Annotated in this window: 41 protein-coding genes and 4 tRNA genes; 18 read left to right on the top strand and 27 right to left on the bottom strand. The window is 73.8% G+C overall.

The features are described from left to right. Positions 1-340: 340 nt before the first annotated feature. The 3 genes from glgB to AC1Q5D_RS16745 are packed head-to-tail and all read right to left on the bottom strand — an operon-like array spanning position 341 to position 8,069. Positions 341-4,150, bottom strand: a complete 3,810-nt coding sequence (glgB, locus tag AC1Q5D_RS16755; RefSeq protein ID WP_481739591.1) for a 1,4-alpha-glucan branching protein GlgB — start codon at positions 4,148-4,150, stop codon at positions 341-343. A 29-nt stretch (positions 4,151-4,179) separates the two neighbouring features. Next, positions 4,180-5,949, bottom strand: coding sequence for a maltose alpha-D-glucosyltransferase (gene treS / locus AC1Q5D_RS16750; protein WP_481739590.1), 1,770 nt, complete (start codon positions 5,947-5,949; stop codon positions 4,180-4,182). A 2-nt stretch (positions 5,950-5,951) separates the two neighbouring features. Next, entirely contained in the window at positions 5,952-8,069 is a 2,118-nt protein-coding gene (locus AC1Q5D_RS16745) for an alpha-1,4-glucan--maltose-1-phosphate maltosyltransferase (protein ID WP_481739589.1), read from the bottom strand. A gap of 109 nt (positions 8,070-8,178) precedes the next feature. Here AC1Q5D_RS16745 and glgP point away from each other — a divergent pair, with 109 nt between their 5' ends. Next, entirely contained in the window at positions 8,179-10,797 is a 2,619-nt protein-coding gene (glgP, locus tag AC1Q5D_RS16740) for an alpha-glucan family phosphorylase (RefSeq protein ID WP_481739588.1), read from the top strand. Between the two features lie 64 nt (positions 10,798-10,861). Here the strand turns inward: glgP and glgX are convergent, their stop codons facing one another. The 6 genes from glgX to AC1Q5D_RS16710 form a co-directional block, all read right to left on the bottom strand. Next, on the bottom strand, positions 10,862-12,958 hold the full coding sequence (gene glgX / locus AC1Q5D_RS16735) for a glycogen debranching protein GlgX (RefSeq protein WP_481739587.1): 2,097 nt from the start codon (positions 12,956-12,958) through the stop codon (positions 10,862-10,864). 7 nt (positions 12,959-12,965) lie between these two features. Beyond that, positions 12,966-13,943 (bottom strand): 23S rRNA (guanosine(2251)-2'-O)-methyltransferase RlmB, encoded by a 978-nt coding sequence (gene rlmB / locus AC1Q5D_RS16730; RefSeq protein ID WP_481739586.1) that lies wholly within the window; start codon positions 13,941-13,943, stop codon positions 12,966-12,968. Between the two features lie 125 nt (positions 13,944-14,068). Next, positions 14,069-15,538, bottom strand: a complete 1,470-nt coding sequence (gene cysS / locus AC1Q5D_RS16725; protein WP_481739585.1) for a cysteine--tRNA ligase — start codon at positions 15,536-15,538, stop codon at positions 14,069-14,071. Between the two features lie 61 nt (positions 15,539-15,599). Next, positions 15,600-16,121 carry a 2-C-methyl-D-erythritol 2,4-cyclodiphosphate synthase gene (gene ispF / locus AC1Q5D_RS16720; RefSeq protein WP_481739584.1) on the bottom strand — a complete coding sequence of 174 codons (522 nt, stop codon included), beginning with the start codon at positions 16,119-16,121 and terminating at the stop codon, positions 15,600-15,602. Continuing rightward, a complete protein-coding gene (ispD, locus tag AC1Q5D_RS16715; protein WP_481739583.1) occupies positions 16,118-16,876 on the bottom strand; it encodes a 2-C-methyl-D-erythritol 4-phosphate cytidylyltransferase in 759 nt (252 codons plus the stop codon). The genes ispF and ispD overlap by 4 nt, the downstream gene beginning before the upstream one ends. A gap of 91 nt (positions 16,877-16,967) precedes the next feature. Further along, on the bottom strand, positions 16,968-17,450 hold the full coding sequence (locus AC1Q5D_RS16710) for a CarD family transcriptional regulator (protein ID WP_481739582.1): 483 nt from the start codon (positions 17,448-17,450) through the stop codon (positions 16,968-16,970). 343 nt (positions 17,451-17,793) lie between these two features. On the opposite strand from AC1Q5D_RS16710, the gene AC1Q5D_RS16705 reads away from it, so the two are divergent. After that, positions 17,794-18,324: a hypothetical protein gene (locus tag AC1Q5D_RS16705; RefSeq protein ID WP_481739581.1), complete on the top strand. Its 531-nt coding sequence runs from the start codon at positions 17,794-17,796 to the stop codon at positions 18,322-18,324. Positions 18,325-18,427: 103 nt separating this feature from the next. Here the strand turns inward: AC1Q5D_RS16705 and AC1Q5D_RS16700 are convergent, their stop codons facing one another. Beyond that, positions 18,428-19,108 (bottom strand): winged helix-turn-helix domain-containing protein, encoded by a 681-nt coding sequence (locus AC1Q5D_RS16700; RefSeq protein WP_481739580.1) that lies wholly within the window; start codon positions 19,106-19,108, stop codon positions 18,428-18,430. Next, positions 19,105-20,310 (bottom strand): sensor histidine kinase, encoded by a 1,206-nt coding sequence (locus AC1Q5D_RS16695; RefSeq protein WP_481739579.1) that lies wholly within the window; start codon positions 20,308-20,310, stop codon positions 19,105-19,107. The genes AC1Q5D_RS16700 and AC1Q5D_RS16695 overlap by 4 nt, the downstream gene beginning before the upstream one ends. 178 nt (positions 20,311-20,488) lie before the next feature. Here AC1Q5D_RS16695 and phoU point away from each other — a divergent pair, with 178 nt between their 5' ends. Further along, positions 20,489-21,148 carry a phosphate signaling complex protein PhoU gene (gene phoU, locus AC1Q5D_RS16690; RefSeq protein WP_481739578.1) on the top strand — a complete coding sequence of 220 codons (660 nt, stop codon included), beginning with the start codon at positions 20,489-20,491 and terminating at the stop codon, positions 21,146-21,148. Positions 21,149-21,270: 122 nt separating this feature from the next. Here phoU and AC1Q5D_RS16685 read toward each other — a convergent pair whose 3' ends face one another. Continuing rightward, positions 21,271-22,017: a phosphoglyceromutase gene (locus AC1Q5D_RS16685; RefSeq protein WP_481739577.1), complete on the bottom strand. Its 747-nt coding sequence runs from the start codon at positions 22,015-22,017 to the stop codon at positions 21,271-21,273. An 85-nt stretch (positions 22,018-22,102) separates the two neighbouring features. Between AC1Q5D_RS16685 and AC1Q5D_RS16680 the strand changes: the two genes are divergently transcribed. Then, positions 22,103-22,990: a class I SAM-dependent methyltransferase gene (locus AC1Q5D_RS16680; RefSeq protein ID WP_481739576.1), complete on the top strand. Its 888-nt coding sequence runs from the start codon at positions 22,103-22,105 to the stop codon at positions 22,988-22,990. Between the two features lie 79 nt (positions 22,991-23,069). Here the strand turns inward: AC1Q5D_RS16680 and AC1Q5D_RS16675 are convergent, their stop codons facing one another. Next, complete coding sequence (locus tag AC1Q5D_RS16675) at positions 23,070-23,369, bottom strand: DUF2516 family protein (RefSeq protein WP_481739593.1); 300 nt, start codon at positions 23,367-23,369, stop codon at positions 23,070-23,072. 99 nt (positions 23,370-23,468) lie between these two features. After that, on the bottom strand, positions 23,469-24,686 hold the full coding sequence (locus tag AC1Q5D_RS16670; protein WP_481739575.1) for a trans-sulfuration enzyme family protein: 1,218 nt from the start codon (positions 24,684-24,686) through the stop codon (positions 23,469-23,471). A 102-nt stretch (positions 24,687-24,788) separates the two neighbouring features. On the opposite strand from AC1Q5D_RS16670, the gene tmk reads away from it, so the two are divergent. The 3 genes from tmk to AC1Q5D_RS16655 all read left to right on the top strand — a co-directional run bounded on the left by tmk (position 24,789) and on the right by AC1Q5D_RS16655 (position 28,336). Next, positions 24,789-25,496 (top strand): dTMP kinase, encoded by a 708-nt coding sequence (tmk, locus tag AC1Q5D_RS16665; RefSeq protein ID WP_481739574.1) that lies wholly within the window; start codon positions 24,789-24,791, stop codon positions 25,494-25,496. Continuing rightward, the gene (locus tag AC1Q5D_RS16660; protein ID WP_481739573.1) at positions 25,493-26,659 is read left to right on the top strand and encodes a DNA polymerase III subunit delta'; all 1,167 of its coding nucleotides are present in this window, start codon (positions 25,493-25,495) and stop codon (positions 26,657-26,659) included. The genes tmk and AC1Q5D_RS16660 overlap by 4 nt, the downstream gene beginning before the upstream one ends. A gap of 93 nt (positions 26,660-26,752) precedes the next feature. Beyond that, complete coding sequence (locus tag AC1Q5D_RS16655; RefSeq protein WP_481739572.1) at positions 26,753-28,336, top strand: alpha/beta hydrolase; 1,584 nt, start codon at positions 26,753-26,755, stop codon at positions 28,334-28,336. Between the two features lie 23 nt (positions 28,337-28,359). On the opposite strand, the gene AC1Q5D_RS16650 is transcribed toward AC1Q5D_RS16655, so the two are convergent. Continuing rightward, positions 28,360-30,138, bottom strand: coding sequence for an HNH endonuclease (locus AC1Q5D_RS16650; RefSeq protein ID WP_481739571.1), 1,779 nt, complete (start codon positions 30,136-30,138; stop codon positions 28,360-28,362). Between the two features lie 296 nt (positions 30,139-30,434). On the opposite strand from AC1Q5D_RS16650, the gene AC1Q5D_RS16645 reads away from it, so the two are divergent. Then, positions 30,435-30,510, top strand: a tRNA-Thr gene (locus AC1Q5D_RS16645). Between the two features lie 185 nt (positions 30,511-30,695). On the opposite strand, the gene AC1Q5D_RS16640 is transcribed toward AC1Q5D_RS16645, so the two are convergent. The 4 genes from AC1Q5D_RS16640 to AC1Q5D_RS16625 all read right to left on the bottom strand — a co-directional run bounded on the left by AC1Q5D_RS16640 (position 30,696) and on the right by AC1Q5D_RS16625 (position 33,833). Beyond that, positions 30,696-31,538, bottom strand: a complete 843-nt coding sequence (locus AC1Q5D_RS16640) for an aldo/keto reductase (protein ID WP_481739570.1) — start codon at positions 31,536-31,538, stop codon at positions 30,696-30,698. A 147-nt stretch (positions 31,539-31,685) separates the two neighbouring features. Further along, positions 31,686-32,159, bottom strand: coding sequence for a hypothetical protein (locus tag AC1Q5D_RS16635; RefSeq protein ID WP_481739569.1), 474 nt, complete (start codon positions 32,157-32,159; stop codon positions 31,686-31,688). After that, positions 32,159-32,785, bottom strand: coding sequence for a bacterial proteasome activator family protein (locus AC1Q5D_RS16630; protein ID WP_481739568.1), 627 nt, complete (start codon positions 32,783-32,785; stop codon positions 32,159-32,161). The genes AC1Q5D_RS16635 and AC1Q5D_RS16630 overlap by 1 nt, the downstream gene beginning before the upstream one ends. Before the next feature lie 61 nt (positions 32,786-32,846). After that, positions 32,847-33,833, bottom strand: a complete 987-nt coding sequence (locus tag AC1Q5D_RS16625) for an NAD(P)H-quinone oxidoreductase (protein WP_481739592.1) — start codon at positions 33,831-33,833, stop codon at positions 32,847-32,849. Positions 33,834-33,942: 109 nt separating this feature from the next. Between AC1Q5D_RS16625 and AC1Q5D_RS16620 the strand changes: the two genes are divergently transcribed. After that, a tRNA-Ser gene (locus AC1Q5D_RS16620) sits at positions 33,943-34,030 on the top strand. 195 nt (positions 34,031-34,225) lie between these two features. Further along, complete coding sequence (locus AC1Q5D_RS16615; protein WP_481739567.1) at positions 34,226-36,787, top strand: ExeM/NucH family extracellular endonuclease; 2,562 nt, start codon at positions 34,226-34,228, stop codon at positions 36,785-36,787. Here AC1Q5D_RS16615 and AC1Q5D_RS16610 read toward each other — a convergent pair. Then, positions 36,784-38,820, bottom strand: a complete 2,037-nt coding sequence (locus AC1Q5D_RS16610) for an FAD/NAD(P)-binding protein (RefSeq protein WP_481739566.1) — start codon at positions 38,818-38,820, stop codon at positions 36,784-36,786. The two genes, AC1Q5D_RS16615 and AC1Q5D_RS16610, sit on opposite strands and share 4 nt — an antisense overlap. A 63-nt stretch (positions 38,821-38,883) precedes the next feature. Here AC1Q5D_RS16610 and AC1Q5D_RS16605 point away from each other — a divergent pair, with 63 nt between their 5' ends. Beyond that, a complete protein-coding gene (locus tag AC1Q5D_RS16605; protein WP_481739565.1) occupies positions 38,884-41,061 on the top strand; it encodes a prolyl oligopeptidase family serine peptidase in 2,178 nt (725 codons plus the stop codon). Positions 41,062-41,134: 73 nt separating this feature from the next. Then, positions 41,135-41,223 (top strand) — tRNA-Ser (locus tag AC1Q5D_RS16600). Between the two features lie 56 nt (positions 41,224-41,279). Here AC1Q5D_RS16600 and AC1Q5D_RS16595 read toward each other — a convergent pair. The 4 genes from AC1Q5D_RS16595 to AC1Q5D_RS16580 all read right to left on the bottom strand — a co-directional run bounded on the left by AC1Q5D_RS16595 (position 41,280) and on the right by AC1Q5D_RS16580 (position 47,665). After that, entirely contained in the window at positions 41,280-42,512 is a 1,233-nt protein-coding gene (locus AC1Q5D_RS16595; protein WP_481739564.1) for a hypothetical protein, read from the bottom strand. A gap of 2 nt (positions 42,513-42,514) precedes the next feature. Next, positions 42,515-44,218, bottom strand: a complete 1,704-nt coding sequence (locus tag AC1Q5D_RS16590) for an ABC transporter domain-containing protein (RefSeq protein WP_481739563.1) — start codon at positions 44,216-44,218, stop codon at positions 42,515-42,517. Continuing rightward, positions 44,215-45,345: a DUF1611 domain-containing protein gene (locus AC1Q5D_RS16585; RefSeq protein ID WP_481739562.1), complete on the bottom strand. Its 1,131-nt coding sequence runs from the start codon at positions 45,343-45,345 to the stop codon at positions 44,215-44,217. The genes AC1Q5D_RS16590 and AC1Q5D_RS16585 overlap by 4 nt, the downstream gene beginning before the upstream one ends. A 187-nt stretch (positions 45,346-45,532) precedes the next feature. Next, positions 45,533-47,665, bottom strand: coding sequence for a RecQ family ATP-dependent DNA helicase (locus AC1Q5D_RS16580; protein WP_481739561.1), 2,133 nt, complete (start codon positions 47,663-47,665; stop codon positions 45,533-45,535). A gap of 206 nt (positions 47,666-47,871) precedes the next feature. Here AC1Q5D_RS16580 and AC1Q5D_RS16575 point away from each other — a divergent pair, with 206 nt between their 5' ends. The 5 genes from AC1Q5D_RS16575 (at position 47,872) to AC1Q5D_RS16555 (ending at position 53,058) form a co-directional block, all read left to right on the top strand. Next, positions 47,872-49,287: a phosphomannomutase/phosphoglucomutase gene (locus tag AC1Q5D_RS16575; protein WP_481739560.1), complete on the top strand. Its 1,416-nt coding sequence runs from the start codon at positions 47,872-47,874 to the stop codon at positions 49,285-49,287. Further along, on the top strand, positions 49,284-49,754 hold the full coding sequence (locus tag AC1Q5D_RS16570) for a hypothetical protein (RefSeq protein ID WP_481739559.1): 471 nt from the start codon (positions 49,284-49,286) through the stop codon (positions 49,752-49,754). Before AC1Q5D_RS16575 ends, AC1Q5D_RS16570 begins: the two co-directional genes overlap by 4 nt. A gap of 46 nt (positions 49,755-49,800) precedes the next feature. Beyond that, positions 49,801-50,292, top strand: a complete 492-nt coding sequence (locus AC1Q5D_RS16565; protein WP_481739558.1) for an RrF2 family transcriptional regulator — start codon at positions 49,801-49,803, stop codon at positions 50,290-50,292. 113 nt (positions 50,293-50,405) lie between these two features. Beyond that, entirely contained in the window at positions 50,406-51,587 is a 1,182-nt protein-coding gene (locus AC1Q5D_RS16560) for a globin domain-containing protein (protein WP_481739557.1), read from the top strand. 154 nt (positions 51,588-51,741) lie between these two features. Then, positions 51,742-53,058 (top strand): hemolysin family protein, encoded by a 1,317-nt coding sequence (locus AC1Q5D_RS16555; RefSeq protein WP_481739556.1) that lies wholly within the window; start codon positions 51,742-51,744, stop codon positions 53,056-53,058. Positions 53,059-53,137: 79 nt separating this feature from the next. Here the strand turns inward: AC1Q5D_RS16555 and AC1Q5D_RS16550 are convergent, their stop codons facing one another. After that, positions 53,138-54,979 (bottom strand): phosphoenolpyruvate carboxykinase (GTP), encoded by a 1,842-nt coding sequence (locus tag AC1Q5D_RS16550; protein WP_481739555.1) that lies wholly within the window; start codon positions 54,977-54,979, stop codon positions 53,138-53,140. Positions 54,980-55,275: 296 nt separating this feature from the next. On the opposite strand from AC1Q5D_RS16550, the gene AC1Q5D_RS16545 reads away from it, so the two are divergent. Then, positions 55,276-55,352, top strand: a tRNA-Arg gene (locus AC1Q5D_RS16545). A gap of 120 nt (positions 55,353-55,472) precedes the next feature. Here AC1Q5D_RS16545 and AC1Q5D_RS16540 read toward each other — a convergent pair. After that, positions 55,473-55,997 (bottom strand): SixA phosphatase family protein, encoded by a 525-nt coding sequence (locus tag AC1Q5D_RS16540; RefSeq protein WP_481739554.1) that lies wholly within the window; start codon positions 55,995-55,997, stop codon positions 55,473-55,475. Positions 55,998-56,027: 30 nt separating this feature from the next. Beyond that, positions 56,028-57,269 (bottom strand): IS110 family RNA-guided transposase, encoded by a 1,242-nt coding sequence (locus AC1Q5D_RS16535; protein ID WP_481737057.1) that lies wholly within the window; start codon positions 57,267-57,269, stop codon positions 56,028-56,030. Between the last annotated feature and the right edge of the window lie 293 nt (positions 57,270-57,562).

The following is a 57,562-nucleotide window of genomic DNA, read 5'->3' as shown; positions in this document are numbered from 1 at the left end:
CAGGCAATTCACCAATCAAAAAATCGGTGTCAACAAACATGGCACACTATTGAGTTCTCAAACAACAGACACCCACGGCCTCCACACCCCAACCAGGGCGCTTCCGCTACCGGAGCAACTTGTCCATCTTACCCATCCGGCCCGCCGTGTCAAACCGACACGCTCCGGGACCATCCGGAATTCTCCGCGCCTTCGCCTCGGGTTTCCCCACCGGCTTCCGGCGCGAGATAAAACTATACCCACACCCGGCCCGAACGCCAAATCGGGGCCCCGACGGGCGCCCGCAGCGCCCGCCGAGGCCCCGCGATCCGCGGAATCCCGCGGATCCGAGCCCCTGGGACTACCCGGCAGCCGTCCCGACCGCCCCCGGGTCCCCCACGGCTCCGGCCGGCACCAGGTACACGACCCCGAGCGGCGGCAGCGACACCTCGGCGGACGCGGGCTGGCCGTGGTGCTCGGCCGAGGTCGCGGTGACCGTCCCGTTGACGACGCCGGATCCGCCGAACTCCTCGGCGTCCGTGTTGAGGACCTCGACCCACTCCCCGGCCGCCGGCAGGCCGAGCAGGTGCCCGTGGTGCGGTCCGCCGGAGAAGTTCGCGACCGCGACGAGCGGGTTGCCGGCCTTGTCCCGACGGATGAAGGAGAGCACGTTCGCGCCCGCGCCGTGCGTGTCGATCCACTGGAACCCGGCGGGGTCGTTGTCCACCTCCCACAGCTGCGGGTGCCCGCGGTAGAGCTCGTTGAGCCGGCGCACGGCCAGCTGGACGCCGCGGTGCTGCGGGGTGTCGGTCAGCCACCAGTCGAGTCCGTGGGCCTCGTTCCACTCGGCCTCCTGGCCGAACTCGGTGCCCATGAACACCAGCTGCTTGCCCGGGTGGGCCCACTGGTAGGCCAGGTACGCGCGCACCTGGGCGAGCTGGCGCCACCGGTCCCCCGGCATCTTGCGCAGCAGCGACCCCTTGCCGTGCACCACCTCGTCGTGGCTGATGGGCAGCATGAAGTTCTCGCTCCACGCGTACACCAGCGAGAACGTGAGCTTGCCGTGGTGGTGCGAGCGGTTCACGGGGTCCTCGGCCATGTACTGCAGCGAGTCGTGCATCCAGCCCATGTTCCACTTCAGGCCGAACCCGAGCCCGCCGAACGAGGTCGGCCGGGTGACGCCGTCGAACGCCGTGGACTCCTCGGCGATCATGACGGCGCCGGGGTGGAGGCGGTACACGGTCGCGGTGGTCTCCTGCAGGAACGCGATCGCCTCCAGGTTCTCCCGCCCGCCGTGCACGTTCGGGTACCACTGGCCGTCCTCGCGGGAGTAGTCCAGGTACAGCATCGAGGCGACGGCGTCGACGCGCAGCCCGTCGATGTGGAACTCCTCGAGCCAGTACAGGGCGTTGGCGACGAGGAAGTTGCGCACCTCGGTCCGGCCGTAGTCGAAGATCAGCGTCCCCCAGTCGGGGTGCTCGCCGCGGCGCGGGTCGCCGTGCTCGTACAGCGGCTCGCCGTCGAAGCGGGCGAGGGCCCACTCGTCCTTGGGGAAGTGCGCGGGCACCCAGTCGAGGATGACGCCGATGCCGGCCCGGTGCAGCCGGTCCACGAGGTAGCGGAAGTCGTCCGGGTGGCCGAACCGGGACGTCGGCGCGTAGTAGCCGGTGACCTGGTAGCCCCAGGACCCGCCGAACGGGTGCTCGGCCACGGGCATGAACTCCACGTGCGTGAAGCCCTGCCAGGTCACGTACTCCACGAGCTCCTCGGCCAGCTCGCGGTACCCGAGCCCCACGCGCCACGAGCCCAGGTGCACCTCGTAGACGCTCATCGGCGAGTTGTGCGGGTCGCGGGCCGCGCGGGCGGCCATCCACTCGTCGTCCTTGAACCCGTAGTCGCACTCCACGACGACGGAGCCGGTCAGCGGCGGGACCTCGGTGTGGCGGGCCAGCGGGTCGGCCTTCTCCCGCCAGTGCCCGTCCCGGCCGAGCAGCTCGAACTTGTAGATGGCGCCGGCCACGACGCCCGGGATGAACAGCTCCCACACGCCGCTCTGGCCGAGGGAGCGCATCGCATGCACGGATCCGTCCCAGCCGTTGAAGTCGCCCTTGACGCGCACGGCCCGCGCGTTGGGCGCCCACACGGAGAAGCTGGTGCCGGCCGTGTCGCCGAGCGCGGAGTGGTAGCGGCGCACATGCGCGCCGAGGGCCGTCCACAGCTTCTCGTGCCGGCCCTCCGCGATCAGGTGCAGGTCGATCTCGCCCAGCGTGGGCAGGTAGTGGTAGGCGTCGTCGACGGTCTGCGGGGCGTGGCCGTCGTATTCGACCTCGAGCCGGTAGTCCGGCACGTGGCCCTCGCGGTCCCCGGGCGGAAGCACGGCGACCCACACGCCGCCGTACTCGTGGGCCATCTCGGTGCGCCCGTCGGCGGTGGCGACGGCGACGCGCTTGGCGAGCCGGCGCAGCGTGCGCACCGTGGTGTGCCCGTCGTCGTGCAGGTGCGCGCCGAGCACGGCGTGCGGCGCGTGGTGGGCGCCGTGCGCGACGGCGGAGAGCGTCTCCTGCGGCACCAGCAGCGGCGGCGGCAGGTCGGGGCCGGGGGACGCCGGCGGCGTGTCCGGTCCGGGGACGGTCCCGACGCCGAACGCCGTGTGCGCCCCGCCGGCTTGCGTGCTGTCGCCGGAGCCGAGGGGCACGCCCGTGGTCTGGGCGGGGTCGTTGCTCTGCATGTCGGTCAGTACCTCCTGGACGGCCGACGCCGGGACCTGAACCCACGACGGTCGGTTTTGCGTTTCGTAGGCGACCTCGTAGAGGGCCTTGTCGAGCCAGAGGGCCCGGAACAGTGGGGAGCCCGTGTCCACGGGTTCGCCGGAGGCGTCCTCGTAGCCGGCGAGGAACGCGGCGCGGGCCGCGCGGGCCCAGTCGCGGGAGGCCCGCTCCGCGTCGGCGGGCGCGCCGGGGGTGCGGGCCGCAAGCCCGGCGGCGTAGTCGAAGGAGCGGAGCATGCCGACGACGTCGCGCAGCGCCACGTCCAGCCCGGTCCGCTCCCCCGCCTCCCGCAGCGGCTCGCCCTCGAAGTCCAGCACGACCCAGCGCCCGCCCGGCGCGTGGAGCACCTGGCCGAGGTGGTAGTCGCCGTGGATGCGCTGCAGCGGGGGCAGGTCGCTGAGCTCGGCGACGGCGTCGAGGACGGCCGCGAAGGCGGCCTGCCCGCCCTCGTCCGCGCCGACCGCGTCGGCCGCGGCGCGCCACCCCCAGACGAGCCGGTTGCGCAGGGCCTCCGCGAAGGCGGCGGCGTCGGCCGGGTCGGCCCGGCGGGCCCCGGCGACCTGGCGCAGGTCGGCGTGCAGGCGGGCGGTCGCGGCGCCGATCCCGCGGGCCTGCCCGGTGAAGTCGGTGCCGTCGACGGCGGCCGTGCTGGCGGCGCGCCAGGCGTCCTGGCTGCCGCCGATGAACTCGCGCAGCACGCCGACGGCCCCGGTGACGGTGCCGCCCGGGGTCTCCCATTCGGCGTCGACCCAGCCGTAGGTGGCCGGCACGTCGTGCGACCCGCCGGCCGTGAGCAGCCCGCCGAGCTCCACGTCCGGGTTGTTGCCCGCCGCCGGGACGCGGAAGAACTTGGCGATGGTGTCGCCGGCGGCGGACTCCACGACGACGCTGGTGTTGGACTGCTCCCCCGCGAGCACGCCGGCGGCGACCGGCTGCTCGAGCGGCGGGCGGTCCGCGTAGCCGCCGGCGGCGTGGCCGGTGAAGCCCGGGCCCCGGGCCTGGGTGCGCATGAGCTCGAGCCAGGCGGCGACGAACGCGGGGTCGTGGGCGCCGTCGTAGACGTGCCACGTGCCCGTCGCGCGGCGGCCCGACGTGTCGAGGGTGCCGATGAGGGCCGGGTCGTCGTCGAGCGTGCCGCCCGCCCCGGACGGGTCGGTGGGCAGGGGCTCCAGCCGCAGGGACACGGGGACGTGGACGACGGCGGGGCCGGCCGCGGAGCCCGCTTCCCCGGCCGTGTCGACCGCGAGCAGCAGGGACTCGAGCTGGACCTCGCCGCGCGGGTCGTCGAGCGGGACGGAACCGACCCGCCGCAGGGTGAAGTCCCGGCCGCGGGCGGGGAACCACCGCTGGGCGGGCAGCCACCCGGCGATCAACCCCAGCAGCTCGGCATCGTGGTCGGTCATGGCGTGCGGGCCTCCTGCGTGTGGTGGTCTCAAGCGCCCGGTGCCGGGGCGGCGACGAGCGGCAGGCTGCGGGTGGCCGGCGAGTGGGTGTCGGAGCGGACCGAGCGCAGGCGCAGCCAGTAGAAGCCCTGCGAGCCCAGGGTGACGGTGGTCGTGCCGTCCTCGCGGACGGCCCCGAAGACTGTCCCGCCGAAGATGTCCCGCAGCCCCCTGCCCTCGAACCCGGTCAGGTCGAGCTCGGTGGAGACCGGGTGCTGGGAGAGGTTGAAGACGCACAGGATCGACTCGCCCTCGTCGTCCTCGTCGTCGGCCCGCGCCGGGCGCTCCCGCAGGAACGCCAACACGGCGGCGGAGGACGCGTCCACGTTGCGGTAGCTTCCGGTGCCGAACACCTCGTGCTCGCGGCGCACGCCCAGGACCTGGCGGACCCAGTGCAGCATCGACCCGGAGTGGGCGAGCTGGGCCTCGACGTTGATGGTCGTGAAGTTGTAGACGAGGGACTGCACCACCGGCAGGTACAGCTTGCCCGGGTCTGCCGTGGAGAAGCCGGCGTTGCGGTCGGGGTTCCACTGCATGGGCGTGCGGGACGCGTCGCGGTCCTCGAGCCAGATGTTGTCGCCCATCCCGATCTCGTCCCCGTAGTAGAGGAACGGCGAGCCGGGCAGGGACAGCAGCAGCGCGTGGATCAGCTCGAGCTCGGCCCGCGAGTTGTCCAGCAGGGGGGCCAGCCGGCGGCGGATGCCGACGTTGGCCCGCATGCGGGAGTCGGGCGCGTACCAGCCGAGCATCGCCTCGCGCTCCTCCGGCGTGACCATCTCCAGGGTCAGCTCGTCGTGGTTGCGCAGGAACGTGCCCCACTGGGTGCCGGCCGGGATGCCGGGGGTCTCCTCCATCGTCTCGATGATGGGGGCGGCCAGCTGGTCGCGCAGCGCGTAGAACAGCCGCGGCATGATCGGGAAGTGGAAGCACATGTGGCACTCCGGCTCCTCCTCGGAGCCGAAGTACTCGACGACCTCGTGCGGAGGCTGGTTGGCCTCGGCGATGATGACGCGGCCCGGGTACTCGTCGTCGACCAGGGTCCGCAGCCGGCGCAGGAAGGCGTGCGTGGGCTCCAGGTTCTCGCAGTTGGTGCCGTCTTCCTCGTACAGGTACGGGATCGCGTCGGCCCGGAAGCCGTCGACCCCGAGGTCCAGCCAGAAGCGCACGACGTCGAACATCGCCTCGTGGACCCGCGGGTTCTCGAAGTTCAGGTCCGGCTGGTGGCTGAAGAACCGGTGCCAGAAGAACTGGCGCCGCACCGGGTCGAACGTCCAGTTCGACTCCTCGGTGTCGACGAAGATGATGCGCGCGTCGGCGTACTTCTCGTCGGTGTCCGACCACACGTAGAAGTCCCCGTACTCGCCGTCGGGGTCCGAGCGCGACGCCTGGAACCACGGGTGTTCGTCGGACGTGTGGTTCATGGGCAGGTCGATGATGATGCGCAGGCCCCGGGCGTGGGCCTCGGAGACCAGCCGCCGGAAGTCCGAGATCGTGCCGAACTCGTCCAGCACGTCGTAGTAGTCGGCGACGTCGTAGCCGCCGTCGCGCAGCGGGGACTTGAAGAACGGCGGCACCCACAGGCAGTCCACGCCGAGCCACTGCAGGTAGTCCAGCCGCTCGATGAGGCCGGCGAGGTCGCCGCTGCCGTCGCCGTTCCCGTCGGCGAAGGCCCGCACCAGCACCTCGTAGAACACCGCCTTGCGGTGCCACTCGGGGTCGTGGACCAGGCCGGGCGCGTTGAGCTGGTACGGGTTCGCCACTGCTACGGCCTCCTGACGTGAAGGATGTGGGCGGGTTCTGTGTGCGGGTCGAGCCGGACGTAGTTGCGTTCGCCCCACCGCCACGACTGCCCGGTGAGCAGGTCGTCGACGGTGAACCGGCCCTCGTGGTCGAGGTCCTCCGGGCGCAGCCGCAGGGCGTCGAGGTCGAGCACGACCTCCCCCTCGCGGGCGCCGTGCGGATCCGTGTTGACGACGACGATCACGGTGTCCAGGCGCCGGACGCCGCCGTCGTCGTACTCCTTGGTCTTCGAGAAGGCGACCGTCGCGCCGTCGGTGGCCCGGTGCACGACCAGGTTGCGCAGGTCCCCCAGCGCCGGGTGCGTGCGGCGGATCTCGTTGAGCCGGCGCAGGTAGGGCGCCAGGGACCGGCCCTCAGCCTCCGCCGCGGCGAAGTCGCGCGGCTTGTACTCGTACTTCTCGTTGTCGATGTACTCCTCGGCGCCGGGCCGGGCGACGTGCTCGAACAGCTCGTAGCCCGCGTAGACGCCCCACAGCGGGGCGGCCATGGACGCCAGGACGGCGCGGATCCGGAACGCGGCCGGCCCGCCGAATTGCAGGTACTCCGTGAGGATGTCCGGGGTGTTGACGAAGAAGTTCGGCCGGAAGTACGCGCCGGTCTCCTGGCTGACCTCGGCGAGGTACTCCTCGAGCTCGTCCTTCGTGTTGCGCCAGGTGAAGTACGTGTAGGACTGCTGGAACCCGGCCTTGGCCAGGGCCTGCATCATGGCCGGGCGGGTGAAGGCCTCGGCCAGGAACACCGTGCCGGGCCGGCGGGACTCGACCTGCGCGATCAGCCACTGCCAGAACCACAGCGGCTTCGTGTGCGGGTTGTCCACGCGGAAGATCCGCACGCCGCGGTCCACCCACAGCAGCACGATGCGCAGGACCTCGGCGGAGAGCCCGTCCGGGTCGTTGTCGAAGTTCAGCGGGTAGATGTCCTGGTACTTCTTCGGCGGGTTCTCCGCGTACGCGATCGAGCCGTCGACGCGCGTCGTGAACCACTGCGGGTGCTCGCGGACCCACGGGTGGTCCGGGGACGCCTGCAGGGCCAGGTCGAGGGCGACCTCCAGGCCGGCGTCCCGGGCCCGCGCCACGAACGCGGCGAAGTCCTCCTCCGTGCCCAGGTCCGGGTGGATCGCGTCGTGCCCGCCCTCCGCGGAGCCGATCGCCCACGGCGAGCCGGGGTCGTGGGGCCCGGCGACCAGCGTGTTGTTCGGGCCCTTCCGGTGCGCCCGGCCGATCGGGTGGATCGGCGGCAGGTAGATGATGTCGAAGCCCATGTCCGCGACGGCCGGGAGCCGCTCGGCCGCCGTCGCGAACGTCCCGGAGCGGAACGTGCCCGTCTCCGGGTCGTACACCGCGCCCTCCGAGCGGGGGAAGAACTCGTACCAGGCGCCCCGGCCGGCGCGCTCGCGCTCGACCAGCAGCGGGAAGCGGCCGCTGCGGGTGACCCAGCGGCGCAGCGGATAGTCGCCCAGGGTCCGGCGGACGGCGGGGGACGCGCCGGCCGCGAGCCGGGTCGGAACCTCCCGGCCCGTGTCGCGCAGGCCGGCGGCGGCCTGGCGGAGGGCGGCGGCGCCGGCGAGGCGCCGGTCCTCGGAGTCGCCCGGGACGGGCGCGAACGGGGCGAACCCGCCGGGGGCCGTGCCGTTGCGGCCGCGCCCGGACAGCTCCCTGGCGGCGGCCTCCAGCGCCCCGGCCCCGTCGGAGAGCAGGCGCGCGCCCTCGGCCAGCATCAGCTCGGTGTCGACGCCGGCGTCGATCTTGACGCGCGCGTTGTGCAGCCAGGTCCCGTACGGGTCGTCCCAGGCCTCGACCTCGAACTCCCACTGGCCCGCGGCGTCCGGCCGGACGACGGCCCGCCAGGAGTCGGTGCCGGCCGGGCCCGGCTCCATCCGGACGCGGGCCGCCTCGCGGCCGTCGGGGGCATAGAGCACCGCCGTGGTGCCCAGCGCGTCGTGCCCCTCCCGGAACGCGGTGGCGCCCACCGGGACGTCCTCGCCGGGCACCGCCTTGGCCGGAAAGCGCCCGCCGTCGACGACGGGGCTGATGTTGGTCACGGGGATCCGGCCGAACCGGGCCTGCTGTGGCTTCGTCACGGGGTAGACGCTAGCGAGTACCCGCCACGTTTTCCAAGGGTGACCAGCGACGGGCCGACTGTGACTGGGGACACGACACCAAACGCGCCGGTGCGCTACCGTCGGACGCGTGAAGGCACTTCGACGTTTCACCGTCCGCACCGCGCTTCCCGAATCCATCGCCGGCCTCGGCACTCTGGCCGCCAACCTCCGCTGGGGCTGGCACCGGCCGACGGCCGAACTCTTCCGCCGGCTCGACCCCGAGCGCTGGGAGGCCGTCCGCGAGGACCCGACCGCGCTGCTCGGCAGCTTCACCCGGGCCGAGCTGGCCGCCCTGGCCGGCGACGAGGACCTCGTCCGCGCCGTGGCCGCCGCCGTCGCCGACCTCGAGGCCTACCTCACCGAACCGCGGTGGCACCAGCGGGCCAACGACGGCGCCGCGCCCCGCTCCATCGCCTACTTCTCCCCCGAGTTCGGCATCACGGCCGCGCTCCCCCAGTACTCGGGCGGCCTCGGCATCCTCGCCGGCGACCACCTCAAGGCCGCCTCGGACCTGGGGCTGCCGATCGTCGGGGTCGGGCTGTTCTACGCGTCCGGCTACTTCCGCCAGTCCCTGGACCGGGCCGGGTGGCAGCAGGAGGACTACCCGGTCCTGGACCCGCACGGGCTGCCCCTGGCCCTGCTCCGCGAGGAGGACGGCGCGCCGGCGAAGGTCGAGCTGCCGCTGCCGCACGGGCGGCGCCTCGTGGCCCGGATCTGGCGGGCCGACGTCGGCCGCGTGCCGCTGCTGCTGCTCGACTCGGACCTGCCCGAGAACGACGACGCCGCGCGCCGGATCACGGACCGCCTCTACGGGGGCGGCGGCGACCACCGCCTGCAGCAGGAGCTGCTCCTCGGCGTCGGCGGGGTCCGGGCGCTGCGCGCGTACTCCCGGATCACGGGCGCGCCGGAGCCGGAGGTCTACCACACCAACGAGGGGCACGCCGGCTTCCAGGGGATCGAGCGAATCCGGGAGCTGATGACGGGCAGCGGCCTGGCCTGGGACGAGGCGCTCGTGGCCGTCCGGGCCGCGACCGTCTTCACGACGCACACCCCGGTTCCGGCGGGCATCGACCGCTTCGACGCCACCCAGGTGGCGCACTTCCTGGGCGGCGGCCTCGCGGAGGGCGTCCCGCTGGAGCGGGCCATGGCGCTCGGCGCGGAGGACTACGAGGGCGGGGACCCGCACACGTTCAACATGGCCGTCATGGGCCTGCGCCTGGCGCAGCGCGCCAACGGCGTCGCGAAGCTGCACGGCCGGGTCTCCCGAGCCATGTTCGCCGGGCTGTGGCCGGGCTTCGACACGCACGAGGTGCCGATCACGTCCGTGACGAACGGCGTGCACGTGCCCACCTGGGTGGACCCGCAGGTCGCCGCCGTCGCCCGCGAGCACCTGGGCGACTCCGGCAGCCCCTCGGCCGACTTCTCCCGCGCGGCCGAGGTCCCGGACGAGGCCGTGTGGGCCCTGCGCCGGCGGTTGCGGCTGCAGCTGGTCGAGGACGCGCGGCGGCGGCTGCGCGCCTCCTGCGTGGCGCGCGGCATGCCGGAGGCCGAGCTGGGGTGGACGGCCTCCGTCCTGGACCCCGACGTGCTGACCATCGGCTTCGCCCGGCGCGTGCCCACCTACAAGCGGCTGACGCTGATGCTGCGCGACCCGCAGCGGCTCAAGGCGCTGTTGCTGCACCCGACCCACCCGATCCAGCTGGTCATCGCCGGCAAGTCCCACCCCGCGGACGAGGCCGGCAAGAAGATGATCCAGGACCTGGTCCGGTTCACGGACGACCCGGCCATCCGGCACCGCATCGTGTTCCTGCCGAACTACGACATGGGGATGGCCCGCACCCTGTTCCCCGGCTGCGACGTCTGGCTGAACAACCCGCTGCGCCCGCTCGAGGCGTGCGGCACCTCCGGCATGAAGGCCGCGATCAACGGCGGCCTGAACCTGTCCATCCTCGACGGCTGGTGGGACGAGATGCACGACGGCGACAACGGCTGGGCCATCCCCTCGGCCGGGGACGCCGCCGGGGCCCACGAGCGCGACGACCTGGAGGCCACGGCCCTCTACGCGCTGCTAGAGAACACGGTCGCGCCGCGCTTCTACGGGCTGGAGCGGCATCCGGACGCCACGGCGGCCGGCGCGGCGGGGCCCTCCGAGCCGGAGCCCGACGGGCTGCCCCGGCACTGGATCCGGATGATCAAGCACACGCTCGCGGACCTGGGCCCCCGGGTGTCGGCGACCCGGATGGTCCGGGAGTACGCCGAGCGCCTGTACCGCCCCGCCGCCGAGTCCGGGCGGGCCGTGTCCGCCTCGGGGTTCGTCCCCGCCCGCCGCCTGGCGGCGGCCGCGGCCGAGGCCCGCGCGGCGTGGCCCGGGGTGGCGGTGGAGCACGTGGACGTGGAGGGCATCGGCGAGGACCCCAGCATCGGGGACCGGCTCACGGTGCGCGCCCACCTCGATCTGGCCGGGCTCGCCCCGGGCGCGGTCGCGGTGCAGGCCCTGTTCGGGCCGGTCGGGGACGCCGACGACCTGGAGTTGCCGTCCGCGGTGGAGCTGGACCACGACGCGGACCTCGGCGCCGGCCGGCACGCGTTCGCCGGCGTGCTGGTGCTGGACCGCCCGGGCGCGTTCGGCTACACGGTGCGGGTCGTGCCGCGGCACGGGCTGCTCTCCTCCGACGCCGAGCTCGGGCTGGTCGCGGCCGCGCGGTAGGCGCTCGGGTCCCGACGACGCCGGGCCCGGACGACGCCGGGTCCGGGCGGCGGCCGCCGGCCGGCTAGACCCGGAACACCGTCACGGAGTTCCCGGGGAAGGCCAGCCGCTCGCCGCCGGTCCGGACCTCGCCCTTGCGGGCCCGCAGGGCGGGCCCGGTGCTGAAGCGCAGGTCGTACCGGGCCGGGCGGCCGCCGAGGGCCCGCAGGTCGCCGATCGCCTCGGCGTCCGGCAGCTCGGCGTCGCGCCCGTCGAGGTGGCCGTTGAACACCACGAGCCCGCCGAGGCTCCCGTTCGGCGACCCGATGAGGAGCTGGACGAGCCGGGTGTCCGGGTCGTTCCACTCGTCGACGTCCATCGGCTCGCCCGCGTCGTCGAACCACAGCAGGAACGAGCTGTCGTCGCGGGCGGGGTACGAGTAGGGCTGGCCGGCGAGGAACTCGTGGCGGATCCGGGCGAGGGCCCGGGTGGCCTCGAGCATGGCGCGCCGGTTGTCGTCGAGGCGCCAGTCCAGCCAGGACATGGCGTTGTCCTGGCAGTACGCGTTGTTGTTGCCGCGCTGGGTGCGCCCGATCTCGTCCCCCGCGCAGATCATGGGGACCCCGAGCGAGAGCAGCAGGGTCGCCATGGCGTTGGAGGCGGTCTGGAGCCGGGCCGCGCCGATGGCGGCGTCCGCGGTCGCGCCCTCGACGCCGTGGTTGTGGCTGCGGTTGTCCCCGTGGCCGTCCCGGTTCTCCTCGCCGTTGTCCTCGTTGTGCTTCCGGTCGTAGCTGACCAGGTCGCGCAGCGTGAACCCGTCGTGGGCCGTGACGTAGTTGACGGAGGACAGGGCGCCGCGGCCCGATCCGGCGAACAGGTCGCGGGACCCGGCCAGGCACCCGGCGAGGCGCGCCACGGAGCCGCCCTGGTGGCCGGCCGCCAGCGCGCCGTGGTCGGCCACCCAGAAGTCCCGCACGGTGTCCCGGTAGCGGTCGTTCCAGTCCGCGAAGCCGCGCGGGAAGCGGCCGGTCTGCCAGCCGCCCATCGCGACGTCCCACGGCTCGGCGATCAGCTTGGTGCCCTGGAGCGCCTCGCTGGCCAGCAGCGAGACCAGGAACGGGTGCCGGGGCGAGAACTGGTGGTCGGTCCCGCGGGCCAGGGACACGGCGAGGTCGAACCGGAACCCGTCGACGTGGTACTCCTCCACCCAGTGGCGCAGCGAGTCCATCGCCATGCGGACGACGACCGGCTCGCTGAAGTCCAGGGTGTTGCCGCAGCCGGTCGTGTCGAGGTAGTTCCCGTCGTGGTCGTGGCGGTAGTACGTCCGGTCGGCGAGGCCGCGCCAGGACAGGGCCCGCTGGCCCCGGCCGCCCTCCGCGGTGTGGTTGTAGACGACGTCGAGGACGACCTCGAGGCCCGCCGCGTGCAGGTCCCGGACCATGGCCTTGACCTCGTCCTGGACGGCCTTCGGCCCGGCGGCGCGGGCGGCCGCGGTCGCGTACCCCGGGTGGGGCGCGAAGTACCCGAGCGTGTTGTAGCCCCAGTAGTTCGTGAGGCCGAGTTCCTGGAGGTGCGGCTCGTCCACGTGGTAGTGGGTGGGCAGCAGCTGGACGGTGGTCACGCCGAGGGAACGGAGGTGCTCGACCATCACGGGGTGGGCGACGCCGGCGTAGGTGCCGCGCAGGTCCTCGGGGATGTCCGGGTGCAGCATCGTCAGGCCCTTGACGTGCGCCTCGTACACGACGGTGTCCCGCCACGGCACGTGCGGCCGGCGGTCCCCCGCCCAGTCGAAGTCGCTGGGGACGTGCACGCCCCAGCGGACGCCGTCGTCGTCCTCCACGATGGCCCGCGCGTAGGGGTCCAGGAGCAGCTGGCCGTCCTCCGGCTGGGCGGACAGGGAGGACCAGAACGCGTAGCGCGTCCCGTGCTCGATCCCCTCCACCGATCCGTGGTGGACGCCCTCCGTGTAGTCGAAGAGCCGCGCGGAGCCGCGGCGGCCGTCGGGCCCGCTGAACACGACGTTGAGGGCCTCGCGGTCCGGCGCGAACACGGCGACGTTCGCCACGCCGTCGACGTCGGGGACGCCGGGCGCGGCCTCCGCCACGCCGAGCGGGAACGGCCGCGAGAAGTGGCCGGCGGAGTCGTGGAGGCGCATGGGCACCTCCCCTGTGGGCTGGGCCATGCCGCTCCTAGGCGCCGCGCCGGCGGGACACCTCGTAGAGCGAGATGCCCACGGCCATCGAGGCGTTGAGGGACTCCATGGCGGAATCGATGGGGATGGAGACGATCGCGTCGCAGGTCTCCCGCACGAGCCGGGACAGGCCCTTGCCCTCCGAGCCCACCACGATGCACAGCGGCTCCGTGGCGAGCTCCAGCTCCGGCAGCGAGATGTCGCCGTCGCCGTCGAGCCCGACCACGTACACGCCCATCTTCTTGAGGGACTTCAGGGCGGCCGTGAGGTTGGTGGCGCGCGCGACCGGCACGCGGGCCGCGGCCCCGGCGCTGGTCTTCCAGGCCGTCGCCGTGACGCCGACGCTGCGGCGCTCGGGCACGATGACCCCGTGGGCGCTGAACGCGGACGCGGAGCGGATGATCGCGCCCAGGTTGCGGGGATCGGTGATGGAATCCAGGGCCAGGAAGAGCGGCTGGTTCGCGATGTGCCCCCGGGCGGCGCGCTCGACGGTCTCCTGCGCCAGGTCGACGGCGTCGCGGTACTCGTAGGGGGGCACCTGCAGGGCGAGGCCCTGGTGCACGGCGTCGTCTGTCATCCGGTCCAGCTCCGGCTTGCCGGTCTCGAGCACGGGGATCCCGCGCTCGGCGGCGATCTTCAGGACCTCGCGCACCCGGTCGTCCATGTCGATGCGGGTCGAGACGTAGAGCGCCTTGGCGGGGATGTCGGAGCGCAGGGCCTCGACGACGGAGTTGCGGCCGGTGACCAGCTCCTCGGAGGCCTTCGAGCGCCCGGAGGGCTTGCCGGAGGACTTGCCGCCGCGCTTGTCGGCGGCGCGTTCGGCCAGGACCTTGGCGCGGTGCGCCTTGTGGTACACCCGGTCCTCGGCCTTCGGGGTCGGTCCCTTGCCCTCGAGGGCCTTGCGTCCGTGGCCGCCGGTGCCGACGGACGGGCCCTTCTTGTTCTTGCGCATCGCGCCGGGGCGTCGTGCTGCCATGGGATGGTCCTCGCGGGTGGGGTACAGGTCCGTGTCCGTGGAACGGTGGAACGGACACCGGCCCCATTCTACCCGTCGGCCCGCGGCACCCGTGGGGAGCGTGGGCGCCGTCACCCAGGCGCGGCTCAGGCCAGGGTCCAGCGCGCCCCGTCGGCGGAATCCTCGACGGCGATGCCGGCCGCGGCGAGGGCGTCGCGGATGGCGTCGGCGCGGGCCCAGTCCTTGGCCGCGCGCGCCTCGGCCCGCTCCGCGAGCCGGTCGCGCACCAGGGCGTCCAGGGCGGCGTGCGCGCCGGAGTCCGCGCCGGCGGCGCCGTCGTCCCCCGCGTCGTCGAGCCCGAGCACGCTGGTCATGGCGAGGACCTGCTGCAGGGCGCGGTCGGCCGCGCCGAGGTCCCCGTCCGCCAGCGCCGTGTTGCCGCGACGCACGGTCTCGTGGAGGGCGGCGAGGGCCTGCGGGACGTTGAGGTCGTCGTCCATCGCGGCGGCGAACGCGTCGGCGACCTCGAAGTGCGGCATCGCGAGGTCGAAGTCGGCGCCGGGCGCGACGCCGTGGACGCGCTGGAGCGCGTTGTCAATGAACGTGTCGATGCGTTCGACGGCGGCGCCCGCCTCCTGCAGCGACGTCGGCCGGTAGTCCAGCTGGGAGCGGTAGTGCGCCTGGCCCAGGAAGTAGCGGACGACGCGCGGCTCGGCGACGGCGAGCATCTCCTCCGGCGAGATGGTGTTGCCGATGGACTTGGACATCTTCTCGCCCTCGTACGTGACCATGCCGTTGTGGAGCCAGAAGCTCGCGAACGGGTCCCCGGCCGCCGTCGACTGCGCCAGCTCGTTCTCGTGGTGCGGGAAGCGCAGGTCCAGCCCGCCCCCGTGGATGTCGAAGCCGGCGCCGAGGTACTTGCCCGCCATGGCGGAGCACTCCAGGTGCCACCCGGGGCGGCCGCGGCCCCAGGGGCTGGGCCACGAGGCGGTCTCCGGGTCGCCGTCCTTCTGCCCCTTCCAGAGCGCGAAGTCGCGGGGATCGCGCTTGCCGCGCGGGTCCGCGTCCGGGGCGGCCTGCATGTCGTCGACGTCCTGCCGGGTCAGGGCGCCGTAGTCCTTCCAGGACCGGACGTCGAAGTAGACGTCCCCCGAGCCGTCCGGGGCCGGGTAGGCGTGGCCCGCGTCGATGAGGCGGGCGATGAGCTCGTGCATCTCCGTGATGTGGCCGGTCGCGCGCGGCTCATAGGTGGGGCGGCGGACGCCGAGGGTGTCGTACGCGCGCTCGAACTCCTGCTCGAACCGGTAGGCCAGGGCGAACCACGGCTCCCGCGGGCGGTAGGCCGGCTCGGGCTCGAAGTCCTCGGCGAAGGAGGCGGCGGACTTCTCGAGGATCTTGTCGTCGATGTCGGTCACATTGCGCACCACGGTCACCTCGTACCCGCGGTGCTCGAGCCAGCGCGCGAGGATGTCGAACGCGATGGCGGAGCGGATGTGCCCCACGTGGGGCATCCCCTGCACCGTGGCGCCGCAGTAGTACAGGCCCACCTTGCCGGGGGTCCTGGGGACGAACTCGCGCACCTGCGCCTGCCGGGTGTCGTGGAAACGGATGCTCACCCGCCTAGCCTAGCGAAGCCGCGCGGAGTGCACCGTCAGCGGGGCGGGGCGGCCGGCCCCGTCAGCCGGCCGGCGGACCGGCGGAGGCCTCCGCGCCGAGGGGATACACCAGCGCGGTCGCGTAGGCGGTGATGCCGCCGCCGTCGCCCTCGTACCCCAGCCCGTCGGACGTCGTGGCCGCAACGGACACGTCCGCGCCCGCCGCCGCCGACAGCGTGGCCGCGGCCTCGCCGCGGCGCGGCGCGAACTTGGGGCGGTTGCCGACGAACTGGACGGCGATGTTGCCGATCCCGTAGCCGGCCGCGCGGACGAGGCGGGCGGCCTCGGCCAGCAGGGTGGCCCCGGAGGCCCCGGCGAACTCGGGGCGGTCGGTGCCGAAGTGGGTGCCGAGGTCGCCGATGCCGGCCGCGGAGAAGAGGGCGTCGCAGGCGGCGTGGGCGACGGCGTCGCCGTCGGAGTGCCCGGACAGGCCGCGCTCCCCCGGCCAGTGCAGGCCGGCGAGCCACAGCGGCCGGTCCTCGCCCTCGGGGGCGAACGCGTGGACGTCGACGCCGATCCCGGTGCGCGGCAGGGGGGTGGTCACGGGTTCTCCTTCGGCTCGTCCCCGGCGCCGGCCGCCAGGATGGCTTCGGCGAGGAGCAGGTCGGTGGGGGTGGTGATCTTCAGGGCCAGGGGCGAGCCGGGCACCAGGTGGACGGTGGCCCCGGCGGCCTCCATGAGCATCGCGTCGTCGGTGACGGCGTCGCCGCCCAGCCCGGCGGCGCGGGCGTGGGCCTCCCGCAGGGCCTCGGCGCGGAAACCCTGCGGCGTCTGGACGGCCCGCAGGCCGGCGCGCGCCGGCGTCCCGGAGACGGCCTCCGGGGCGATCGCGGGGTCCGCCGCGGGCACGGCGGTCTTGATGGTGTCGACGACGGGGACGCCGGGGACCACCGCGTCGGCGCCCGCCCGGACGGCCGCGGCGACGGCCTCGAACACGGCGGGCGGCGTGAGGCACCGCGCGGCGTCGTGGATGAGCACGGTCCCGCAGTCCCGGCCGACCGCGGCCAGTCCGGCGGCCACGGAGTCGTGGCGGGACGCCCCGCCGGTGACGACCCGCGGCGCGGGGCCGCGCGGGTGGCGCCGCGCGAGCGACGTCAGTTCGGCGTCGCCCGCCGGGACGACGACGACGCACTCGGCCGCGTCCGTGGCGGCGACAGCGTCGAGCGCGTGCTCGAGCAGGGTCCGGCCGGCGAGGCGGACGAGGGCCTTCGGGATGCCGTGGCCGAGCCGGGTCCCGGACCCGGCGGCGACGACGACGACGGCGATGCGCGCCGGGTCGGGGGAAGGTCTGGTGGGCACGGGCCCAGCCTACTGGGGCCGCACCGGCCCGTTAAACGCCGCCGGCCCGTCCACCGGAGTGGACGGGCCGGCACGTGCGGCGGCGGGGCTGCTACGAGGCGAGCACCTCGTCGAGGACGCTCTCGGCCTTCGCCTCGTCGAGCTTCTTGGCCAGGGCCAGCTCGCTGATGAGGATCTGGCGGGCCTTGGCCAGCATGCGCTTCTCGCCCGCCGAGAGGCCGCGGTCGTGGTCGCGGCGCCACAGGTCGCGCACGACCTCGGCGACCTTGATGACGTCGCCGGAGGCCAGCTTCTCCAGGTTCGCCTTGTAGCGGCGGGACCAGTTCGTCGGCTCCTCCGTGAATTCGGCCCGCAGGACATCGAACACGTGCTCGAGGCCCTCCTGGCCCACGACGTCGCGGACACCCACCAGATCAACGTTCTCCGCGGGGACCTCGATGGTCAGGTCGCCCTGGGCCACCTTCAGTTTGAGGTACATTTTTTCTTCGCCCTTGATGGTCCGCATCTTGATCTCCTCGATCATCGCGGCACCGTGGTGAGGGTAAACAACCGTCTCGCCAACCTCAAAAACCATGTGGATAATCCCCTTTCCCGACCTCAAGTTTATCACGGCAGTGGCGGAATCATGGGCGAGTCGGCCCCTCGCCGCCGCCGTCGATCGGCCATAATCCCCCTTCCCAGAAACCGCTTCCGGTGCTATGGGCGAACTGCGGGTGGACGGCGGGACAACACCGGGCGCGGGCGGCGGCCCTCCCCCGCCGCCCGGGTGCCCCCTGCCGCGGCCCGTCACGGGCGGGCTGCCGAATCGGGTTTTGCGGCCCGGAGCGACTAGGCTAGGGCACTGAGTGCCCCCGCGCGCCCGGGCTCGTGCCTGCCCGCGGGGGTCCCCCGATCGAACCGAATGAGGAGTTTGTGCCGTGACCGCACAGAAGTTCCGTGGACGCCGCGCCGCCGCGGCCGCCGCACTGGCCGTGATGGCCCTGGGTGCAACCGGCTGCGCGGCGATCAACCAGCAGGCGACCACCCTGCAGTACGACGCCAGCGACGGGGTCGGCTTCAGCGTCGGCGGGCTGCAGGCGCGCAACATGCTGCTGGTTTCCGGCGGCGAGAACGAGCAGGCGCGCATCATCGGCACCCTCCTCAACGAGACCCAGGAGCAGCGCCAGGTCACCTTCGAGGTCGAGGGCGCGAGCGTGAACGTCTCCGTCCCCGCGGACACGGCCCTCAAGCTGGAGGACGACGCCAACCGCACCATCGTGCCGTCCCCGGGCGACGCCCCCGGCTCGATGTCCGACGTGACCGTCTCCTCCGGGCAGGCCAGCCTGCAGGAGCAGATCCCGGTCGTCGACGGGACCCTTCCGGAATACCGCCCGTTCGTTCCCAGCGGCTTCGAGGAGTCGAACATCGCGCACCTGCACGAGTCGACGAAGGAGGAGGCCGGCCACTAGGCCCGCCCCCGCCGACCGCAGCGAAAGGCCCCGGACCGTTCGGTCCGGGGCCTTCGTGCGTCGCGCCTTCGCGCGGTGCGGCGCCGGGCGACGCCGCCCCGGGTCAGGCCTCGAACTTATAGCCGAGCCCGCGCACGGTCACGAGGTGCACCGGGTTGGACGGGTCCGGTTCGATCTTGGAGCGCAGCCGCTTCACGTGCACGTCCAGGGTCTTCGTGTCCCCGACGTAGTCGGAGCCCCAGACGCGGTCGATCAGCTGCCCGCGCGTCAGGACCCGGCCCGCGTTGCGCAGCAGCATCTCGAGCAGCTCGAACTCCTTGAGCGGCAGGTTGACCGCCTCGCCGTCGACGGCCACGGTGTGCCGCTCGACGTCCATCCGCACCGGGCCGGCGTGGACGGTCGGTGCCACGAGCTCCTCGGGCTCGCCCTGGCGCCGGAGGACGGCCCGGACGCGCGCCACGAGCTCGCGGGAGGAGTAGGGCTTGGTCACGTAGTCGTCGGCGCCGAGCTCGAGGCCGACGACCTTGTCGATTTCGGAGTCCTTGGCCGTGAGCATGATGACCGGGACCATCGAGCGCTGGCGCAGCTGCCGGCACACCTCGGTCCCGGGCTGGCCGGGGAGCATCAGGTCGAGCAGGACGAGGTCGGCGCCGTTCCGTTCGAACTCCGCCACGGCGTCGAGCCCGTTGTCGACGACCTGGACCTCGAACCCCTCCTTCTCCAGGAGGTAGGACAGCGGGTCGCTCAGCGACTCCTCGTCCTCCACCACCAGAATGCGGGTCACTCAGTTCCTCCTTCTGCGCGGGCGCCGGATGCGCCCTGGTTCTGTCGCGGCCGCGGCGCGTCGCCGCCGGCCTCGTCGCCCTCCTCGAACGCGGGGAGCCGCACGGTGAAGGTCGAGCCCTGTCCCGGCTGGGACCAGACGGTGACCTCCCCGCCGTGGTTGGAGACGATGTGCTTGACGATGCTCAGGCCCAGCCCCGTTCCGCCGGTCTGGCGGGAGCGTGCGGCGTCGACCCGGTAGAAGCGCTCGAAGATGCGGTCCTGCTCGTCGGGCGGGATGCCCGGCCCCTGGTCCGTGACGGAGACCTGGACCAGCCCGTCGCGGGAGCGGACCCCGACGCCGACCGTCGTGCGCTCCGGCGAGTAGCGGATCGCGTTGTCGATCAGGTTCCGGAACGCCGTCATCAGCAGGTCGGGGTCGCCGCGGACCAGGTCGGACGCACGCCCGCCCAGGGCGACCGTGATGTCCTTGGCCTCGGCGGTCAGCCGGTTCCGGTCCACGGCCTCGGCCATCACTGCGTTCACGTCCAGGGGCACGCCCCGGACCACCGTGTCCGTGCCCTGGAGCCGGCTCAGCTCGATGATGTCCTGGACCAGCGCGGACAGCCGCGCAGACTCCTTGTGCAGCCGGCCGGCGAAGCGCCGGACGGCGGTCTCGTCGCCGGCCGCGTCGTCGAGGGCCTCCGCGAGGAGCGAGATCGCCCCAACCGGGGTCTTCAGCTCGTGGGAGACGTTGGCGACGAAGTCCGTGCGGACGGCCTCGGTGCGGACGATCTCCGTCCGGTCGTCGGCGAGCAGCAGGATGTTGGCCTCGCCCAGCGGCGCCACGCGGACGTGCACCACGATGGTCCCCTGCCCCACGGGCCCGCGCGGCAGCTCGAACTGGCGCTCCTCGATGACCCCGTCCGAGCGGACGCGGCGGGCCAGCGACAGCAGTTCCTCGTGGACGACGGTGTGGCCGCGGACCAGGCCGAACGCGTAGGCGGCGGGGTTGGCGCGGACGACGCCGTCGACGTCGTCGAGCACCACGAACGCGCGGCCGATCACGGAGAGGATCTCGGCCGAGCCGGCCGGTAGGACGGGCTCGGAGACGTCGTCGAGCTCGACGTGGCGCCGCTCCGTGTGGCGGTGGGCCAGCAGGCCCACGATGCCCAGGGCGAGGCCCACCAGACCCGCCACCACGGCTATCAACGCTTCGTTCACCCGACCAGCGTAGCCGGGCGCCGCGGGCGCTCCGGCCCGGTCCCGCCCGAACGCGGGGCCGTTCACACAACGTTCACCCGTGCCCGGGGCCGCGTTCATTGGATACTGTCACGTTAAGCGGTGAAGAAGACCGCCCGGATCGGCCCACCCATCCGGCACGCCTACGAAAGGACGCCCAGTGCGCAAGGTTTTCCAGGCCGAGCTGCAGACCATCGGCGAGGAGCTGCACGAGATGAGCCAGGCCGTGGCGGAGGCGATGGAGCGCGCCTACGAGGCGTTCGAGTCCGCCGACACCGAGCTGGCCCAGGAGGTCATCGCCGGCGACGCGCGGATCGATTTCATGCAGAACCAGCTCGACGAGCGCGCCATCCAGGTCCTCGCCCTGCAGGGGCCGGTGGCCTCGGACCTGCGCACGATCGTCGGGTCGCTGCGGATGAGCGCCTCCCTGGAGCGCATGGGCGACCTGGCCCGGCACATCGCGCAGCTGGCCCGCCTGCGCTTCCCGCAGCCGGCGGCCCCCGAGTCGATGCGCCCCGTCTTCCGTGAGATGGCGGAGGCCGACGTGCGCATGGCCCGGCTGCTCGGCCAGCTGCTCGAGTCCCGCGACCTGACCCTGGCGCAGGAGATGACCAAGCTCAACGCCCGTGTCGACGAGCTGCACGTGGGCGTGTTCAAGGCCGTCGCCGCCGCCGAGTGGTCCGAGTCGGCCCCGACGACCGCCGACGTGACGCTCGCGAGCCGCTACTTCGAGCGCTACGCCGACCACGCGGTCTCCGTGGCCCGCAAGGTCAACTACCTGGTCACCGGCGAGTGGGAGCCCGGCCACGACGGCCTGTAGGCCTCCCCGCACGACGACGGCGGCGCCGCTCCCCGAGGGGGTGCGGCGCCGCCGTCGTCGTCCGTGGACCAGGGTGCGGGCCCCGGAAGGGTGCCCCGCTCCCCCGTCCCGCGGGGGTCGCGCTACTTCTTGCCCTGGTTCGCGACGGCCAGGATGGCCTCCGCCGCGGCGTCCGGATCGAGGTAGCGTCCGCCGGCCGCCAGCGGCTTGAAGTGCTCGTCCAGCTCGTAGACCAGCGGGATGCCGGTGGGGATGTTCAGGCCGGCGATCTCGTCGTCGGAGATCCCGTCGAGGTGCTTGACCAGGGCGCGCAGGGAATTGCCGTGCGCGGCGACCAGGACCGTCTTGCCGGTGGCCAGGTCCGGCTTGATGGCGTCCTCCCAGTACGGGAGCATCCGCTCGAGCACGTCCTTGAGGCACTCCGTGCGCGGGGCGTCGTCGCCCAGCTCCGCGTAGCGGCGGTCGCCGATCTGGCTGAACTCGGACTCGTCGGCCAGGGGCGGCGGCGGCGTGTCGTAGGAGCGGCGCCACTGCATGAACTGCTCCTCGCCGTACTCCTCGCGGATCTGCGCCTTGTCCTTGCCCTGCAGCGCCCCGTAGTGGCGCTCGTTGAGGCGCCAGGAGCGCCGGACCGGGATCCAGGACAGGTCGGCGGACTCGAGGGCCAGGTTCGCGGTGACGATGGCTCGCTTGAGCAGGGACGTGTGGAGCACCTCGGGCGCCAGGCCCTCGGCGGTCATCAGTTCGCCGCCGCGGACGGCCTCGGCGCGGCCCTGCTCCGTCAGCGGCACGTCGTACCACCCGGTGAACAGGTTCTTCTCGTTCCACTCGCTCTGCCCATGGCGCAGCAGGATCAGGGTGTAGGTCATGTGGCCCATCCTATCGGGGGTGATGTTCACCCCATTCCTCCGTGACGTGGCCGCGACGCGCCCGCGCTGACCATACCATTTTCCGGTGGTCCAAAAAGCTCGGCGGCTCGGCGACCGGCCCCGGGCCGGCCGCCCCCTGGGCAATCCCACCCGCGGGACCACGCACGCGAACCGCATGCGCCGCGTCGACCGGTGGCTCACCGGAACCCAGGCCTCCCGCCTGCGCCGCTCCCCCGGCGGGCTGCCGCCGCTCGCCGTCGACCTCGGCTACGGGGCGACGGCTCACACCGCCGTCGAGCTCTTCACGCGCCTGCGCGCCGTCCACCCCGGCGCCGAGCTCGTCGGGCTCGAGATCGACCCGGACCGCGTCGCGGCCGCGGCCGGCCACGCCCGGGAGGGGCTCTCCTTCGACGTCGGCGGCTTCGAGGTCCCCGTGGACCGCCCGCCGACCGTGCTGCGCGCCTTCAACGTCCTGCGCCAGTACGACGAGTCCGACGTCCCCGGCATCTGGGCGCTGCTGTGCTCCGCCGTCGACCAGGATGGGGTGGTCGTCGAGGGCACCTGCGACGAGCTGGGCCGGCGCGCCGCCTGGGTCGCGCTCACCCGGCGGGGCCCCGAGACCCTGACCCTGTCGATGCGCTTCGACTCCTTCACCCGGCCCTCCGACGTCGCGGACCGGCTGCCCAAGGCCCTGATCCACCGCAACGTACCGGGCGAGCGCGTCCACGCGTTCCTGGCCGCCGCCGACGCGGCGTGGCTGGCCACGGCCCCGCTGTCCGCCTACGGCCGCAAGCAGCGGATGGTCGCCACGGGTGCCGCCCTGCGGGCCGCGGGCTGGCCGGTCCGGGACACGCCGTCCCGCTGGCGGCTGGGCGAGCTCACGGTCGGGTGGGAGTGCGTGGCACCGCGGTCGGGCGGCCTGGCCCTGTCGGTCCCCGCCCCGGCGCGCTGGGAGGCGGAGCCGGCCCTGTAGGCCGGACCGCGGGCGTGGCGCGGGTTCCGAAGCCGCGTGCGGGCGCCGAGGCAGCGCGCGGGAGGAGGCGGCCGGTGCGCTAGTACCGGTACCCGCGGCCCCCGCCGGAGAGGGCGGGGCGCACGTCGGCGAGGTAGACGGCCGCGATGCACGCGGCGATGAGCTGCAGGAAGCCGCTCCCGCCGATCATGAAGCTGAAGACGCAGACCAGCGCGGAGCCGCCCGTCAGCGCGAGCCAGAAGCCCTTGGTCCGCTTGTCCGCGTGCAGGTACTTGTCCGAGCCGTGCCGCAGGGCGTCGATGAATGCCCAGGCGGCGAGCACGAGCGCGACCAGGCTCAGGGCCTGGAAGAGGTAGAGCTCGAAGAGCTTGGCGATCATCACGCCACCCACTCTAGACGCCGTCGGCGCCCGCGGCGCGGAATGCCGCGCGGGCCCCGCCGTCGTCGTCCGCCGGGCCGGGCACCGTGGGCCGGGCCGCTACCGGGCACCGGCCCCCTCGCTGGCGGCGCCGAGCGCCGCGTCCAGGTCCGCCCAGAGGTCCTCGGGGTTCTCGATGCCCACGCTCAGGCGCACGAGGTTGGCCGGGACGGAGTCGGGCTCGCCGGGGTGGCGCCGGCGCCGCTCGGCGAGCGACTCGACCCCGCCGAGGCTCGTGGCCGGCGTCCAGAGGCGCAGGGCCGCGACCATGCGCTCCGCCGCCTCCTCCCCGCCGGCGACCTCGATGGCGATGATCGAACCGAAGCCGCCCATCTGCTCCTTCGCGCGGGCGTGCCCGGGGTCCGTCTCCAGGCCGGGGTAGCGGACGGCGTCGACCGCGGGGTGGGCGGCCAGGCGGCGCGCGAGTTCCAGGGACGTCGCGCCCGAGCGCTCGGTGCGCAGGGCCATGGTGCGCAGCCCGCGCAGGGTCAGCCAGGCCTCGAACGGGCCGGGGATCGCGCCGTGCAGGGTCCGGTGGTGCTTGAGCCGGGCGAGCAGCTCCGGGTCTCGGGTCACGATGGCGCCGAGGACGACGTCGGAGTGCCCGCCGATGTACTTGGTCGCCGAGTGCACGACGACGTCGGCGCCGTGCTCGAGCGGGCGCTGCAGCAGCGGCGTGGAGAACGTGTTGTCGACGACGGTGGTCGCGCCGGCGGCCCGGGCGGCGGCGAGCAGCGCGGGCAGGTCCGCGACCTCGAGCATCGGGTTGGTGGGGCTCTCCAGCCACACGAGGTCCGCGCCGTCCATGAGGGCCGCCGTCGCGTCCGTGTCCTCGACCGGCGCGGGCCGGACCGTGATCCCCGAGTGCCGTTGGAGGTCCGCGAGCAGGGACAGGGTCCCGTTGTAGCTGTGGCGGGGGACGACGACGGTGCCCCCGGCGGGCAGCAGCGACAGGGCCGAGGCGACGGCGCCCATGCCGGACGCGTACGCGAGGCCGGGCAGCTCGGAGCCCTCGAGCTCCCCCAGCGCCTCCTCGAGCGGTTCCCAGGTCGGGTTGGAGTAGCGGCCGTAGACGCGCTCGGATCCGCCGGGCTCGCCCGTGCCCACGAACGTCGAGGACAGGACGATCGGCGGATTCACGGGGGCGTCCGGCGTGCGGTCCGGGCGGCCGGCGGAGACGACGAGGGTGTCCGGCGCGACGTCGGCCGGATGGCCTCCGTGGGCGCCGGGATGCGCGGTCGCGGCGGGGCGGGCGGGGGCGGACTCGCTGGCATGCATGGGCACAGGCTAGTGCCCTGGGGCTCCGGGCCGCGAAGCGGCGGCGTCTGTTACCGTCCACACCCGTCACAGCCACCGGTCCCGGCCCGATACGCTGGATGTGTGAACCTCCAGCCCTCCGCCGCGCGCGGCGTCGCCGCCCCCGGCCGGCCGGCGCCCGGGAACCCCCGGGGCGGGCGCGGTCCGTTCGTCGTCTTCGAGGGCGGGGACGGCGCCGGCAAGTCGACGCAGGCGGCACTCCTGTCCGAACGCCTGGAGGCGTCGGGCCGGACCGTCCTGCGCACGCGGGAGCCGGGCGGCACCGAGATCGGCGAGAAGCTGCGCGCGCTGGTGCTCGAGCACGGGCACGGCACCGTGGACGCGCGCACGGAGGCGCTGATGTACGCGGCCTCGCGGGCCGCGCACGTGGAGCAGGTCATCGAGCCCGCGCTGGCCGCGGGCACGGCCGTGCTCTGCGACCGCTACATCGACTCGTCGCTGGCCTACCAGGGCGTCGGGCGCGGGCTCGGGGTGGCCGAGGTGCGGGCCGTCAACGAGTGGGCGACGGCGGGGCTGGTCCCCGACCTGACCGTGCTTCTCGACATCGACCCGGCCGCCGGACGGAGCCGGCGGCTCGGCTCCCGGGAGGCCGAGGACCGGCTCGAGTCCGAGCCCGACGACTTCCACCGCCGCATCCGCGCGGCGTTCCTCGACCTGGCCGCCGCGGCGCCGGAGCGCTACCTCGTCCTCGACGCGACCCGCCCGGCCGCGGAACTCGGGGCCGAGATCGCCGCCGCCGTCGCGGCCCTGGACCGGACGGCCGCCGAGTGAGCGTCTGGGACGACCTGCCGGGCCAGGACGCGGCGATCGGTCAACTGCGCCGGGCCGCGGCCGAGAACGCGCCCGCCCACGCCTGGCTCTTCACGGGGCCTCCGGGATCGGGCCGGTCCAACGCGGCCCGGTCGCTCGCGGCGGCGCTGCAGTGCGACGTTCCGGACCCTGAGGCGCGCGGCTGCGGCGAGTGCCACTCCTGCCGCACGGTGCTGGCCGGAAGCCACCCGGACGTGTCGCTGGTCGCGACGGAGAAGGTCGCCTACCAGATCGACGACGTGCGGGCCCTGATCGGCTCCGCCCAGGACCGGCCCTCGGGCGGCAAGTGGCGCGTGGTCATCATGGAGGACGCCGACCGGATGACGGAGCGGACCACGAACGTCCTGCTCAAGGCCATCGAGGAGCCGCCGCCGCACACCGTGTGGATCCTCTGCGCGCCGTCCCCCGCCGACGTGCTGGTCACCATCCGCTCGCGGTGCCGGCCGGTGGGCCTGCGCGTGCCCTCGACCGCCGCCGTCGCCGAGCTGCTGGTGCGCCGCGACGGCCTGACCACGGAGCAGGCGGGCTTCGCCGCCCGCGTCTCCCAGGGGCACATTGGCGTGGCGCGCCGCCTGGCCCGCGACGAGGGGGCGCGCCTGCGGCGCGACCGGACCGTGCGGTTGCCGCTGGGGCTGCGCGGCGTCTCCGACGCGGTGCGTGCCGCGGGAGAGCTCGTCGAATTGTCGACGGCGGAGGCCACGGCCTCGGCCGAGGAGCGCGGGGCCGCGGACCTGGCGCGCCTGCGCGAGACGCTCGGACTAGAGCCCGACGCCCCGGTGCCCCCGCAGCTGCGCAACCAGTTCCGCCAAGTGGAGGAACTGAACAAGCGCCGGGCCAAGCGCGGGACGAACGACTCCCTGGACCGGGCCCTGATCGACCTGACCACCTTCTTCCGGGACGTGCTGACGATCCAGCTGCGGACCGGGGCGGAACTCGTCAACGAGTACCTCTCGCACGAGCTCGCCGGCTACGCGCGCGCCTCCACGGCCGAGGAGACCCTCGCGCGCATCGACTACATCGGCGAGGCGCGGCAGAGGATCGCCGCGAACGTCGCGCCGCTGCTGGCCATGGAGGCGATGATGGCAGGACTGCTGCCGGCGCGCCGCGCCCGGGAGGCCGGCTAGGCGGCCCGCGTGGCCCCACGCGGCCGCCGTCATCCCACGACACCCCCGTCATCGCACGACACCCCCACTGCCCCGCCCGAGGAGAAGCCCCGCATGTCCCCGACCCGGAGCCGACGCCGAACCGCCCGCTGGGCACTGCCCGCGGCGGCGGTGCTGCTCCTGAGTGCCTGCGTCGCCGGACCTGGCGACGGGGACGGTTCGGAGGGTGCGGGCGGCCAGGGAGCCGGGGACGCGCCGGACACGGCCCGCTCCGTGGCGCCGCTCGAGGGCGGGGAGATGCCTCCGGCGCCGGAGGGCCTGGAGCGGTTTTACGCCCAGGAGGTCGCGTGGGCGGGCTGTGAGGGCGTCTTCGAGTGCGCCGAGGTCACCGTGCCCCTGGACTACGACCGGCCCGACGGGGAGACCATCGAGCTGTCCGTGATCCGGACCGCCGACCGCGGCGAGCGGCCGTCGCTCCTCGTGAATCCCGGCGGACCCGGCGCCTCGGGCGTCGATCTGGTCCGCCACGGCGCCTCCACCATGTTCTCCCCGCAACTGCGTGGGGGGTACGACCTCGTCGGCTTCGATCCGCGGGGCGTCTCCCGGTCCGCGCCCGTCACCTGCCTGACGGACGCCGAACGCGACGAGGCCCGGCAGGAGAACCGCGACACCGAGACGCCCGAAGGCCTCCGCGAGGTGGCCGAGTCCGCGCGCGAATACTCCGAACAGTGCGCCGAACGCACCGGCGCCTCCCTCGCCTTCGTGGACACGGCCAGCACGGTGCGCGACCTGGACATCCTCCGCGCCGCCGTCGGCTCCCCGCGGCTGAACTACCTCGGCTTCTCCTACGGGACGAAGCTGGGCGCGCTGTACGCGGAGAGGTTCCAGGACCGGGTCGGCCGCATGGTCCTCGACGGGGCCATGGACCCGGCGTTGGACGGGCAGGAGGTCACGCTGGGCCAGGCCGCCGGCTTCGAGTCGGAAATCCGGACCTACATGGAAGACTGCCTGCGTTCCTCCGGGTGCCCGTTCTCGGGCGACGTCGACCAGGGCATGGAGCAGCTGAGGACCCTGTTCGAGGACATCGAGGAACAGCCCCTGACCGCCGCGGATGGCCGGTTGGTGCCCATCACGACGTTCATCAACGGATTCCTCCAGCCGATCTACACGAGCTCCTGGCCCCTCCTGACCGAGGCCCTCTCCGCAGCCATGTCCGGCGATCCCACGCCGATGCTCGAACTCGCCGACCAGGGCGCCGGCCGGCTCCCCGACGGGACGTACGCCGGCAACCTGCCGGCCGCGTTCACTGCGGTCAATTGCCTCGACTACGACCTGCCGGAGGACCCCGGGCAGCAGCGTGCTGCAGCGGAGCAGCTGGAGCAGGCCTCCCCCTCGCTCGGCGAGTACCTCGCCTATGGCGGCATCACGTGCCAGGACTGGCCCCATCCCCCGACCGGGGAACACGGTCCCGTCTCCGCCCCCGACGCGCCCCCGATCGTCGTGGTCGGCACGACGGGCGATCCGGCGACCCCCTACGAGTGGGCCAAGTCGCTCCGGGGCCAGTTGGAGTCGTCCGTCCTCGTGACGTACGAGGGCCATGGCCACACCGCCTACAGCCGCAGCAACGAGTGCGTCCTCGACGCCGTCGACGGCTACCTCGTCGACGGGAAGCTCCCAGCCGACGGACTGACCTGCTGACCTGCTGACCTGCTGACTGCGGTCTAACGCGGTGGTCCTTCGGAAGGACCACCGGTATCTCCGCTGACGGGTGGCGTAGCGGCCGCAGCGTCTGGTCCTTCGGAAGGACCGCTGGCCCGATTGCCGGCCCCTGCCTCCCGTGGTCCTTCGGGAGGACCGGCGGGCTGGGGCGGGAGACAGAGGAGGCGTCGGACGGTGTCGTCGGGAACGGCGTCGTCCGGGACGCTATCCACGCGGGGCTCGGGGCCGGGGCCGAGCCATTCGCCCGTGTCCTCGTCCCAGCCCTGCGCGAGGGCCGCGCCGGTCGGGCCGCCGCCACCTTCGCCGCCGCCCGGCCCTCCACCTTCGTCGCCGGCTGGTTCGCCATGGCCTGCCCAGCCGGCGGGGTCCGGGGTCAGTTCGCCCGTGCGGGGGTCCAGACCTTGCTCGAGGGCGGTGGGTTGGGTGGTTTCGGGCGGTTCGATGCAGACGAGTCCGTTGGGGCTGCGCCAGTGCACGGACCCGTCGGGACGGTGGAGGTACTCCCAGCCGAGGACGTGTTTGAAGACCTGGTGGCGTTGGCAGAGCCATTTCTGGTTGGCCAGGCTGGTGGTGCCGCCGCGGGCCCAGTCCTGGATGTGGTCCAGTTCGGAGGCAGCGGGACGGGTGGCGCAGCCGACCATCGCGCACTCGATGTCGCGGTACCGGGCGAGGTCGCGTAGGGCGGCCGGGGCCCGGTAGGCCTTGCGGCCGATGTCCAGCACGGCACCGTCCCAGGGGTCGGTGAGGATGCGGCGCAGGGACGGGGCCGCATCCGCGACCTTGAGGGCCGCGGCCAGCGGGATCGGCCCGTACCCCTCGAGTTCGGCGCAGGCCCGCTCGGGGTGCAGGGCGGCATCGATGGCCGGGATCGTCACGGCCACAGCGGCCGAGCGGGGGGCCGGGCGATCCGGCCAGCCGTCGATCAGAGCGTCGCGGAACGTATCGGCGCGCAGGTGGGACAGGCTCCGTGCTTCTGCGGGACCCTGCAGGGTGCGGGCGTGGGCGTCGACCGTGTTGTAGACGGCCACGACGTCTTCGGCGGGCCCGTGGTAGCGCAGCGTGGCCATGCCGTCCTCCTCGGGCCACCAGGCCAGGGACCGCGCCTGCCTGGCACGCCCGCGGCGGTCGGTGACCGATTCCGGGTGCAGCCGCTCCCTGGCCCGGCGCGCCCGCCGCGCCGCGTTGCGGTCTGTGGAGGTTTCCGCGGCCGGCAGCGTCCGCTCCTGGATCTCCCGCACCGACTCCGGCGGAAGACCCGCCGTCTGCTTGGCCAGATCCTCCGCGAACCGGCCCGTGACCCGGCCCTCGCACAGCGCAGAGCGGGTCGCGCGCAGACCCCCGTCCAGCGCCTGCGCCGTCTCAAGCCGGTGCCAGGCGGCCTTCTCACTCACCCGCAACGCCCGGGCGATCTCGGAGACGAGGGAGGAGCGGTTCAGCCCGGGATCGTCCGCCGCGACCGGGTAGCCGTGCTCGGGGACGTCCGGCACGCCCCGGTCGGCCACGGCCGCGCCGTCCAGGCGGGCCGCGTCCGCGATGAAGAGCGCCTCGATCCCGTCCAGCATCGAGCGCAGCCGGCCCACCACGGACAGCGCCTCCAGCGCCTCCCCGGCCGTGCCCGGCGGCGCCAGCGGCTCCGTCAGGGACCGGGCCCGCATTCGGAACGGATGCAGGGCGAACAACCGCGACAGCGTGCCCGGCGGCGCGTCGTCCCCGACCGTGTACAGCTCTCCACGCAGGTCAGCCGGGTCCGTCGCCTCGGCCATAGGCAATGCGATATCCATGCGCCCATCGAATCAGTGACCCCCGTCACCTTGGAGCGCGCGAAGGGGCTGGGCGGAGGCCCGGGGCTGGCTGGTGGGCCCGAGGCTGGATGGCGGCCTCTGGCAGGGGCGGTCGGTTCCGGGGTTGGGTGGCGGGCTCCAGACGGGGGCTGGAACCGCGTCGGCTCCTTGTCGCGTTGACGGCAAGTCGGCGCGGAAGGCCCGGACCCCCACCGGCCCAGGGGCGCCGTCGCGGCCGTTTTGACCAGCTCTCGACCATTCCGCTAGAGTTGATTCTCGCGGCCCCCGGGCCGCAGGCCTCCTTAGCTCAGTCGGTAGAGCGTTTCACTCGTAATGAAAAGGTCGCCGGTTCGAATCCGGCAGGGGGCTCCAACAAGACCCCGTCCGCCATCGGCGACGGGGTCTTTTTTTATGTGCGGCTCCCTCTCCCCTAGTGCGGCCCCCTGGGATGCTCGCCCGTGGCCACCTGGGCAGGTGGCCACCGGCCCGGAAGCCGCCTGCGCCGCCGGTCCGGAGGCACAGGACGCCTCCGGACCGGCGCGGCAGCGGAGTCTGGCCTACTCGAAGTCGCTGACCGCCGGATCCGGCCCGATCCGGCCTTCGGCCCCACGGTCCATGGCGTTGATGGCCTCCACGTCGTCGCCGTCGAGGCGGACGCCCAGGGACTCCCAGTTCTCGACGATCCGCTCGGGGGTCTCCGACTTCGGGATCACCACGGAACCGCGCTGCAGGTGCCACGCGAGAACGACCTGCGCCGGCGTCGCGCCGTGCTTCTCGGCGATGCCGGCCAGGACGCCCTGCTCGAGGAGGTCCGACCGGTTGCCCAGCGGCGACCAGGACTGGTGGGCGATGCCCTTCTCCCGGCAGTAGTCGAACAGCTCGCGCTGCTGGAGGTAGGGGTGCGTCTCGATCTGCAGGACGGACGGCACGACGCCCGTGGCCTCCTCGAGCTCGCGCAGCGCTCCGACCGTGAAGTTGCAGACGCCGATGGAGCGGACCCGCCCGCTGTCCCGCAGCTCGGTGAGGGCCTTCCACGTCTCGACGTGCAGGCCGCGCTTCGGCTGGAGCCAGTGGATCAGGTACAGGTCGAGCGTCTCCAGCCCGAGCCGCTCCATCGACGCGTCGAAGGCCGCCAGGGTCTTGTCGCGGCCCTGGTCCGAGTTCCAGACCTTGGTCGTGACGTACAGGTCTTCGGGCGCAATGCCGGACGCGGCGATCGCGCGGCCCACGCCCTCCTCGTTGCCGTAGATGCGGGCGGTATCGATGTGCCGGTAGCCGGCTTCCAGGGCCAGGCCGACCACCTTCTCCGTGGTGTCGTCCTCGATCTGCCAGACGCCGTAGCCGAGCTGGGGGATGGTGGTGCCGTCGTTGAGTTTGATGCTGGGGGACTCGTATGCCATGGGTCCCATCCTGCCGCCTCGGTGGACGACGGCGGAACCCGCCCGGCCGGAATCCGCTCTGGGCGCAGGGCTTACCCGCGGCGGCAGCGCCTCCGGCGGGGCGCCCGCGCAGGGGCCCGCCCCGCAGTGCACCGGCTCGGGCCGAGGCTACGGGGCGCCGTCGTCCTCCAGCGCCTGCCGCAACGCGCGCTCGGCCTCCTCGATGCCCGCCGTCACCACGTCCCCGCGCCGGGCCACGTTCTCCAGGCCCGCCGACTCGTAGCCCCACCGCTCGCCGTCGAGCCGGGCCATGGCCGCGGCCTGCGCCGCCATCGCGAGGTCGTTGGCGGCGCGCGACAGGGCGCGGTGCACGGGCGCGAACCGGCCGGGGATGTCCGAGCCGTCGCTGGGCCGGGCGGCCTGCGCCGCGATGCAGACCGCGCGGACCCTCGGCAGCAGGTCGGCCAGGTGGTTGGCGACCATCACCAGCGCGTTGTTCAGGGAGTCGTCGTCGATCCCCTCGAGGACCTGGTGGAACCGGTCCAGTCCCCGGACGTAGCGGTCGTGGGCGCGGCGCCAGACCCCGGTTCCCAGCTCCCGCTCGTCCCGGCGCGCGGCGCGGTTGACGGAGAAAAGGCCCACTAGAGGTACTGCCCCGGCCCGTGGTCGGGCGCTTCGCTGGCGCTCGGGGAGCGGACCGGCTCGCCTTGGTCGTTGATGACGACGCCGGGGGCGACCTGGGTGCCCGGCGGCAGCTCCTTGAGCTGGATCCGCTGCGCCAGCTGCTGGTTGGCCAACTGCTGGGCCGCGAGCGCCGTCTGGATGCCGTGGAAGACACCCTCGAGCCAGCCCACGAGCTGCGCCTGCGCGATCCTCAGCTCGGACTCCGACGGCGTCTGCCCCTCCGTGAACGGCAGGCGGAGGCGGTGCAGCTCGTCGCGCAACTCGTCGGAGAGGCCCTGCTCGAGCTCGTGCACGGAGCGCTCGTGGATGTCGGCGAGCCGGCCGCGCGCGGATTCGTCGAGCGGTGCCGCCTTGACCTCGTCGAGGAGCTGCTTGACCATGCCGCCGATGCGCATGACCTTGGCGGGTTCGTCGACCAGGCCCTTAACGCGGAAGCCCTCGCCGTGGTGCTGCGGCCCGTCCGGCTGGCCGGCCGGCACCGCGGTGGACGCGTCCCCGGTGTCGGTGGACAGCGGGGCTGCGGGCACGTCGCGGTCCGCCTCGGGGTCCTGGTCCGGCAGGGATCCCGGGTGCTGTTCCGTCATGGACCCCATCTTGCCATGCGGCGGACGCCCGTTGCCGAGGGCGGTCCGGAGGGCGGCGCGGTCAGGGCTCCAGGAGGATCTTGCCCGTGTGGCGTCCCGAGTCGAAGAAGCGGTGCGCCCCGGCGGCGTCGTCCAGCGGATACACCTCCCCGACGACGGGGCGCAGCCGCCCCGCCTCGACCAGCGGCCAGACGTGCTCCCGCACCGACGCCACGATCCGGGCCTTCTCCGCCGCCGGGCGGGACCGGAGCGTCGTGCCCGTGACGCTCGCGCGGCGGGCCATGAGCAGGCGCAGGTCCAGCTCCGCCTTGGCCCCGCCCTGCAGCCCGATGACCACGAGGTGGCCCCCGTCGGCGAGCGCGCGCACGTTGCGGTCCAGGTACTTGGCGCCGACGACGTCGAGCACGGCGTCGGCCCCGTGCCCGCCGCTGATCTCCCGCATCCGCTCGACGAAGTCCTCGCCCGTGTAGTCGATGCCGGCTTCCGCGCCGTGCTCGCGCGCCACCGCCAGCTTCTCCGCGGAGGAGCCCGTCACCACGGCGTGGGCCCCGACCGCGGCGCACAGCTGCGTGGCCATGGTCCCGATGCCCCCGGAGCCGCCGTGGATCAGGACCCAGTCCCCCGCGGACACGCCGGCCACCATGAAGAGGTTGGACCACACGGTGCAGACGACCTCGGGCAGGCCTGCGGCGTCGCGCAGCGACACCCCGCGCGGAACGGGCAGGAGCTGTCCCGCGGGGACCGCCACGTACTCGGCGTACCCGCCGCCGGCCAGCAGGGCGCACACCTCGTCCCCGACGGCGAACCCGGCCCCGGCGCCGACCCCCGCGCCGAGCGCCTCCACGGTGCCGGAGACCTCCAGGCCGGGGATGTCGGAGGCGCCCTCGGGCGGCGGGTAGACGCCCCGGCGCTGCTGCACGTCGGCACGGTTCAGCCCGGCCGCGGCGACCCGCACCAGGACCTCGCCCGGGCCCGGCTCCGGGACCGGGCGTTCGGCAACCCGGACCACCTCCGGCCCGCCGCTGCCCCCGTATTCGGCCACCCGCATCGTCTCCGGCATCGCGTCCTCCGTTTCGCCGTGTCCTCCGGTCCGTTCCCCCCGAGCCTACGGCCCCGGCGCGGGCGGGTTCGCGCGCTCACGTATAGTGCTTGGGTGGGGAAGGTTGTCCGAGCGGCCTAAGGAGCTGGTCTTGAAAACCAGTGTGCGGCAACCCCGCACCAAGGGTTCAAATCCCTTACCTTCCGCGTGATCCCCCTCGAGGCGGTCCCCTTCCGGGGGCCGCCTCGAGGCGCGTCCGGGGCCGCACATCCCGGCGCCACCGTCCGGCCACCCGGGCGACGCCGGACGTTCAGCGGGTGCTGCTGGGATTCCCGAGGGCCCCCTGGCACGCGCGCCGTGGCCAGGCGCGGGCCCGTTCCCGCCAGCCAAGGAGACCCACCATGCACAGCACCCGCACCGGCTCCTGCCGGGGCACCGCCCTCGGCCTCGTGGCCGCCCTGGCCGTCGGCCTCGGGGCGCCGGCCCTGCCCGCGGCCGCCGCCCCGGACGGCCCCGCCGTCGTCATCAACGAGGCCTACCTCGCCGGCGGGAGCGCCAACGCCGTCTACGACCGCAAGTTCATCGAACTGCACAACCCCACGGGCGCCGCCGTCGACCTCTCGGGGTGGTCGCTGCAGTACCGCTCCGCCTCCGGGAGCGACGCCCCCACCACGGTCGTCGCGCTCGCGGGAAGCGTCGAGCCCGGCGGCCACTTCCTGGTCGCCGGGGGCAGCAACGGGGACACCGGCGCGCCCCTGCCGGAGGCCGACCTCGAGAGCGGCTACAACCCCAGCGGGACCCGCGGCACCATCGTCCTCGCGCGCACCGGCGGCGCCCTGCCCGACCTGCCCACCGGCTCCGTCACGGGACACCCGGACGTCGTGGACCTGCTCGGCTACGGCACGTCCAACACGTTCGAGACGGCCGCCGCCCCGGCGCCGGACGCGACCTCGGACCCGCGCTCGGTCCACCGCACCGGCGCCGACACCGACGACAACTCGGCCGACTTCGCCCTCTCCACCACGGTCACCCCGGGTGCCGCCAACGCGGTCGGCGCGCAGCCGCCGGCCGGCGGCGGGGAGACGGACGACGACGGCGCCGCCACCCTGCCGATCGCCGGGATCCAGGGCCCCGGCGACGCGACCCCGGTGGCCGGACGGACGGTGACCACGCGCGGCATCGTGACGGCGGCCTACCCCGAGGGCGGGTTCGACGGCTACTACCTGCAGACGCCGGGCACGGGCGGGGCTGCGGCGGGTGCCGCGTCCCACGGGATCTTCGTGTACTCGCCCGCGACGGTCGGCGGCGTGCGCGTCGGCGACCACGTCGAGGTCACCGGAACGGCCGGCGAGTACCACGGCATGACCCAGGTCTCCGTCCGCGCCGGCGGCCTGACCGTGCTGGACGAGCCGGCCGAGGACGTCAAGCCGGTCTCCGCCCCGTGGCCGGCCGACGACGCGGGCCGGGAGGCGTTCGAGGGCATGCTCTGGCAGCCCGCCGGCCGCTGGACCGTCGCCGACAACTACTCGCTGAACCAGTACGGCGAGCTGGGCCTGGCGTTCGGGACCAGCGTCCTCGTCGAGGGGATGGACGCCCTGCCCCAGCCGACGGACGTCGCCGCCCCGGGCTCCGGGCGCGCCCGCGCCGTCGGGGCCGAGAACGCCGCCCGCGCCGTGCTGCTGGACGACGGCGCGTCCCTGGACTTCATGGGCGCCGACCGGAACAAGGACGTGCCCCTGCCCTACGTCGCCGCGAACGCCCCCGTGCGCGTCGGCGCGTCGGCGGACTTCACCTCGCCGGTGGTCCTCGACTACCGGTACGGCGGGTGGCGCTTCCAGCCGCGCACCCAGGTCACGGGCGCCAACCCCGGGGACGCCCCGGCCGCGTTCGCGGACACCCGCACGTCCGCGCCCGAGGAGGTCGGCGGGGACGTCCGGGTCGCCTCGTTCAACGTGCTGAACTACTTCACGACGACCGGCGACCAGCTCGGGGGCTGCCGCTACTACACGGACCGCGACGGCGAGCCCGTCACGGTGCGCGGGGGCTGCGCCGCCCGCGGGGCCGCCGACGCCGGGGACCTCGAGCGCCAGGAGGCCAAGATCGTCGCGGCCATCAACTCCCTGGGCGCCGACGTCGTCTCCCTGGAGGAGATCGAGAACTCCGCCGCGTTCGGCAAGGACCGAGACGCGGCCGTCGCCGCGCTCGTCGACGCGCTCAACGCGGCCTCCGCCGGGGAGGGCCCCGCGAAGGGCGCCTCCGGCCAGACCCACGACGCGTGGGCCTATGTCCCCAGCCCAGAGGCGGTCCCCGCGGGCGAGGACGTGATCCGCACGGCCTTCATCTACCGCCAAGGCGCCGTCCGGCCGATCGACGACTCCGTGATCCTCGACGACCCGGCCTTCTCCAACGCCCGGCAGCCGCTGGCCCAGGTGTTCATGCCGGCGGGCGGGACCAACGAATCGAAGTTCGTGGCGATCGCCAACCACTTCAAGTCCAAGGGCTCGGCCCCGGACTCCGGGCCGAACGCCGACGCCCGGGACGGGCAGGGCGCCTGGAACGCCGCCCGCGTGGCGCAGGCCGAGGCCCTCGTCGCGTTCGCCGGGCGGATGCAGGAGTACGGCAACACGGCCAAGGTCCTGCTGGCCGGCGACTTCAACTCCTACACGCACGAAGACCCGATGCGCGTCTTCGCCGAGGCGGGCTACGTGAACCTGGGCGCGGAGACCGGCGGGCAGACGTACCTGTTCGGGGGACTCGTCGGCTCCCTGGACCACATCCTGGCCTCCCCCGCCGCGGCCTCCGCGGCCACGGGCGCCGACGTGTGGGACATCAACGCCGACGAGCCGATCGCCCTGGAGTACAGCCGCCACAACTACAACGCGGCCGACCTCTACGCCCCGGGCCCGTACCGGGCCTCCGACCACGATCCGGTCGTGGTCGGTCTGGAGCTCGGCGTCCGCTAGCCGGCCGCGAGGCGCAGCAGCTCGAGCGCGACGGCGTCCGCATCCGCGAGGGTGCGGGCGCCGTCGTCGTAGTCCGCCCCCGCCTCTGCGGCGATCGCCGTGCCCCACTGGACGGAGGACAGCTGCAGGCCGAGCACGAACACGGCGCGGTGGGGCACCCCGGCCGCGTCCACGAGCCGGTAGGGGTGCCCGAGGACGTCGAAGCCCGAGCCGGGCACGGTCTCGCCCTCCTCCGTGGGCACGGGATGCGGCCGGGCCAGCCCGTCCGCCTGCAGCTGCGTCAGCAGCGGCGAGGCCGTGTGCGCGACGCGGTTGGCGGGCATCATCGCCTCGAGCATGTGCCGGGCCTCGAAGGCCGGCGCGTCGACCCACGGCGACGCGGCGGTGAACCGCTCCCGGTCCGTGTCCAGCGAAAAGACCGGGTCGGGGCCGATGAAGTGCACCAGGCCGGCCCGGGCCAGGGCGGCCAGCTCCTCGATGCGCCGCGCGGGCGGCCCCGACGCGAGGCCCTCGACGAGCGGCTCGAACCAGCGCTGCAGCTCCTCGCTGCGGCTCGTCTCGTCCAGCAGGCCCTCGGCGTCGATCCGCTTCACCACCGCGCGGCCCGCATTCAGGGCCGCGACCGCCATCTTCAGCGGGTCCGCCTCGCCGCGCGCGCTGGACGCCGCGTCCTCCTCCAGGTACTCGAGGACCGCGGCCTGGTAGGACTCGTGCGAGGCGAAGCCCCGCTCCTCGAACGGGTGGCCGAGGGCGGGAACGTCGAGCCAACCGACCGCTGGCGCCGCCTCCTCCACGAGCGCGCGGACCAGCGTCCGCCAGACCTCCTGACCGGGCTCGTGCGGGGCGTCGAGGATGGCGTCGAGCCGCGCCATGAACTCCCCCGGCCCACCCGCGAACAGCTCCGGCGACACCTCCGCCCACGTCGCGTAGTACGTGCGCAGGACGTCCCGGTGCAGCAGCGGCCAGACGTGCGCGGTGAAGCCGACCTTGCCGCGCGGCTCGCCCGGCGCCCCGTGCGACGCCAGGTCGTGGACGGCCTCGAAGTCCAGGTGGCGCAGCCGCACCCCGCGCGGGACGGTGGAGTCCAGGCGGGCCTTGGCCCGGTACGGGGTCCCGCGGCGCGACGCCGCGAACAGGACCGGTTCGCGGCCGCTCGCCCCGTAGGCCAGGGCCCGGCCGGGGCCGTTGCCGGTCTCCGTGAACGCGCCGCCGCGGCCGACCGTCAGCTCCACCATGGCGTCGAAGAAGTTCAGGCCGAGCCCGCGGACCAGCACGGGGGCGCCCGGGGCGAAGAGGGTCCAGTCGACGTCGCAGGGCACGTTCGGCGGCTGGTAGTGCAGTCCGACGGCGGAGGCCTGCTCGCCCGCCGCCTGCTGGCGCGGGTTGGGGTGCGCGGGGACGTGTCCGACGGCGAGGACGACGGCGTCGCACTCCAGCGTGCCGGGCGCGGCCGCCCCCGCCGCGCCGGCAGGCACCGCCACCCCGGCGCCGCCGTCGTCCTCCGCCCCGGCGGCCGCCAGCTCGAGCACGTAGCGCGTGCCCTCGCGGCGCAGCGCGACCGCCTCGGCCCGCTCGTGGCGCAGCGAGGCGATGGCGGGGTGGGCCGCGAGCCGTCCCGCCGCCAGCGCATACACGTGCGCCAGGTAGCGCCCGTACAGCGCCCGGGTGGGGTAGCCCGACGGGCCGAGGGCCGCGAGCTCCGCGGACTCGACGGGGGTGAGCGCGGCGCCGTCGCCCCCGGAGCGGCGCCACTCGTCGAACGTCAGCCCGGCCGCGCCGGAGTCCCCGCGCGGCGGCGCGACCGTCGGGAAGCAGGCGGGGGTGTTCATGAGGTACAGGCGCGACTGCCGCGGCGACCACACGTGCCCGGGACCGGGGTCGTACGGGTCCACGACGACGACCTCGAGGCGGGCGCCCGGCGCCTCCGCGTCCTCGGGCCCGTCCCCCTCCAGCTGGGCCAGGAGGCGCTCCAGGGTGGAGGTGCCGCGCGGTCCGGCGCCGACGATGGCGATGCGGAACGTCTTCTGGGGCACGGGCGGGTCCTTCCGTCGGGGGCCTCCCCAGCCTACGACGCGCCCGGGCCCTAGGCTGGCCCCATGCACGACGCCACCGACCCCTACGCCTGGCTCGAGGACACCCGCGGCGAGCGCGCACTGGCCTGGGTGCGCGGGCGCAACGAGGAGACGCGCGCCCTGCTCGCGGACGCGGGCCACCCCGGGCTCGTGGCCTCCCTGCTCCAGGTGCTGGACTCCGCGGACCGGATCCCGGCCGTGACCAAGCGCGGCCGGCACTACTACAACTTCTGGCGCGACGCCGCGAACCCGCGCGGACTCTGGCGGCGCACCACGTGGGACCAGTACGTGCGCAAGGCCCCCGAGTGGGAGGTGCTGCTGGACGTCGATGCGCTCGGGGCCGCCGAGGGCGTCGACTGGGTGTTCGCCGGGGCCACGCTGCTGCGGCCGGCGGCCGGCGAACCCTACCGGCGGGCCCTGGTCCGCCTCTCCCCCGACGGCGGGGACGCGGTCGAGGTCCGGGAGTTCGACCTCGCCACGCGCGACTGGGTGCCCGGCGGCTTCCGGCTCCCGGCGGCGAAGACGCGGGCGTCGTGGGACGGGCCCGACGCCCTCTACGTCGCCACCGACTTCGGGGCCGGGACCCTGACGCGCTCCGGCTACGCCCGCACCGTGCGCCGCGTCGCCCGCGGCACGGACCCCGCCTCCGCCCCGGAGGTCTTCGCCGTCGACCCGTCCCACGTGCTGGCGGCCGTCCACCACGACCCCACGCCCGGGTTCGAGCGGACCACCGCCACCGACGCCATCGACTTCCACCACGCCCACCGGTACGTGCTCGACGGCGGGGCCTGGGTGCGGGTCGAGGCCCCGACGGACGCCTCCGTCGCGTTCCACCGCGAATGGGTCCTCTTCGTGCCGCGCACGGACTGGTCCGAGGACGGGATCTCGGTCCCGGCCGGGGCGCTCGCGGTGGCGCCCGCGGCCGACTTCCTGGCCGGGCGCCGCTCCGTGCGCGTGGTGTGGGCGCCCGACGCCGCCTCCAGCCTGGAGTCCTACGACGCGACGGGCGGGCACCTGCTGCTCAACGTGCTGCGCGACGTCTCCTCGGAGGTGCTGGTCGCGGACCCCGGCGACGGGTGGGCCGTGCGCCCGCTGGAGCTCGGCGCGCCGCTGCACACCCTGTCCGTTTCCGCCGTGGACGACGAGGACCCGGAGTGCGCCGAGGACTTCTGGCTGACCTCGACGGGGTTCCTGACGCCGACGACCCTGTCCCGGGGCACCGTGCCGCCGCCGGGCGGGGACGCCTCGGCCGTGGCCCTCAAGTCGGCGCCGGCGCACTTCGACGCGGCCGAGTTCGCGGTCAGCCAGCACTTCGCCACCAGCGACGACGGGACGCGCGTCCCCTACTTCCAGGTCGGCCCGGCGGACCTCGTGGCCGACGGCGCGAACCCGGTCCTGATGACGGGCTACGGCGGCTTCCAGACGTCGCTGACGCCCGCCTACTCGGGAACGGTCGGCCGGGGCTGGCTGGAGCGCCGCACCCCCGCCGGGCGGAGCGGCGTGTACGTCGTGGCGAACATCCGCGGCGGCGGCGAGTACGGGCCGGCCTGGCACCGGGCGGCCCTGCGCGCCGACCGGCACCGGGCCTACGAGGACTTCGCGGCCGTGGCCCGCGACCTGGTCGCCCGGGGAGTGACGGTGCCCGGGCGCCTGGCCGCCACGGGGCGCAGCAACGGCGGGCTCCTGATCGGGAACATGCTCACCGGTTACCCGGAGCTGTTCGGGGCGCTCTCCTGCGGGGTCCCGCTCCTGGACATGCGCCGCTACACCGAGTTGGCGGCCGGGCACTCGTGGGTCGCCGAGTACGGCGATCCCGGCGACCCCGCGGACTGGGAGTTCCTGCGCGGCTTCTCGCCCCTGCACCGGCTCGAGGAGCCCCTCCCCGACGGGGTGCGGTACCCGCCGGTCCTGATCTGGACGGCCACCAGCGACGACCGGGTCGGCCCGGCGCAGGCGCGGAAGATGGCGGCCCGGCTCGCCGACCTCGAGGCCGCCGACGGCGGGACAGCGGACACCGGGACCGGGGCCAGTGGGGCCGGGGTCGGCGGGGCAGCGGCCGGCGCGCCGGCCGACGGTGCGACCCGGCGCAGCTGGTACCTCGAGTGGCTGGACGGCGGACACGCCGGGGCCTCCGACAACGCGCAGGCCGCCGCCATGCTGGCCGCGGGCTACGCGTTCCTGTGGTCTCGGGTCGGTGGCTAGGTGGCGCGGCGCCCGGTTTTGGAATGGCGGCGGCGTTTTCGGTAGTCTGGTCGAGTCGGATTCGTCCGGCGCTGGAGACGTGCCAGAGCGGCCGAATGGACTTCACTGCTAATGAAGGGTCCGCCGAAAGGTGGACCGGGGGTTCAAATCCCCCCGTCTCCGCGAAAGACCCCCTCGCCTGCGAGGGGGTCTTTTCGGTGTCCGGGGTGGGCCCGCCGCTAGGAGCCCTCGCCGAAGGCCTCGAGCAGCTGCACGATGGTGTCCTCCGGCAACCCGGTGTGGCGGTGGACGATCCCCGCGGCCTCGTTGAGGCGGCCTGCGCTGACGTCGTCGAGGAACCGCTGCCGGTCGGGCTCGGGCAGGTCCGCGGCGCTGAAGCTGATCCGCCCCTCCGGGCCCTCACCCTCGAACCGGAAGTCGGAGACGCGGCTCGTCTGGGTGCTGGTCGGGCCCTCGACGGGGGCCGATTCGAGGAGCTGGCGGATCGGCTCCGGGTCCAGGCCCGAGTAGTGGGCCAGCAGGTCGGCGGCGCCAGCGAACTCGTGGTCGCGGATCAGCGACTGGAACTGGTCCCGCTCCGCCGGCGGCAGGTCGTCAGAGCTGTACTCGCGCAGCTCGCCGTCCTTCTCGGCGCTGATCTTGAACGTCGACGTCGTTCGCCCGGAGTCGCTGCCGAAGCGCTCCGTCCACGAGTCGGGCACGACGAGCTCCTCGCCCGCTCCCACGGCCTCGCCGGCGGGCAGGCCGTCGCCGGAGTCCCGAGACGCGGCGTCCACATCCTCGGCGTCGTCCCGGTCGTCGGCATCCTCCTGGTCGTTGTCCGGGCCGGCGCCTCCGTGCGGAGCCTCCGGGCCCCGCGAGGGCTTCCGCCCGGCCGCGGTGCCGGGCGACTGCCCCCGGGCCGGGGCGGCCTCCCCATCGGCCCCCCGGGGCCTATGCGGGCCGGCGGCGTCGGGCGTTCTGCCGGCGGCGTCGTCGGGCTTTGTGCCGGGGGCCCCGTCGGACGCCGTGCCGGGGGCGTCGTCGGGCGCTGTGCCGGCGGCGTCCCGGGCGCCGTCCGTCCGGGCGCCGCTCTCCGGCGCCGTGGTCCCCCGGGAACCGCTACCCGGCGCCGCGTCCGCCGCGGGACCGTCGGCGCCCCGGGGTGCGGGGCCATCCCGGAACTCCTGCGGGTAGCGCTCGAGGCTGCGCACGGCGACGATGCACTGGCGGACCCCGGCACCCGTCGCCGCGCGGTAGGCCTGCACCGCGCCCATCACGTTGCCCATGCCCAGCTGCCGGTAGACCATCCGGTGGGATTGCTCGTCGAGGACCGCGGCGGCCTGCCGCGCCGTCTCCGCGGAGACCGCCGACTGCATTTGCTCGGAGGCCCGGCGCCGCCACCGGGACAGCCACCACCATCCGAGGCCGACCAGCAGCAACGGAACGAGGACCCAGAGGAAGATCTCCATGCTCACGAGTCTAGGGGTGCGGGCGGCCGGGGCGCGTCCGGTTGCGCAACCGGGCGGCCCGGCGTCAGGCCGACGTCCCAGGGCCGCCACGGGCCGCCCAGTCGGGACGGATCCGCGGCGGCGGCGACGACCACTCCGGGGTATGCGGCCAGGACGTTCGCCAACATCCGGAGCCCGTCGGCGTCCAGGTCGGCGTCCAGGTTCTCGATGAGCAGCAGCGGCGGCTCACCCAGCGTGGCCCTCGCGAGCGCCAGCCGGGCCGCCTCGGGGCCGGTGAGCGGCTCGCCTCCGCGACGCAGCACGGTCCGCTCGCCGCGCTCGAGCCGCTTCAGCCGGGCGCCAAGGCCCACGCGCTCCAGGGCCGCGCTGGCCGTCTTCGGCTCCAGGTCGGGGCGCCGGTAGCGGGCGGCGCGGGCGATGGTCCCGCGTTCGAAGACGGCCCCGCGTCCCGCGTGGCCGACGGCGGCCCGCCGCGTCTTCGGGCCGCACGCCGCCAGGTCGTGCCCGTCGACCAGCAGGACGGTCCCGTGCCGGTGGGGCGCGGCAAGCATCGCGAAGACCTCCGCGACCCGGGACGCGGGCCCCGTGACCGCGATGCGGTCGCCCGGCACCGCCGCCAGGTCGCGCACGGAAAGGCCTCCCGGGGCGATCCGCGACGCGATGACCCGTCCGCCCGCCGACGGAGCGGCGTCCGGGCGCGGCCCGGCGGGGCGCGTGGAGCGTGCCCGCTCCGCTTCGGCCAGCAACGGCGCGACGATCCTCCGGGCGGCCCGCTGGTTCTGGCGGTATTCGACGACCCGCCCCAACTCGGCGACTGGCCCGCTCATGATGCCGACGATGGTCAGCGCGGTGGCGGACTGGGCGGTGTCGGCCCAGCCCGCGGCGGCGACGGCCGCGACGCCGCCGGAGGCGGCGACCGGAGCGGCCATCGACAGGGCACGAAGGGCGCCCGCGGTGCGTGCCCTGTGGACGGCCGCGGCCACGACCTTGTCGCCGGCCCGCCGGATCGACTTGAGTTCACGCTCCGTGCCCCCGGCGATGTCGATGCCGAGCGCGGCCCTGGTCGTGTCGGCCACCCTGGCCGCGAGGGCACCGCGCTGGCGCCGCAGCTCCCGTGCGCGGGCGTAGGCGGGCCCGGACAGCAGCGCCAGCCCTCCGCCCAGCACGGCCAGCGGGACCCCGACGGCGATGCCGAGGGCGGGGGCGAGCACCGCCAGGGCGGCAACGCATCCGCCCACCATGGGCACCGCCGCCGTCAGCGGGGCGATGCCCTGCGAGACCCAGTTGCGGATGCTGCTCAGGTCGTTCGTCGAACGGGCGATGGTGATGCCCAGGTTCGGCGTCCGGCCCGCCGTCATCGCGTGCTCGATCAGCCCGAGGCGCAATTGCTGGACGTAGTCCTGGCCGAGCCGCTCGGCCACGACGCGTTCGGCGTAGCGCGCCCCGGCGATGCCGGCGACGCAGCCCGCCAGCAGGGCGAGCGCCGCGGCCACGGGCACGCCCGTTCCGGGGCCCACGCCGGCGCCGGCGAGGAGCCCACCCACGAGGAGCCCGACGGCGACGGCGAGCGCCGAGTGGGCCAGGGCGAGCCCGACGAGCAGGGCCAGGTCGCGCCTCCGCCGGCCGACCGCGAGACGCGGCAGGGCCGGGGCGAGCCCGTCGGGCCGCCCCCCGGAGGCCGTCCCCGGGCCCGCCACGGCGCTCACCGCCCGGCGTGCTGCGGCAGCAGGGCGAGCGCCGTGTCGGGGCTGCGCAGCTCGAACGTGTCGATCAGGGCGGCGTCCAGCTCGCCCCGGGCCTCGGCCGCGGCCAGTGGCGAGCTCGTGAGGAGGCCGGAGACGGCCGCGACGGTCAGGCCGGCGTCCTCCAGGATGTGCAGCCCCGCGGTCGCGCCGAGGGCGTCCTGGGAGGCGAACAGCACGTGGTCGACGGCGGCGTGGAAAACGGGGTCGTTGAGCAGCCGGCGCGTCTCGCCCTGGAAGAGGCCGTCGGCGATTTCGACGACGACGGCGTCGGGGCCGCCCGCGGAGAGCTCGTCGACGAGCGTGGCGAGCATCGAGCGCACCGTCGCGTAGTCCAGCCGGAACGTCGTGGCGTGGCCGAAGTCCGTGAAGTCGATGACCCGGACCGCGCCGGCGTCGCGGAAGAGGTTCGTGTCGTTCCCGGCACCCGTGCCGGTTGCCTTCCCGGCGGCGACCTTCAGGCCCGCGTTCGTCAGCCCGTTGACGAGGCAGCCGAGGACGGTGGACTTCCCGGAGTTCATCGACGAACCGAGGACGGCGATGACCGGCGGGCGGGGCGTGTCCGTGCCCCGCTCCGGGGCGACGTCCCCGGTGGCGGCGGACAGGGGCGCGAAGTCGGACAGGTTCAGGGCCCCGTCGGCGCCGGCGAGCAGGCCGACCGGCTCGATCCCGGTCGGCAGGTCGATCGAGGCGTGCATCTCGGTGACGACGCCGGCCACGCCGCCGCCCGCCACCAGGTGGCACGGCTCGAGCGACCCGGGCACGTGCGCGAGGAACTGGTCCGGGGCGTACCGGTGCCCGTACGCGACCAGGATCTCCTGGCCCGGGAAGAGCAGCTGGCGCCGGGAGACCGGGCTCTCCAGCCGGGTGTGCTTGCCGATCTCGGTGACGCGGGCCAGGACGAGGTCGCCGGCGCGCGGCACCACGCCGGAGCCGGTCAGGAGGCTGAACCCGGACGGGTCGGCCTCGATGGCGCCGGCGGCGAAGCGGGTCGTGTAGGCCTTGCGGACCTGCAGCAGGCGCTGGGGGTCGAGGGGGCTGGTGGCGGTGCCGGCGTGGAGTGCGGGGGTCAGTTCTACGGTGGCGGTCATGGGGTGCTCCTGTCCTCGGTCCTCTGCGCCCGGGGAACGGCCGGCCGCCGAAGTCCATATCGCTCTGGCGGGCCGGACGTTTCCGGCCTCATGCACCAGATAAGAGCGCCACCATGAGTACAAGATGAGTACTCGATGAGCGTCTTCTCATCTCGCCCCCGGCCGGCCGCCGGCCGGGGCCCCGGGGCTAGGCCTGAAGCGCGAGGACGAAGGGAAGGACGGCCTCCGCGCCGGACTGCCGCAGCACCCGGGTGGCCTCCGTCACGGTCCACCGGCTGTCCGCGTAGTCGTCGACGAGCAGCACCGGTCCCGCGGCCGCGGCCAGCTGCTCTGCGAGGTCCCCCGGGACGGCGAACTGGTCCCACACGGCCGCCAGCCGGAACGCGCTGTTGCCGCCCGAGTCCCCGCGCGGCCCCCCGTGGGCGTAGGCGAGGTCCCCCAGGTACGGCAGCCGTCCGATGCGGGCCAGCTCCCGGGCCAGGGAGCCCACCAGCTGTGGGCGGGAGCGCGAGGGCATCCCGACGACGGCCGCCGGCCGCCGTTCCCAGTCCCACTGGGCGAGGACCTGGACGCACGCGCGCACCATCGCCTCGTCCGCGGGCTGGTCCACGGGGGCTCCCCCGGACTCCGCGAACAGGGTCCGCAGGCGGCCGCCCCAGCCCAGGTCCGTCAGGCGCGCGAGGGCCCGGCCCGGCCGCGCCTGCTCGGCCGGCGGGATCTTGCCCTTGAGCGGGACGCCCAGCCGGTCCATCCCTCCGGGCCACATGGCGCGGGGCTCGAGGGCCACGCCCACCCGCCCGAGCGCCGCCTGGGCGCTGTCCTTGGCGGAGGCGTCGATGTCGTGGGGGTACCAGGGCCCGGCACAGTTGTCGCACCGCCCGCACGGGGCCGCGGCAGGGTCGTCCAGTTGCCGGGACAGGAACTCCATCCGGCAGCCCGTGGTGTTCTCGTAGTCCAGCATCGCGTTCTGCTCGGCGACGCGGGCGGCGGCCACCCGCCCGTAGCGTTCCGCGTCGTAGGCCCACGGCGCGCCCGTGCGCGCCCAACCCCCTTGGACCCGCTCGACGGCGCCGTCGACGGCGAGGACCTTCAACAGGAGCTCGAGCGGGGTGCGCCGCAGGTTCACGCGGGCCTCCAGCGCGGGGGCGGACAGCGCGCCCCCGGCGGCCTCCAGCTCGCCCAGCACGGCGTGGGCGCTGCGTTCGTCCGGCATGGATGCGGTCGCGAAGTACCGCCAGACCTCCCGGTCCTCCGCGCCCGGCAGCAGCAACACGTCCGCGTTGTCGGTGCCGCGGCCGGCACGCCCCACCTGCTGGTAGTACGCCACGGGCGAGCTCGGCGCCCCCACGTGCACGACGAAGCCGAGGTCGGGCTTGTCGAAGCCCATCCCGAGGGCGCTCGTCGCGATGAGCGCCTTGACGCGGTTGTCCTTCAGGGCCTGCTCGAGCTCGGCCCGCTCCTCGGCGTCGGTCCGGCCGGTGTAGGCCCGGACCTCGTGCCCCGCCTCGCGCAGCATCCGGGCGATGTCCTCCGCCCCGGAGACGGTCAGCGTGTAGATGATCCCGCTGCCGGGCAGGGACCCGAGGTTGGTCAGCAGCCAGGCCAGTTGGGAACGGGGGCTGGGCAGGCGCAGCACGCCCAGCCGCAGCGACCGGCGCGCCAGCGGCCCGCGGAGGGTGAACACGTCGGCCCCGCCGACGGCCAGCTGCTCCTCGACGTCGTGCACGACGCGCTCGTTGGCGGTCGCCGTCGTCGCCAGCACGGGAACGCCGCCGGGCAGCGTGGAGATCAGGTCGCGGATGCGGCGGTAGTCGGGGCGGAAGTCGTGGCCCCAGTCGGAGATGCAGTGGGCCTCGTCGATCACGAGCAGGCCCATGCGCCGCACCAGCTCCGGCAGCTGGCGCTCGCGGAAGGCCGGGTTGTTCAGGCGCTCGGGGGACACGAGCAGCACGTCGACCTCGTTGGCCTCCAGCCTGGCCGCGACACGGTCCCATTCGACCGCGTTGGCGGAGTTGATGGATTCCGCGCGCACCCCGGCCCGTGCCGCGGCGGCCACCTGGTCCCGCATCAGGGCCAGCAGCGGGCTGACGATCAGCGTCGGCCCCGCGCCCCGGGCGCGCAGCAACAGCGACGCCACGAAGTAGACCGCGGACTTGCCCCACCCGGTGCGCTGCACCACGAGGGCCCGGCGCCCGCCGGCGACCAGCGCCTCGATCGCCTCGAACTGGCCCTCGTGGAAGTCGGCGTCCTCCCGGCCCACGAGCCTCCGCAGGACCTGCGTCGCGTCGTCGCGCAGCTGAACCGTCGTCGTCCCAGTCATGCGCCCAGTATCGCAGCCGGCCCCGACGGGCCGGCCCGGCCGGGCCCGGCTGTGGACAGCTTCCGCGCCGGCTGCGCCCCTGTGGACCGGCGCGCGGAAGGCCCGGCACGCCGTTCCCCCGTCTCCCGAGGTGGGCAGGACCACAGGATCCCGGCCCCTTCCCCGCGCCGTCCCCGCCCGCGCGGCCCGTCGTCCGCGATAGGCTCTTGCGGGTGAGCAGTGAGATCGACCTGTCCCTGTCCTTCAAGGCCTACGATGTGCGCGGCATCGTGGGCGAGACCATCACCGCGGGATCCGTCGAGGCGGTGGGCGCGGCCTTCGTGGACGTCCTGGGCCTGGCCGGCAAGACGGTCCTGGTGGGGGGCGACATGCGTCCGTCCTCCCCGGAGTTCGCCGACGCGTTCGCCCGCGGCGCGGCCGCGCGCGGGGGCAACGTGCGCATGCTCGGCCTCGTCTCCACCGACGAGATGTACTTCGCCTCCGGCCACTTCAACGCCGCGGGGGTCGTCTTCACGGCCAGCCACAACCCCGCCGCCTACAACGGGATGAAGATGGCGCGCGCCGGGGCCGTGCCCGTCTCCTCCGACACCGGCCTGTACGAGATCCGGGACACCGCCCAGCGCTACCTGGGCGGGGGCATCCCGGCCGGGCCCGCCGGCGGCGACATCGACTCGGTCGACGTGCTCGAGGACTACGCGGCCTACCTGCGCTCGCTCGTGGACCTCTCCGGAATCCGCCCGCTGCGCGTCGTCGTCGACGCCGGCAACGGCATGGCCGGGATGACCACGCCGGCCGTCCTCGGCGATTCCCTGCTGCCGGGCCTGCCGCTGGAGATCGTGCCGCTGTACTTCGAGCTGGACGGGACGTTCCCGAACCACCCGGCCAACCCGCTGGAGCCGGAGAACCTGCGCGACCTGCAGGCCGCCGTCCTGGCCAACGAGGCCGACCTCGGGCTCGCATTCGACGGCGACGCCGACCGCTGCTTCGTCGTCGACGAGCACGGCCGGCCCGTCTCCCCCTCCGCGGTGACCGCCCTCGTGGCCCGCCGCGAGATCGCCAGGGCCCGCGCCGGCGGCGAGGACCGCCCCGTGGTCATCCACAACCTGATCACCTCCCGGGCGGTCCCCGAGCTGGTCGAGCGCGACGGCGGCCGCGCCGTGCAGACCCGGGTCGGCCACTCGTTCATCAAGGCCGTCATGGCCAGCGAGGGCGCCGTGTTCGGCGGGGAGCACTCCGCCCACTACTACTTCCGCGACTTCTTCAACGCGGACACCGGCATGCTGGCCGCCATGCACGTGCTCGCGGCACTCGGCGGCCAGGACCGGCCGCTGTCCGAGCTGGCCGACGAGTACGAGCCCTACGTGGCCAGCGGCGAGATCAACTCCGAGGTCGCGGACAAGTCCGCCGCCGTCGCCGCCGTGCTGGAGCACTACGACCCCGACCTGCACAGCATCACGACACTGGACGGGACGACCGTGGCCGCGGCCGACGGCTCCTGGTGGTTCAACCTCCGCCCCTCCAACACGGAGCCGTTCCTGCGCTACAACGGCGAGGCGGCGGATCGTGCCACCATGGAACGGATCCGCGACCACGTCCTCGGCATCGTCAGGAGCACCGCATGAGCGAGAACCGCATCACCGAGCTGGGCGAGCAGGCCCACGCCGAACTGAACCGTGTCCTGGGCACCGCCCTGGGCGTCGCCCGCGAGCAACTCGAGGCGCAGGGGGTGTTCCTGCCGTTCGGCATCGGCCTCGAGCCCGGCGGGGAGGAGGGCGGCGAGCTGCGCCTGCTGGCCGTCCAGCCGCCGGAGACCCCGGAGGATCCCGAGGCGGACATCGACGCGGACGCGACGATGTCCGACCTGCTGGAGCTGCTGGGCCAGCACCGGGACGGCTTCAGCGCCGTCGCGCTGGTCGCCGACGTGACGCTCGTCGAGGAGTCCCGCGACGCGGTCCACGCGACCGCCGAGCACCGCGACGGCGGCGCGGTCGCCGTCGTCCAGGCCTACACGCCCCCCGCCGCGGACGGCGGCGAATGGGTCTTCGACGAGCCGACCGTCGAGGCCGGCGAACTGCAGGTGTGGGTCTGACGACTCCCCCGGCGCACCTGCCGCCGGCATTTGCGACAATGGTCCCGTGAAGCTCAACGCATTCGGAGACGTCTGCCTCCGCAGCCTCATGCTGCTGGGCTCGCGTCCCGACGAGCAGCTGACGGGCCGTGAGGTCGCGGAGTCCATCGGCGTGCCCTACAACCACGTCAGCAAGGCCATCCTGGAACTGCGCCGCCGGGGCGCCCTCGACGTCACCCGGGGCCGCAACGGCGGGGCGCGCATCACCCCCGCCGGACTGGCCCTGACGGTCGGCGGCCTGCTGCGCGCGCTCGACGTGAACGAGGACGTCGTCGATTGCACCGGGGCCGACGGGAACGCCTGCCCGCTCATCGGCGGTTGCCGCCTGCGCACCTCCCTGCGCCGCGCCCGCGAGGCCTTCTACTCCGAACTCGACGGCCTGACCATCCGGGAACTGACGTCCTCCCCGGGGTCCACCACACTGCCGTTCCCGGCGTTCCCCGCGCCCACCGCGGCCGCCCCGCAGCGCCTCCCCGCGCCCACCACGGCCGCCCCGTAGCGCCTCCCCGCCGCCGCTCCCCGACGCGTCTTGCGCCACCCTTCTACGTAGTGTAGAAATGAGGCATAAATCTTGCACCCCAGATGCGAGTAATACGCAAGGAGGCACAGCCCATGCTCTCGGACACCGCACGCCCCGTCATCGAAGCGACCCTGCCCGTCGTCGGCGAGCACCTCGGCGAGATCACGAAGCGCTTCTACGCCCGGATGTTTGCGGCCCGGCCGGAACTGCTGGACGGCATCTTCAGCCGCGCCAACCAGCGCAACGGCACGCAGCAGCAGGCCCTGGCGGGGTCGATCGCGGCGTTCGCGACGCACCTTCTCCAGCACCCCGACACGCTGCCGGAGGCGGTCCTGTCCCGCATCGCGCACAAGCACACCTCGCTGGGCATCGTCGAGGAGCAGTACCCGATCGTCTACGAACACCTCTTCGCCGCGATCGCGGAGGTCCTCGGCGACGCGGTGACCGCCGAGGTCGCCGCGGCCTGGTCCGAGGTCTACTGGCTGATGGCCGACGCCCTGGTCAAGATCGAGAAGGGCCTCTACGCCCGGCAGGCCAACGACAAGGCGTGGACCCCCTGGCGGGTAACCGCCAAGGAGGCCGCGGGGGCCGGGTCCATCACGTTCCGCCTCGAGCCGGCCGACGACACCCCGGCGACCGCGGCCACGCCGGGCCAGTACGTCTCCATTCGCGTCCGGCTGGAGGACGGCCTGCGCCAGTGCCGGCAGTATTCGCTGAGCGACAACGTCGCGTCCACCACGGAGCGCGTGTTCACGACGAAGCTGGACGAGGGCGGCGAGGTCTCCCCGCACCTGCACCGGAACGTCAACGTCGGCGACACCGTGGAGCTGTCCAACCCGTACGGCGACATCACCCTGGACGACTCCGACGCCCCCATCGTGCTGGCCACGGCGGGCATCGGCTGCACCCCCAGCGCCTCCGTGCTCCAGTCGCTGGCCGCCGAGGCCTCCGGCCGCAGGGTCCTGGTCCTGCACGCCGAACAGAACGAGGCGAACTGGGCCCTGAAGGAGCAGATGCGCGAGTCCGTCGCCGCGCTCCCGAACGCGGAGCTGAACCTCTGGCTCGAGGACCCGACGGGCGCCGCCCCGGACCTGGCCGCCCGGCCGGGCTTCATGGACCTGTCCGGCGTCGAGCTTCCGGCCGACGCCAAGGTCTACCTCTGCGGGCCGCTGCCGTTCATGCGGGCGGTGCGGTCGCAGGCCATCGCCGCGGGCATCCCCGCGACCGACATCCACTACGAGGTCTTCGGACCCGATCTCTGGCTCGCCGCCTAGCGGCCATGCCCGCCCGCCGGGTCCGGCGGGCGGTGGGGAATGGGGGAAACGGACGACGGCGGGGCCGGGGAGCCCGCCGTCGTCCTTCCGTCCACGGTGGCCATGACGCGGGCCAGCGCGGGACATGTGCGGGCGGATCGCCTAGCGTCGTGCCATGGACACCGACCTCCTCCTGAACGTCGCCCTGGTCCTGCTGTTCGTCCTCGTGGGCGGCGTCTTCGCCGGCACCGAGATGGCGATTGTGAACCTGCGGGAGGGACAGCTGCAGCGCCTCGCGGACTCCGGCGACCGGGGCCGGCGCACCGCCGAGCTGGCGCGGAACCCGAACCGCTTCCTGTCCGCGGTGCAGATCGGCGTCACCGTCGCCGGCTTCTTCTCGTCGGCCTACGGCGCCTCGACGATCGCACCGGCCCTCGCCCCGGCGCTCGCGCGCTGGGGCGTGCCCGCCTCCGGCACGGTGGCGCTCGTGGCGATGACGCTGCTCATCGCCTACCTGTCCCTCGTCCTCGGCGAGCTGGCGCCGAAGCGGCTGGCCATGCAGTTCGCGGTCGGGTTCGCCCGCGCCACCGGCCCGCCCCTGGGCTTCTTCGCCCGGCTCATGACGCCGTTCATCTGGCTCCTGTCGGTGTCGACCGACGCCGCGGTCCGGTTGCTCGGCGGGGATCCCTCGGCGCGCACGGCCGCGGTGTCCGTCGAGGAGGTGCGGGCCCTCGTCGCGCAGAGCGGCGGGATCGCCGAGCCGGACCGGCGGATCCTGCAGGACGTCTTCGACGCGTCGGACCGGACCGTCGTCGAGGTGATGCGCCCCCGCACGCAGGTGGATTTCCTCGCCGCCGACCTGGCCGTCCGGGAGGCGCTCCGGCTCGTTCGGGACGGGAGCCACAGCCGCTACCCCGTGTACGGGGAGGACCAGGACGACGTCGTCGGCTTCGTTCACCTGCGCGACCTGCTCTCGGCCGCGGCGGGGGACGACGGCGGCGCCGCAACGCTGCGGGCGCTCGCCCGCCCGATCATGCTCCTGCCCGGCAGCGTCAAGGTGCTCGCGGCCCTGCACCAGATGCGGGAGGAGGGACAGCAGGTGGGCATCGTCGTGGACGAGTACGGCGGCACGGACGGCCTCGTGGCCCTGGAGGACCTCCTGGAGGAGGTCGTCGGCGAGATCTACGACGAGTACGACCGCGTGGTGGAACCCCCTCCCCCGGGCGACCGCGGACGCGGCGCCGTCCAGGTCGACGGGTCCCTGATCGTCCAGGAGCTGCCGGAGGTGGCCGGGGTCGAGATCCCGGACGACGGCAGCTACGAGACGGTGGGCGGATACGTGATGGCCGCCCTGGGCCGGATTCCCGCCGTGGGCGACACCGTGGAGGGCCCGGGCCACCGCATCGAGGTCCTGGCCATGGCCGGGCAGCGCGTCGCCCGCGTCCGGGTGGTTGCGACGGCCGGGCCGGAGGAGACGCAGGAACGCCGGTGAGCGCTTCGGGCGCCGGTTAACGGCACCGGGGGACGCACCCGATGCGGTGCGTCCCCCGGCGGCTGCGGCCGTGGTGGCGCTAGGCGCCCAGGCGCTGCTTGAGCCCGTCCAGCTCGGCGCGCAGCGAGGCCGGGAGGGACTCGCCGAAGTTCGCGTACCATTCCTCGATGCCCTGGACCTCCTCGAGCCACTCGTCGCGGTCCACGCGCACGGCGGTCTCGACGTCGTCCGGGGTGAAGTCCTCCAGGCCGGTGAGGTCGATCGAGTCGCCGGTGGGCACCTGGCCCACCGCGGTCTCGACCGCGTCGGCCTTGCCCTCGATGCGCTCGATGGCCCACTTGAGGACGCGCGAGTTGTCGCCGAAGCCGGGCCACGCGAAGCCGCCCTCGGGCGTGCGGCGGAACCAGTTCACCAGGAAGATCCGCGGCAGGCGGGCCGGGTTGGCCTTCGCCTCGATGGAGTCCCAGTGGTTGAGGTAGTCGCCGGCGTCGTAGCCCATGAACGGCAGCATGGCCATCGGGTCGCGGCGGACGCGGCCGACGGCGCCCGCGGCGGCCGCGGTCGTCTCCGAGGACAGCGTGGAGCCGAGGAAGATGCCGTGCGTCCAGGAGCGGGCCTCGGTGACCAGCGGGATCGTGGTCTTGCGGCGGCCGCCGAAGAGGATCGCGTGGACCTCGACGCCGTCCGGGCTGTAGTACTCCTCGGCCAACATGTCGATCTGGCTGATCGGCGTGCAGAAGCGGGAGTTCGGGTGCGCGGCCGGGCGGCCGGACTCCGGGGTCCACTCGTTGCCCTGCCAGTCGGTCAGGTGCGCGGGGACGTCCTCGGTCATGCCCTCCCACCAGACGCCGCCGTCATCGGTCAGGGCGACGTTGGTGAAGATGGAGTTGCCCTTCGAGATGGCGCGCATCGCGTTGGGGTTGGTGCCCCACCCGGTGCCCGGGGCGACGCCGAACAGCCCGTACTCGGGGTTCACGGCGCGCAGCTCGCCCTCCTTGCCGAAGCGCATCCAGTTGATGTCGTCCCCGAGCGTCTCGGCCTTCCAGCCCTCGATGGTCGGGTCCAGCAGGGCCAGGTTGGTCTTGCCGCACGCGGACGGGAAGGCCGCCGCGATGTTGTAGGCCCGGCCCTCGGGGCTGGTGAGCTTCAGGATGAGCATGTGCTCGGCGAGCCAGCCCTCGTCCCGGGCCATGACGGAGGCGATGCGCAGCGCGAAGCACTTCTTGCCCAGCAGCGCGTTGCCGCCGTACCCGGAGCCGAACGACCAGATGGAGCGCTCCTCGGGGAAGTGCACGATCCACTTGTCCTCGTTGCACGGCCACGCCACGTCCTGCTGGCCCGGCTCGAGCGGGGCGCCCACGGAGTGCAGGGCCGGCACGAAGAACGCGTCGGTCTCCTCGATCTTGCGCAGGACGTCGTCGCCGATGCGCGCCATGATGCGCATGGAGGCCACCACGTACTCGGAGTCGGTGATCTCCACGCCGAACTTCGGGTCCTCCGCGTCGAGCGGACCCATGACGAACGGGATGACGTACATGGTGCGGCCCCGCATGGAGCCGGTGAAGAGGCCCGTGAGCTTGGCCTTCATCTCGGCGGGGTCCATCCAGTTGTTGGTGAAGCCCGCGTCGCGGCGCTCCTTGGAGCAGATGAACGTCTGCTCCTCGACGCGGGCCACGTCGGCCGGGTCGGAGAAGGCGGCGAAGGAGTTCGGGAACTTCTCGTCGTTGAGGCGCACCAGGGTGCCGGCCTCGACCAGCTCGGAGGTCAGGCGGTCGTACTCCTCCTGGCTGCCGTCGACCCAATAGACGCGCTCGGGCTGGGTCATCTCGGCAACTTCCGCGACCCACGCGGCGAGTTTCGCGTGCGTCGTCGGAGCGGTCCGCTCTGCGGCAAGGACCTGCTGGTCGGAGCTCTCGCTCATATCGGTTCCCTCCATTGGGCTGATACTGGTCCCAAAATGCTATGGCGGCTGGCGGACGCGCCCCGTGACGCAGTTCTCAAATCGATCGCCTAAAGTGGGCGGCGCAGAGGAAAAACCCCGGAATCCCGCGGGTCCGCGTGACCCCAATGTGACGAAGGTCACGTAGACCGGTCTAGTTCATGAGACGACAAACAGGGGACGCCACCCCTGGGCGTTCACCTCGATTTTGCGCGACCCGGCAACGTCTGTATAGTTATTCGAGGCCGCTGATCGAGGGAATCGAACAGAGGCAACAAGCGCCCATAGCTCAGCTGGATAGAGCGTCTGTCTACGGAACAGAAGGTCAGGGGTTCGAATCCCTTTGGGCGCACCACCTGCGAAAGGCCCCGGTCCACGGACCGGGGCCTTTCGCGTTGCCCGGGCACCGGCCGGCCCGGGAGTGGGCGGCCCCCGCCCCGTCGCCCGGAACCCGTGCGGCCCGGCGCCGGCGCCGCTACGGCCGGGGCACCGCGAAGTGCGTGAGGCGGGCGTCCCGGCCGTCGAGCTCGGCCCAGGGCTTCGCGAACTCCAGCACGGTCAGCCCGAGCGTCGGATACTTGTGCGCCATGTCCATGACCGCGTCCTCGTCGGAGTCCACGGAGGCCAGCCGCATGGCCACGTCCTGGACGGTCGGCAGGTGTCCCACGACGAGCAGGGTGCGGACGGTCTCCGGGGTCTCGTTGACGATGGAGATCAGGCGCGGCGCGTCGGCGCCGTAGACGCGGGCGTCGAGGTACGGGGTCGGGCCGAGCTCCCCCAGCTCGCTGCCCACCCAGGCGCAGGTGGAGCGGGCCCGCAGCGCGTCCGAACAGACGATGTAGTCCGGCACCAGCGAGTGCTCGCGCAGCCACCGGCCCGCCAGGGGCGCCTCGCGGTCCCCGCGGGCGGCCAGCGGCCGGTCGCGGTCCTGGACACCGAACGGGTAGTCGGACTTCGCGTGGCGCAGCAGGATCAGGCGCTTCAGGTGGTGCTCTGCCATGCGCCCCAGCCTAGTACGAAAGTAGGTGGGTCATGCTGCGACGGTGGGGCTGAGGGTGACGTTGTAGCCGAGGGCCTTCAGGTGCCTGATCGCGTTGTTCTTGGCCCTGGCGGGATCCATCCTGGTGAGGGAGTCCGATCCGGGGTCTTGGTAGCACTCGCCTTGGGCGAGCATGTGCCAGGCGGCCTCGAGGATGGCGTGCTCGGTCGCGACGAGGGCCTTGGTCCGGCCGCGGCGGGCGGCGATCCGCTTGTAGCGGGCGCCGAGGTAGGTGTTTTTGGGGTGTCGGGCGATCGAGAGCGCGGCGGTGCCGAGGGCGCCCTTGAGGTAGCGGTTCCCGGGCCGGGTCTTGCTGGACTTGACCCGTCCGGCGGATTCGTTGTGGCCTGGGACGAGCCCGGCCCAGGAGCAGAGCCGGCCCGGGGTCTGGAAGCGGCTCATGTCGGCCCCGGTTTCCGCGACGACGGTGTCGGCGACGGTGGTGGAGACCCCGGGGATGGTGGCGAGGAAGTCCCTCGCGGCGCGAAAGGGGGACATCGCCTCCTCGATGCGGGCGGTGAGCTGGTCGATCCATTCCGTCATCGAATCGATCCGCTCCAGGTGCATCCGGCAGATGAACGCGTGGTGGTCCGTGAAGCGGCCGGTGAGGGCCTCGACGAGTTCGGGGAGCCGCCGGCGAAGGGTGCCCCGGGCCAGGTCCGCCAGGACCTGCGGGTCGCGTTCGCCGGCGACGAGCGCCTCGAGCATCGCGCGGGCCGAGACCCCGGTCAGCTCCGAGGCGGTCGAGGAGAGCTTGATTCCGGTGGACTCGAGGAACTTCTCCAGCCTGTGGATCTCCCGGGTGCGGTCCTGGGTCGCCAGCGTCCGTGCCCGGGTCAGGTCCCGCAGCTGCCGGACCGGCTCGGGCGGGACGAAGCAGGCGCGCAGCAGCCCGTGCGCGCCGAGCTGGGCCAGCCATGCGGCGTCGGAGACATCCGTTTTGCGGCCCGGGATGTTCCGGGCGGCCTTGGCGTTGACCAGCATCACCGGCAGCACGTCCTCGAAGAGGTAGTAGAAGGGCTTCCAGTAGTCGCTGGTCGCCTCCATCACCACCGTCGTGACCCGCTCGGCCAGCAGCATCTCGCGCAGGGCCAGGATCTCGTTCGTGGTCGCTCCCCAGGTGGTGACTGTGGTGGTGAAGGTCCCGGGCCGTTTGCCCGGGGCGCGGATGGCGACCTTCGCGTCGCGCTTGGAGATGTCGATCCCCGCGGACCTCTCGTGGATCAAATCCATGATGGCGAACCTCCCCTGACAGCAGTGGTCTTCGGTTGTGCGCCTGCCGTGGAGAGGGCTGTTGGGATTCAGGAATCTAGTACTCGTGCTCGAGGCAACAATCCACGGTGCCCGTGGGGGCCCTCCGCGCCACGCTAGCCCACGGGCCAAACCGATGCACCAAGGACGGACCGGCGTCACCGCGGCAGACACCACCATCATCGGTCCCAAACCGGCCCCGGCGATACGCCACGGGCGAGCCGAACCGGAACTTTCGACCGCCACGGCGCGCAGCGGCGCTGGCTCGCTAGCCC

It is taken from the genome of Arthrobacter paludis (assembly GCF_056782315.1).
Note: the sequence above shows the minus strand (reverse complement) of the source record. Positions and strands in the feature narration are given on the sequence as shown.

Coding starts and splice junctions, on each gene's coding strand:
- AC1Q5D_RS16630 (WP_481739568.1), bottom strand. CDS start 32,785: ATGACGGAACAGCACCCGGGATCCCTGCCGGACCAGGACCCCGAGGCG.
- glgX (WP_481739587.1), bottom strand. CDS start 12,958: ATGGCCCAGCCCACAGGGGAGGTGCCCATGCGCCTCCACGACTCCGCC.
- AC1Q5D_RS16540 (WP_481739554.1), bottom strand. CDS start 55,997: ATGGCAGAGCACCACCTGAAGCGCCTGATCCTGCTGCGCCACGCGAAG.
- AC1Q5D_RS16570 (WP_481739559.1), top strand. CDS start 49,284: ATGAGCGAGAACCGCATCACCGAGCTGGGCGAGCAGGCCCACGCCGAA.
- AC1Q5D_RS16685 (WP_481739577.1), bottom strand. CDS start 22,017: ATGACCTACACCCTGATCCTGCTGCGCCATGGGCAGAGCGAGTGGAAC.
- glgB (WP_481739591.1), bottom strand. CDS start 4,150: ATGACCGACCACGATGCCGAGCTGCTGGGGTTGATCGCCGGGTGGCTG.
- AC1Q5D_RS16710 (WP_481739582.1), bottom strand. CDS start 17,450: ATGGTTTTTGAGGTTGGCGAGACGGTTGTTTACCCTCACCACGGTGCC.
- AC1Q5D_RS16650 (WP_481739571.1), bottom strand. CDS start 30,138: ATGGATATCGCATTGCCTATGGCCGAGGCGACGGACCCGGCTGACCTG.
- AC1Q5D_RS16550 (WP_481739555.1), bottom strand. CDS start 54,979: ATGAGCGAGAGCTCCGACCAGCAGGTCCTTGCCGCAGAGCGGACCGCT.
- AC1Q5D_RS16585 (WP_481739562.1), bottom strand. CDS start 45,345: ATGACCGCCACCGTAGAACTGACCCCCGCACTCCACGCCGGCACCGCC.
- AC1Q5D_RS16535 (WP_481737057.1), bottom strand. CDS start 57,269: ATGGATTTGATCCACGAGAGGTCCGCGGGGATCGACATCTCCAAGCGC.
- AC1Q5D_RS16670 (WP_481739575.1), bottom strand. CDS start 24,686: ATGCATGCCAGCGAGTCCGCCCCCGCCCGCCCCGCCGCGACCGCGCAT.
- AC1Q5D_RS16580 (WP_481739561.1), bottom strand. CDS start 47,665: ATGACTGGGACGACGACGGTTCAGCTGCGCGACGACGCGACGCAGGTC.
- rlmB (WP_481739586.1), bottom strand. CDS start 13,943: ATGGCAGCACGACGCCCCGGCGCGATGCGCAAGAACAAGAAGGGCCCG.
- AC1Q5D_RS16615 (WP_481739567.1), top strand. CDS start 34,226: ATGCACAGCACCCGCACCGGCTCCTGCCGGGGCACCGCCCTCGGCCTC.
- AC1Q5D_RS16655 (WP_481739572.1), top strand. CDS start 26,753: ATGTCCCCGACCCGGAGCCGACGCCGAACCGCCCGCTGGGCACTGCCC.
- AC1Q5D_RS16675 (WP_481739593.1), bottom strand. CDS start 23,369: ATGATCGCCAAGCTCTTCGAGCTCTACCTCTTCCAGGCCCTGAGCCTG.
- AC1Q5D_RS16640 (WP_481739570.1), bottom strand. CDS start 31,538: ATGGCATACGAGTCCCCCAGCATCAAACTCAACGACGGCACCACCATC.
- AC1Q5D_RS16555 (WP_481739556.1), top strand. CDS start 51,742: ATGGACACCGACCTCCTCCTGAACGTCGCCCTGGTCCTGCTGTTCGTC.
- AC1Q5D_RS16625 (WP_481739592.1), bottom strand. CDS start 33,833: ATGCGGGTGGCCGAATACGGGGGCAGCGGCGGGCCGGAGGTGGTCCGG.
- AC1Q5D_RS16605 (WP_481739565.1), top strand. CDS start 38,884: ATGCACGACGCCACCGACCCCTACGCCTGGCTCGAGGACACCCGCGGC.
- AC1Q5D_RS16595 (WP_481739564.1), bottom strand. CDS start 42,512: ATGGAGATCTTCCTCTGGGTCCTCGTTCCGTTGCTGCTGGTCGGCCTC.
- AC1Q5D_RS16560 (WP_481739557.1), top strand. CDS start 50,406: ATGCTCTCGGACACCGCACGCCCCGTCATCGAAGCGACCCTGCCCGTC.